This is a genomic window from Actinomycetota bacterium (assembly GCA_014360655.1).
In the GTDB taxonomy this organism is placed as follows: Bacteria; Actinomycetota; Geothermincolia; order Geothermincolales; family RBG-13-55-18; genus JACIXC01.
This window is the reverse complement of sequence record JACIXC010000009.1, coordinates 1-57,671: the sequence shown is the minus strand read 5'-3', so window position 1 is coordinate 57,671 and position 57,671 is coordinate 1. Positions and strand designations below refer to the sequence as shown.

General features: G+C 65.0%; 49 protein-coding genes (1 of these 49 running past the window's edge). 25 read left to right on the top strand and 24 right to left on the bottom strand.

What is annotated here, in order from left to right; all coding sequences use genetic code 11:
- From H5T73_07685 to H5T73_07665, 5 genes are all read left to right on the top strand, one after another.
- Positions 1-16 carry the 3' portion of a hypothetical protein gene (locus tag H5T73_07685; GenBank protein ID MBC7247644.1) on the top strand. The gene continues 416 nt to the left of window position 1, outside the view, so only the last 16 of its 432 coding nucleotides appear in the window; the start codon falls outside the window, past its left edge; the stop codon is at positions 14-16.
- A 535-nt stretch (positions 17-551) separates the two neighbouring features.
- Positions 552-2,141 (top strand): AMP-binding protein, encoded by a 1,590-nt coding sequence (locus H5T73_07680; protein MBC7247643.1) that lies wholly within the window; start codon positions 552-554, stop codon positions 2,139-2,141.
- A gap of 12 nt (positions 2,142-2,153) precedes the next feature.
- The gene (gene glpK, locus H5T73_07675) at positions 2,154-3,671 is read left to right on the top strand and encodes a glycerol kinase GlpK (protein MBC7247642.1); all 1,518 of its coding nucleotides are present in this window, start codon (positions 2,154-2,156) and stop codon (positions 3,669-3,671) included.
- Between the two features lie 179 nt (positions 3,672-3,850).
- Positions 3,851-4,600: an alpha/beta fold hydrolase gene (locus tag H5T73_07670; protein ID MBC7247641.1), complete on the top strand. Its 750-nt coding sequence runs from the start codon at positions 3,851-3,853 to the stop codon at positions 4,598-4,600.
- 383 nt (positions 4,601-4,983) lie between these two features.
- Positions 4,984-6,654 (top strand): IPT/TIG domain-containing protein, encoded by a 1,671-nt coding sequence (locus H5T73_07665; GenBank protein MBC7247640.1) that lies wholly within the window; start codon positions 4,984-4,986, stop codon positions 6,652-6,654.
- 336 nt (positions 6,655-6,990) lie between these two features.
- Here the strand turns inward: H5T73_07665 and heR are convergent, their stop codons facing one another.
- From heR to H5T73_07650, 3 genes are all read right to left on the bottom strand, one after another.
- Positions 6,991-7,800: a heliorhodopsin HeR gene (gene heR, locus H5T73_07660; GenBank protein ID MBC7247639.1), complete on the bottom strand. Its 810-nt coding sequence runs from the start codon at positions 7,798-7,800 to the stop codon at positions 6,991-6,993.
- 386 nt (positions 7,801-8,186) lie between these two features.
- Positions 8,187-8,723 carry a helix-turn-helix transcriptional regulator gene (locus tag H5T73_07655; GenBank protein MBC7247638.1) on the bottom strand — a complete coding sequence of 179 codons (537 nt, stop codon included), beginning with the start codon at positions 8,721-8,723 and terminating at the stop codon, positions 8,187-8,189.
- Between the two features lie 303 nt (positions 8,724-9,026).
- The gene (locus tag H5T73_07650; GenBank protein MBC7247637.1) at positions 9,027-9,182 is read right to left on the bottom strand and encodes a hypothetical protein; all 156 of its coding nucleotides are present in this window, start codon (positions 9,180-9,182) and stop codon (positions 9,027-9,029) included.
- Positions 9,183-9,631: 449 nt separating this feature from the next.
- Here H5T73_07650 and H5T73_07645 point away from each other — a divergent pair, with 449 nt between their 5' ends.
- The 3 genes from H5T73_07645 (at position 9,632) to H5T73_07635 (ending at position 12,465) form a co-directional block, all read left to right on the top strand.
- Positions 9,632-9,934: a DUF3343 domain-containing protein gene (locus H5T73_07645; GenBank protein ID MBC7247636.1), complete on the top strand. Its 303-nt coding sequence runs from the start codon at positions 9,632-9,634 to the stop codon at positions 9,932-9,934.
- 242 nt (positions 9,935-10,176) lie between these two features.
- Positions 10,177-11,463: a 2-hydroxyacyl-CoA dehydratase gene (locus H5T73_07640; protein ID MBC7247635.1), complete on the top strand. Its 1,287-nt coding sequence runs from the start codon at positions 10,177-10,179 to the stop codon at positions 11,461-11,463.
- Positions 11,464-11,715: 252 nt separating this feature from the next.
- Positions 11,716-12,465 carry a 3-hydroxyacyl-ACP dehydratase gene (locus H5T73_07635; protein MBC7247634.1) on the top strand — a complete coding sequence of 250 codons (750 nt, stop codon included), beginning with the start codon at positions 11,716-11,718 and terminating at the stop codon, positions 12,463-12,465.
- A gap of 68 nt (positions 12,466-12,533) precedes the next feature.
- Here H5T73_07635 and H5T73_07630 read toward each other — a convergent pair whose 3' ends face one another.
- From H5T73_07630 to H5T73_07620, 3 genes are all read right to left on the bottom strand, one after another.
- Positions 12,534-12,914 carry a metallopeptidase family protein gene (locus H5T73_07630; GenBank protein MBC7247633.1) on the bottom strand — a complete coding sequence of 127 codons (381 nt, stop codon included), beginning with the start codon at positions 12,912-12,914 and terminating at the stop codon, positions 12,534-12,536.
- Positions 12,915-12,940: 26 nt separating this feature from the next.
- On the bottom strand, positions 12,941-13,699 hold the full coding sequence (locus tag H5T73_07625) for a hypothetical protein (GenBank protein ID MBC7247632.1): 759 nt from the start codon (positions 13,697-13,699) through the stop codon (positions 12,941-12,943).
- Between the two features lie 344 nt (positions 13,700-14,043).
- On the bottom strand, positions 14,044-16,392 hold the full coding sequence (locus H5T73_07620; protein MBC7247631.1) for a C40 family peptidase: 2,349 nt from the start codon (positions 16,390-16,392) through the stop codon (positions 14,044-14,046).
- A gap of 745 nt (positions 16,393-17,137) precedes the next feature.
- On the opposite strand from H5T73_07620, the gene H5T73_07615 reads away from it, so the two are divergent.
- Positions 17,138-18,298, top strand: coding sequence for an aminotransferase class V-fold PLP-dependent enzyme (locus H5T73_07615; protein MBC7247630.1), 1,161 nt, complete (start codon positions 17,138-17,140; stop codon positions 18,296-18,298).
- Between the two features lie 113 nt (positions 18,299-18,411).
- Here H5T73_07615 and H5T73_07610 read toward each other — a convergent pair whose 3' ends face one another.
- On the bottom strand, positions 18,412-18,978 hold the full coding sequence (locus H5T73_07610; GenBank protein ID MBC7247629.1) for a TraR/DksA C4-type zinc finger protein: 567 nt from the start codon (positions 18,976-18,978) through the stop codon (positions 18,412-18,414).
- Between the two features lie 64 nt (positions 18,979-19,042).
- The gene (locus H5T73_07605) at positions 19,043-20,053 is read right to left on the bottom strand and encodes a VOC family protein (GenBank protein MBC7247628.1); all 1,011 of its coding nucleotides are present in this window, start codon (positions 20,051-20,053) and stop codon (positions 19,043-19,045) included.
- A 197-nt stretch (positions 20,054-20,250) separates the two neighbouring features.
- On the opposite strand from H5T73_07605, the gene H5T73_07600 reads away from it, so the two are divergent.
- The 4 genes from H5T73_07600 (at position 20,251) to H5T73_07585 (ending at position 23,104) form a co-directional block, all read left to right on the top strand.
- Positions 20,251-20,430, top strand: a complete 180-nt coding sequence (locus H5T73_07600) for a hypothetical protein (protein ID MBC7247627.1) — start codon at positions 20,251-20,253, stop codon at positions 20,428-20,430.
- A 60-nt stretch (positions 20,431-20,490) separates the two neighbouring features.
- On the top strand, positions 20,491-21,540 hold the full coding sequence (locus H5T73_07595) for a DUF2804 domain-containing protein (protein ID MBC7247626.1): 1,050 nt from the start codon (positions 20,491-20,493) through the stop codon (positions 21,538-21,540).
- A 133-nt stretch (positions 21,541-21,673) separates the two neighbouring features.
- On the top strand, positions 21,674-22,180 hold the full coding sequence (locus H5T73_07590; protein ID MBC7247625.1) for a hypothetical protein: 507 nt from the start codon (positions 21,674-21,676) through the stop codon (positions 22,178-22,180).
- Between the two features lie 9 nt (positions 22,181-22,189).
- Positions 22,190-23,104: a methylenetetrahydrofolate reductase gene (locus H5T73_07585; protein MBC7247624.1), complete on the top strand. Its 915-nt coding sequence runs from the start codon at positions 22,190-22,192 to the stop codon at positions 23,102-23,104.
- Between the two features lie 145 nt (positions 23,105-23,249).
- On the opposite strand, the gene H5T73_07580 is transcribed toward H5T73_07585, so the two are convergent.
- The 3 genes from H5T73_07580 to H5T73_07570 form a co-directional block, all read right to left on the bottom strand.
- On the bottom strand, positions 23,250-23,894 hold the full coding sequence (locus H5T73_07580) for a PHP domain-containing protein (protein ID MBC7247623.1): 645 nt from the start codon (positions 23,892-23,894) through the stop codon (positions 23,250-23,252).
- A complete protein-coding gene (locus H5T73_07575; protein MBC7247622.1) occupies positions 23,885-24,532 on the bottom strand; it encodes a PHP domain-containing protein in 648 nt (215 codons plus the stop codon). The genes H5T73_07580 and H5T73_07575 overlap by 10 nt, the downstream gene beginning before the upstream one ends.
- Before the next feature lie 209 nt (positions 24,533-24,741).
- Positions 24,742-25,422 carry a hypothetical protein gene (locus H5T73_07570; GenBank protein MBC7247621.1) on the bottom strand — a complete coding sequence of 227 codons (681 nt, stop codon included), beginning with the start codon at positions 25,420-25,422 and terminating at the stop codon, positions 24,742-24,744.
- Positions 25,423-25,616: 194 nt separating this feature from the next.
- On the opposite strand from H5T73_07570, the gene H5T73_07565 reads away from it, so the two are divergent.
- A complete protein-coding gene (locus H5T73_07565; GenBank protein ID MBC7247620.1) occupies positions 25,617-26,426 on the top strand; it encodes an alpha/beta fold hydrolase in 810 nt (269 codons plus the stop codon).
- 79 nt (positions 26,427-26,505) lie between these two features.
- On the opposite strand, the gene H5T73_07560 is transcribed toward H5T73_07565, so the two are convergent.
- Complete coding sequence (locus tag H5T73_07560) at positions 26,506-29,004, bottom strand: MMPL family transporter (GenBank protein MBC7247619.1); 2,499 nt, start codon at positions 29,002-29,004, stop codon at positions 26,506-26,508.
- A gap of 465 nt (positions 29,005-29,469) precedes the next feature.
- Positions 29,470-30,768 (bottom strand): glycosyltransferase, encoded by a 1,299-nt coding sequence (locus H5T73_07555; protein ID MBC7247618.1) that lies wholly within the window; start codon positions 30,766-30,768, stop codon positions 29,470-29,472.
- 397 nt (positions 30,769-31,165) lie between these two features.
- On the opposite strand from H5T73_07555, the gene H5T73_07550 reads away from it, so the two are divergent.
- Complete coding sequence (locus H5T73_07550; GenBank protein ID MBC7247617.1) at positions 31,166-32,728, top strand: long-chain fatty acid--CoA ligase; 1,563 nt, start codon at positions 31,166-31,168, stop codon at positions 32,726-32,728.
- A gap of 122 nt (positions 32,729-32,850) precedes the next feature.
- On the opposite strand, the gene H5T73_07545 is transcribed toward H5T73_07550, so the two are convergent.
- From H5T73_07545 to H5T73_07530, 4 genes are read right to left on the bottom strand one after another with little or no spacing between them, the layout of a single operon-like run.
- Positions 32,851-33,762 (bottom strand): heme-binding protein, encoded by a 912-nt coding sequence (locus tag H5T73_07545; GenBank protein MBC7247616.1) that lies wholly within the window; start codon positions 33,760-33,762, stop codon positions 32,851-32,853.
- A 12-nt stretch (positions 33,763-33,774) separates the two neighbouring features.
- Positions 33,775-34,143 carry a DUF1667 domain-containing protein gene (locus H5T73_07540; protein ID MBC7247615.1) on the bottom strand — a complete coding sequence of 123 codons (369 nt, stop codon included), beginning with the start codon at positions 34,141-34,143 and terminating at the stop codon, positions 33,775-33,777.
- Positions 34,144-35,397 carry an FAD-dependent oxidoreductase gene (locus tag H5T73_07535; protein ID MBC7247614.1) on the bottom strand — a complete coding sequence of 418 codons (1,254 nt, stop codon included), beginning with the start codon at positions 35,395-35,397 and terminating at the stop codon, positions 34,144-34,146.
- Complete coding sequence (locus H5T73_07530; protein ID MBC7247613.1) at positions 35,390-36,871, bottom strand: FAD-dependent oxidoreductase; 1,482 nt, start codon at positions 36,869-36,871, stop codon at positions 35,390-35,392. The genes H5T73_07535 and H5T73_07530 overlap by 8 nt, the downstream gene beginning before the upstream one ends.
- A 619-nt stretch (positions 36,872-37,490) precedes the next feature.
- Between H5T73_07530 and H5T73_07525 the strand changes: the two genes are divergently transcribed.
- The 5 genes from H5T73_07525 (at position 37,491) to H5T73_07505 (ending at position 43,080) form a co-directional block, all read left to right on the top strand.
- The gene (locus tag H5T73_07525; GenBank protein MBC7247612.1) at positions 37,491-38,507 is read left to right on the top strand and encodes a YhdH/YhfP family quinone oxidoreductase; all 1,017 of its coding nucleotides are present in this window, start codon (positions 37,491-37,493) and stop codon (positions 38,505-38,507) included.
- Between the two features lie 430 nt (positions 38,508-38,937).
- Positions 38,938-39,807, top strand: a complete 870-nt coding sequence (locus H5T73_07520) for an SDR family NAD(P)-dependent oxidoreductase (protein MBC7247611.1) — start codon at positions 38,938-38,940, stop codon at positions 39,805-39,807.
- Positions 39,808-40,205: 398 nt separating this feature from the next.
- Entirely contained in the window at positions 40,206-41,276 is a 1,071-nt protein-coding gene (locus tag H5T73_07515; protein MBC7247610.1) for a 4Fe-4S binding protein, read from the top strand.
- Positions 41,277-41,287: 11 nt separating this feature from the next.
- Positions 41,288-41,962: a TetR/AcrR family transcriptional regulator gene (locus tag H5T73_07510; protein ID MBC7247609.1), complete on the top strand. Its 675-nt coding sequence runs from the start codon at positions 41,288-41,290 to the stop codon at positions 41,960-41,962.
- A gap of 32 nt (positions 41,963-41,994) precedes the next feature.
- The gene (locus tag H5T73_07505; GenBank protein MBC7247608.1) at positions 41,995-43,080 is read left to right on the top strand and encodes a 4Fe-4S binding protein; all 1,086 of its coding nucleotides are present in this window, start codon (positions 41,995-41,997) and stop codon (positions 43,078-43,080) included.
- 26 nt (positions 43,081-43,106) lie between these two features.
- On the opposite strand, the gene H5T73_07500 is transcribed toward H5T73_07505, so the two are convergent.
- The 3 genes from H5T73_07500 to H5T73_07490 form a co-directional block, all read right to left on the bottom strand.
- A complete protein-coding gene (locus H5T73_07500) occupies positions 43,107-44,792 on the bottom strand; it encodes a fatty acyl-AMP ligase (protein ID MBC7247607.1) in 1,686 nt (561 codons plus the stop codon).
- A gap of 439 nt (positions 44,793-45,231) precedes the next feature.
- Entirely contained in the window at positions 45,232-45,735 is a 504-nt protein-coding gene (locus H5T73_07495; GenBank protein ID MBC7247606.1) for an L-2-amino-thiazoline-4-carboxylic acid hydrolase, read from the bottom strand.
- Between the two features lie 295 nt (positions 45,736-46,030).
- Complete coding sequence (locus H5T73_07490; protein MBC7247605.1) at positions 46,031-46,756, bottom strand: DUF169 domain-containing protein; 726 nt, start codon at positions 46,754-46,756, stop codon at positions 46,031-46,033.
- 700 nt (positions 46,757-47,456) lie between these two features.
- Between H5T73_07490 and H5T73_07485 the strand changes: the two genes are divergently transcribed.
- The 4 genes from H5T73_07485 (at position 47,457) to H5T73_07470 (ending at position 53,166) form a co-directional block, all read left to right on the top strand.
- A complete protein-coding gene (locus tag H5T73_07485; protein MBC7247604.1) occupies positions 47,457-48,305 on the top strand; it encodes a CbbQ/NirQ/NorQ/GpvN family protein in 849 nt (282 codons plus the stop codon).
- A gap of 166 nt (positions 48,306-48,471) precedes the next feature.
- Positions 48,472-50,667 (top strand): hypothetical protein, encoded by a 2,196-nt coding sequence (locus tag H5T73_07480; GenBank protein ID MBC7247603.1) that lies wholly within the window; start codon positions 48,472-48,474, stop codon positions 50,665-50,667.
- Positions 50,668-50,876: 209 nt separating this feature from the next.
- Positions 50,877-51,605, top strand: a complete 729-nt coding sequence (locus H5T73_07475) for a hypothetical protein (GenBank protein MBC7247602.1) — start codon at positions 50,877-50,879, stop codon at positions 51,603-51,605.
- Between the two features lie 37 nt (positions 51,606-51,642).
- Entirely contained in the window at positions 51,643-53,166 is a 1,524-nt protein-coding gene (locus tag H5T73_07470; protein ID MBC7247601.1) for an AMP-binding protein, read from the top strand.
- Positions 53,167-53,357: 191 nt separating this feature from the next.
- On the opposite strand, the gene H5T73_07465 is transcribed toward H5T73_07470, so the two are convergent.
- A complete protein-coding gene (locus tag H5T73_07465; protein MBC7247600.1) occupies positions 53,358-54,227 on the bottom strand; it encodes a 3-keto-5-aminohexanoate cleavage protein in 870 nt (289 codons plus the stop codon).
- A 258-nt stretch (positions 54,228-54,485) separates the two neighbouring features.
- The gene (locus tag H5T73_07460) at positions 54,486-55,253 is read right to left on the bottom strand and encodes an enoyl-CoA hydratase/isomerase family protein (protein MBC7247599.1); all 768 of its coding nucleotides are present in this window, start codon (positions 55,251-55,253) and stop codon (positions 54,486-54,488) included.
- Positions 55,254-55,493: 240 nt separating this feature from the next.
- Between H5T73_07460 and H5T73_07455 the strand changes: the two genes are divergently transcribed.
- The gene (locus H5T73_07455) at positions 55,494-56,309 is read left to right on the top strand and encodes an SDR family NAD(P)-dependent oxidoreductase (GenBank protein ID MBC7247598.1); all 816 of its coding nucleotides are present in this window, start codon (positions 55,494-55,496) and stop codon (positions 56,307-56,309) included.
- A gap of 448 nt (positions 56,310-56,757) precedes the next feature.
- Here the strand turns inward: H5T73_07455 and H5T73_07450 are convergent, their stop codons facing one another.
- Together H5T73_07450 and H5T73_07445 are read right to left on the bottom strand one after the other, a co-directional pair.
- Complete coding sequence (locus H5T73_07450; protein MBC7247597.1) at positions 56,758-57,372, bottom strand: DUF4125 family protein; 615 nt, start codon at positions 57,370-57,372, stop codon at positions 56,758-56,760.
- A 157-nt stretch (positions 57,373-57,529) separates the two neighbouring features.
- The coding region (locus H5T73_07445) for a transposase (GenBank protein MBC7247596.1) at positions 57,530-57,671 on the bottom strand (142 nt) is incomplete at its 5' end.

The following is a 57,671-nucleotide window of genomic DNA, read 5'->3' as shown; positions in this document are numbered from 1 at the left end:
TTACAAGCTATCTTAGCCGTTGAAGGTCTTCGTATTAGCGCCTACACATCACAGCACGGCGTGAAACGAGAACCTGGCCCGGAAGAGAGTCGAAGACAGGGATGGCGAACGGGAGGAGGTGTGCACATGAAGCGCTTCATGGTCCCGCGCGTGGCCCATTGCTCCGAGGGCTGCTGACGACGGCCCCCGTCCCGTACCACGGGGCGCGGGGCGTACGGGCGCAAAACAGGAACGGAAACCGGCCGCCGCTGCGGCAAACGGTTCTACCGGGGGGAGGCGGAACGCCTCCCCCCGATCCCTCTCCCGATACACGCTTCCGCTATACAGCCCCGGTCGACCTCCCCGGGGCGACATGCCGGCGCATCCCCCGTCGCCCCTGCGCGCGCCGCATACCCGCCCGACGCCGACCGGGAGTGCCGGCCTTCGCCCCGCAGCCCTTTCATGATAGTATCGTTAATCAGGATGGAGAGCGGAGAAAGGACAGTGAGCGGAGGAGGCGTCGCGTCTCCGCCCTGCCACGGAAAGCGACTGCAAGGGGAGGAATCGATGCCATGAGAAAAACGCTATGGGACCACCTGCCGCCGAAGCAATACCTGGCGGCCCAGGAGCAGCACCTGGTGCGCTACATCCACGAGCTGGTGTACCCGTTCAGCCCCTATTACCGCGAACTCTTCGATTACAATCGCATCAAGCCCGGGGTGATCAGGACCCTGCGCGATCTCTCCTGCATCCCCTTCACCACCAAGGCGGACATCGCACCCCTCCCCGAGAACCCGGAAATACCCTTCAACCTCGTGCTGCAGCCCGACCTCCAGAAGATGAGCCCCCGCGGGACCGTGCGGCTGAAGCACCGCCTGATGCGCATCACGCAGGGCAAGAGAGCCTACGGTGAATACCTGGACAGGGAATTCCTGCCCGTGCACTATCATTTCACCGTGGGCCGCACCGCCCTTCCCACTCCCATCCTCTATACCCGTTACGACCTGCGGCGCATGCGTGAGGCGGGCAGGAGGATCTTCGAGCTCGCCGGCCTCAGCCGCGAGGACATGGTGGTGAACGCCTTCCCCTTCGCGCCCCACCTCGCCTTCTGGATGACCTACTACGCAGCCGAGGAGGTGGGCATCCCCGCCCTGCACACGGGCGGAGGGCGCATCCTGGGCACGCAGCGCATCCTGGACGCCCTGGAGCGGCTGCGGGCCACGGTGCTCACGGCCACCCCCAGCTACGCCTATCACCTCCTGCGCCTGGCGGCGCGCGAGGGACGCGACCTCTCCCGCCTGCAAACCCTGGTCCTGGGAGGCGACCGCCTCCCCGAGGGCCTGAAGGGCAAGATGCTCGAGCTGCTTGAGAAGCTGGGGGCGGAAAGGCCGGCGGTGATCTCCACCTACGGGTTCACAGAGGGCCGCATCGCCTGGAGCGAGTGCCGCGAGGCCGCGCTTTCCCGCGAGGAGAGCTCCGGCTACCATCTTTTTCCAGACATGGAGGTCATCGAGATAATCGATCCCGATAGCGGCGTGAGGCTCGGCGACGGCGAGGACGGCGAGATCGTCTACACCAGCCTGGAATGGAGGGGAAGCGTCCTCCTCCGCTTCCGCACGGGCGACCTGGTGAAAGGGGGCATAAGGCATGACCCCTGCCCCTACTGCGGCCGTTCCCTGCCGCGGCTGGGACTGGAGATCAACCGTTCCTCCGATTACAAGGAGTTCGAGCTGACCAAGCTGAAGGGCACCCTGGTGGACCTCAACGCGTTCTATCCCCTTCTCTCCGGGCACAAGGACGTCCTTGAATGGCAGCTGGAGATACGCAAGCACAACGACGACCCCTACGACCTGGACGAGCTCTACCTGCACATCGCCCCCGCCGAGGGAATTTCCAAGAAATACCTGGAAAGGGAGCTATACGAACTGCTGCAACGCGAGGTGGAGGTCGCTCCCACCCGCATCGTCTTCCACAGCCTGCAGCGCCTGCTGCAGAGGCTCGGGCTGGAGACCAAGGGGCGCGAGAAGCGCTTCCTGGACCTGCGGCCGCAAGCAGGCCGGGAGGGCGGGGAGGGTGAAGCCCGCGTGGAGGGCGCCCGGGAACGGGAACCGGACGCCGACCAGATCACGCTGGCGGTGGAGGAAGGTGAGGGCGAGGAGTAGGACGGAGCCGCCATGATCGTTCTGGCCATCGACCAGGGGACCACCGGGACCAAGTGCATGTGCTTCGACCGCGACCAGAAGCCCCTTTCCAGCTCCTCCCTCGAGTTCACGCAGCACTTCCCCCGCCCCGGGTGGGTGGAGCACGACGCCGAGGAGATCTGGGAATGCACGCGTGAGGCGGCGCGGCGGGCGCTGCGGGAGGCCGGCGCCGCGCCGCGGGACGTGGCCGCCGTCGGCATCACCAACCAGAGGGAGACCACCGTCATCTGGGAGCGCGAGACGGGAAAGCCGGTGCGCAGGGCTATAGTCTGGCAGTGTAGGCGCAGCGCCGACATCTGCCGCCGTTTCCGGGAGAAGGGCCTGGGCGACACCTTCCACCGCAAGACGGGCCTGGTCCTCGATCCCTACTTCTCGGGGAGCAAGCTGACCTGGGTCATGGAGAACGAGCCCGACGTCGCGCGCCGCGCGGAGGCCGGGGAACTGTGCTTCGGTACCATCGATTCCTGGCTGCTCTTCCGTCTCACCGGGGGGCGCGTACATGCCACCGACGTCTCCAACGCCAGCCGCACCCTGCTCTTCAACATCCACGACCTCGCCTGGGACGAGGAACTGGCGCGGGCGTGCGGCGTGCCCGCCTCCATGCTGCCCGAGGTGAGGGGATCGAGCGGCGTCTTCGGGGAGACGGACCCGGACGCCTTCCTGGGCATCGGTGCCCCGGTGGCGGGCATCGCCGGGGACCAGCAGGCGGCCCTCTTCGGCCAGGCGTGCTTCCGCCCCGGCATGACCAAGAACACCTACGGCACGGGGAGTTTCGTGCTCATGAACATCGGAGGCGAGCCGCGCCTCTCCGGGAAGGGAATGCTGACCACCGTGGCCTGGAGCATCGGAGGGGAGGTGACCTACGCCCTGGAGGGCTCCATCTTCATCACCGGCGCGGCGGTGAACTGGCTGCGCGACGGGCTGGGCATCATCTCCGAGGTCTCCGAGGTGGACGAGTTGGCCGCCTCCGTGGAGGACACGGGCGGCGTGTACTTCGTCCCCGCCTTCGTGGGCCTGGGCGCGCCCTACTGGGACCCCCGGGCACGGGCCCTGCTCATCGGCATGACCCGCGGCACCGGCCGCGCGCACGTGGCGCGCGCGGTGATAGAGTCCATGGCCCTGCAGACGGCGGACGTGGTGGAGGCCATGGCGGAAGAGACGGGGGTCACCCTCAAGGAACTGCGGGTGGACGGCGGCGCCAGCGTCATGGACATGCTCCTGCAGTACCAGGCCGACCTCCTGGGGGTTCCCGTGCGCCGCCCCGTCGTCTCCGAGACGACCTCGCTGGGCGCCGCGCTGCTGGCCGGGCTGGCGGTGGGGATATGGAAAGACCTGGAAGAGATAGAGGAGCGCTGGCGGGTGGACCGCGAGGCGCTTCCCGACCCCGCCGCGGCGGAAAGGGTGCGCGCCATGCGGCGCGACTGGAAGCGCGCGGTGGAGCGCAGCCTGGGCTGGGCGCTGGAGGAAGGGGTCGAGGGAGAAAGCTGCTGAGGGTGCGTCCCGGCCCGCAATTTCCCTTCTCCCTCAGCCGCGGGGTTCACCGGCCATCGCGCTTCCGCTCATGATCTTCCAAATAACGGCAACGCGGGGCGGGAACACGCACGGGAAGGTCTTCCCGGCCTCAGCGGAAAAGGTAGCCGCTTCCGGCGGGGAACAGGAAGGAGGTCGTCATGGCGGAGGAAGTTTGGGAGGACGCGCGACCGTTCTTCTTCGAAGGAGGGAAGACGGGGGTGCTGGTGGTGCATGGCTTCACGGGCTGCACCCAGAGCATGCGACCCCTGGGGGAGGGACTGGCCGAGGCGGGGTTCACCGTTGCGGGTCCCCGCCTTCCCGGGCACGGCACCTCCGTGGAGGACATGGGCCGCCGCACATGGGAGGAATGGACCGGCGAGGCCGAGAAGGCCCTGCGGGACCTCAAGGGCCGCTGCGAGAAGGTCTTCGTCACCGGGCTCTCCATGGGGGGGACCATAACCTGCTGGCTGGGCGAGAAATACGCGGCGGAGGTGGCCGGCCTCATGCCCATCAACGCGGCGGTGGCCAGGCTCAATCCCCTGCTGCCCCTGACCCCGGTAGCCAAGTATTTCCTGAAAACCATCCCCGGGGTGGGGAGCGACATCAAGGACCCCTCGGTGAAGGAATCGTGTTACGACAAGGTGCCCGTGCGCGCCGCCGCCGAGCTCTACGAGCTCATGAGGATCACCAGGCGCGACCTGCCGCGCATCACCGCCCCCATACTGATCTTCACCTCCCGGGAGGACCACGTGGTGCCGCCTACCAACGGCCCCTACCTGCTGGAGCACGTGAGCTCCACGGACAAGGAGCTGGTGTGGCTGGAGAACTCCTACCACGTGGCCACCCTGGATCACGACAGGGAGCTCATCATCAGGCGTTGCGTGGAGTTTATCAGGCGCCTCTCCTGAGGGCGGGCGCGACGCCCTGCGCCCGGGAGCGGGGAAGCGCGGCAATATGCATGTACGGGGCCGGGGAAACGGCAATCATTCCCGGCGATGCGTGAGCGCCCGGTCATCCGCAAGCCATAGAGCGTGCCCTGTCCCCGTGCCGGGGGGTGCGCTTCCGCCAGCGACGCGCCTTCCCCGGGGAGATCGCCGCGTCGTCGCTTACGCGCCCACTCACAAAGACCTTATGATGCACTTAATAACCTGAGCGTTGATAACATCACTTCACGCGTGCTATTATCTACTAGATCTTCGGATGGTCCCGGTAGCACATGGGGGTGAGAACATGAGACTTCTCAGGCTGTTTTCCGTGTTTCTTCTCCTCTGCCTGCTGGCCTCCCTCGCCCTTGCCGCCCCCGACCGCCGCGGGGGCGCTTTCGCGGGACGGCGAACGGAACGGGTGGCAGGAACAGGAATCGGGAACCGAGGAGGACCTGCGCTCCGTTTCCGCCGTCGATCACAATACCGCCTGGGCGGTGGGAGCCGCAGGTACCGTCCTGCGCACCACCGACGGCGGTACCACCTGGAAGACGCTGGACGCGGGAGTCACCTCGCAGCTCAACGCCGTCTCGGCGGTGAGCGTCGATGAAGCCTGGGTGGGGGGCGAGGGGGGTAACCTCCTGCACACCGAGGACGGCGGCAAAACCTGGGAAGCGGCGATGATCCCCGAGAGCTCAACCGTGCACGACATCGCCGCCCTCGACGATAAGACCTGCTGGGTGGCGGGCGCCACGGGCGTCGGGTCGGGCGGTTTCATCATGAAGACCGCGGACGACGGCGGTACCTGGGAGCACCAGGTCTCTGGCCACGCGTACGCCATATTCTCCATTTCCGCCGTGGATGACCTTACAGCATGGGCGGCGGGCGGCGAAAGTCCCTTCCAGGGCAACGCCGGAGTGGTCCTCAGGACCACCGACGGCGGCAAAAACTGGGCACCCGCCGGACCCGCGGACAAGAACTGGTTGTGCATCGCCGCCTGCGACGGGCAGAATGCCATGGCCTGGGGCGTCTTCAGGGTCTACGACGGTTTTCCGCCCATGTTCGCCCCGTGCTGCATGAAGACCGCCGACGGGGGGTCAAGCTGGCAGAACCCCAATCTCTTCTACACCCTCGAATGCAGCATGACGGCGTATCCCGGCGGCGCCATCATGTTCGACGCAAATGACATCTGGATGGTGGGCGGAAACGCAAACCCCAACGTAAAGATCGCCCGCACCGAAAACGGGGGCCTGAGCTGGTGCCAGCAGCAAACCATCCCGACCGACGTGGTCATGCTCGACATAAGCGCCGTTGACGGGGACATCGCCTGGGCGGTGGGGACCTCCGGGACCATCCTGCATACCACCAGCGGGGGCTACCTGGGGGAGGATCCGGTCCTGGACACCCTGTCGCCCGATACGGGCAGGGACGGGGAGACGGTGACCCTGACCGGCAGCGGTTTCGGCACCTCGTCCGCGCACGGCTTCGTGACCTTCGGACTCCTGCGCGCCGGCATCGTCTCCTGGTCCGAAAACGAGATCGTGTGCGCAGCCCCCGCGATCGGCAGCCCCTTCGCCCAAGTGTCCGTCTACGTCACCACGCCGGGCGGGACCTCCGACCCCCTCGTCTTCACTTACAAGAACATCGCCCTCAGCGTCGAGAGCATCTACCCGACGAGAGGCTACCAGTTCAACCCGTTCCATAACGTGACCGTCACGGGGACCGGGTTTCTCCCAGGGGCCAGGGTGATGCTGGTGAAGGGCTCCACGGTGATCAATGCTTCCAACGTGAACGTTATGACGCAGGAACGGATCCACTGCACCCTCAACCTCATGGGTGCGGCCCCCGGCCTCTACGACGTTGTTGTATCGAACCCGGACGGAACGGAGAGCTGGCTCAATGGCGGGTTCACCGTGGTGTCACCCTGCGGGTCGGGAAGCGGGACGGCCCTGCTCATGCTGGGCATCTCGCTGGGGATCCTCTCCCTGGCGGGCTCGCGCCGCCTGCGCAGGCCGAAGGGTCGGCGCGGTAGGGATTGAGAACGGGCTGGCAAGGGCACCTTCGGGAGGGACGCGGCGCGTCCCTCCCTTAATTAGCACCTCGATTCGTGCCATGCCCACGCACGCAGAGGAGAGCGGTGGTGTTTCCGCGCCTTGCCTCGCGCGCGGCCCGCTGTCCTCCTCACCAGTGCGATAACCCTCCCGCGGAGAAAAGGCCGGCGCGGGGATGGTATGCGCGGCCGGGCACGCTGACGCCCGAGCAGCTCCGCGCAAAGGCGATCGGCGGCTCCGCGGCGGAAAAGGGTGTGGGGCCGTCCCTTCGCCGACCGGGTCCCTGGCGGGTGAACTCATCACGCCGCCTTAACCCTGCGCCCGTCACGACCCGCGCAGAGTGCCGCCGAAGACCTGCCAGGCCAGGGCGGACTTGGCCAGCAGGCTGAGCAGGATGTAGACCTTCTCGCCGAAGAGATAATCCCGCCACTTACCCACCTTCCTGTACTGCAGGACCATGTTGACGGCGAAGCAGTTGAAGAAGACGAAGAGGATGGGGAGGATGAAATAGACGAAGGTAGGCACCCCGGCTTCCGGGCGGGACACCGCGGAGAAGAAGTAGAGGGCGATCACCACCCAGGGGATGATCCCCGCCAGGCAGCCGAAGTAGAAGGAAGTCCAGTTGGTCTTCTCGGTGCTCTGGTTGTGCAGCTCCATCATCCACCCGAAGAGGATCATCATCATGTTCATGAAGAAGAGGAGGATTAGGGTGCTCAGGTCGTAGACGCCGGAGAGCATGGCGATGATCACGATCATGAGCGAGGCGCTGAAAGAATATTCCACCCAGCGGGCGTAGTTTGCCCCCTTCTTCAGGTTGCGCACGTACCACTCGTAGATGCGCGGCAGGGTGAGCAGGAAATGAGCCAGGGCGCTCATGAAGAGGAAGGCGGCCACCAGGGGCCCGATCCTCAGGTGGCCCACCACGCTGGGCATGCTCGGCCCGCTGAAATCCGCCGGGTCGGCCTTTAGGTAGTTGGTGGTCACCGGCAGCGAGAAATCGTTGCTAAGGGCGAGCATGAGCAAACCCTGCACGAGGTGGAAAACGGCCATCACCCCGTTGTAGATACGGAGCTTCCTGTAAGGTTCCTCCGCTGCTCCCGCACCGGTGCTCTCGGCGACTATCTCCTCCGCCATCTCTGCCTCCTCTCCCCTGAACGATACGGTTGTTTCCTATTTTTGCCTTCTCCCGCCGGCACTAAACATGCCGCGGATCAAGGGGCGCGCGGAAACTGCCGCGACCCCCGTGTACGGGACGACTGGTGGTGCGGGGGCGCGTTTTCCGAGCGGCGTGACCGCCCGCGCGCGACGGATCCGCGACCCGGCAAGGGTATGGCCGGAACCGGCCTGTTCCGCGTGAAACGCGACCGTCGGCCGAGGCGCTTGGGTGCGATGGTCGGGCTGTATGGGGAATATCGGTGTGTGCCGGGTGGTGTAAGGGTGTGCCGGGTGATGCAGGAAGAGCGTCGAGATCAACCCTTGCGATCCGCGCGAGACAGGCGGTCACTCCGAAGGAACACGCATCATACGCTCGGGGGAGTCATGACCATGAGCAGGCATCCCTCCCCGTCCGTGAGGTTCTCCCAATTGTGCGGCAGCTCGCCCTGGAAATAGACGCAATCCCCCTCCCTGAGGTGGTGAGCAGTATCGCCGAGCTCGAAGCGGAATTCGCCCTTGAGCACCATGGCGAACTCCTCACCTCCGTGCTCTATACGATCCTTGTATTTGGCGCGCGCCTGGAAGGTGCCCAGCAGGCTTTCCATGGCGATGCCGGGCTCGTCTACGAGCAGTTCCAGGGTCACTTCGCCGGGGCTGTCGACTCTCTTCCTGTCCTCCCTGCGAAAGGTAATTTTCCTCCCGGCCGCATCCGAAAAGATGTCCGCGAGGGTCACCCCGTAATACTGCAGCAGCTTCAGGAGATTCTTGACGGTGATGCTGCTCTTGCCCGTCTCCAGCCTGCTCAAGAAGGAGACGGAGAAACCGGTGGCCTCGGAGACCTTGCGGATGGAAAGCTTCCTGGCGTTCCTCACTTCACGCAGCCTGGCACCGATCTCCTCCATGACGCGCTCCTTTTATTCCCCTTTTCAGTCCCTGGAAAGTGGGCCGGTTTCTTGTAAGGGCGCAGTCCTCTCTCCCGCAAGCTTTATATTATCCTGATACATGCCCTGCATATGATGCAAGCGCCATCCCATCCGGCCGTGACGCCCGCTTCCTCAACATCCCTCGTGATTTTCCCTATCCTGTAAATGCGTTGCTGTTTTTCGCAACGATGTTCATCGTACGTAAAAACGCAGCCCAAAAGGCGCGCGGCGCTTCCCCTGCGCCACCGCGCCCGGCTCACCCTTTTCTCCAGATGCCGCCGCTCAGGCCGCCACGAGCGGCAAGCCCAGCGCCAGGCGCTCGATCTCCTCTTCGCTCAGGAAGGGGAGCGCGGCTACCTCCGCCTCGCCTTCCTCTTCCTCGAGAAAGGGAAGCCCCAGGTACCATCTCTCGATATCCCGGTCGCTCAACAATTTCATCACCGTTCCTATATAAGAAAACTTTATCCTTCTCTATAGTATGATAGTGAAACATCGTTGTCAATGATAACAACCTTTCTTTTATATCTTTTCACTGGCAGAAACGGCATCCCTTCGCTGTCCCACGCATACCGGCAGAGCAAGAGCGGCGAATTGGAGGTTAAAGGCCCGCGTGCTCAGGAAACCATGAGACAAACCGCTTCTCACGGAAGGTGGCCTCCGCGGCGTCACCGGCAGAATGGCGTCACGGGCGGAGATCTCCGGGTCCTATGCCGGCGGGCGGCGATGCCGTCCCGCGTTTCCGTCAAGAGAAAACGCGCAATGCGTTTGATCGCCTGCAATCACGTACGGCGGCGTGTGATCCCGCACGAGGCCCCGAATTGCCTCCGCGAGGGTTGTGCGTTATTATCCTTCATTAAGGTAATCGATAGATTAAATAAATATACCTTATGAATGATTTTAACTGTTACGTGGTGCTCTTCCACTCTACACACCATGCCCTGAGCGCCGAGAAGGTGCTCAAACACATGGGCATCGGGTATGCGGTCATAAACACACCGCGCGAGTTCAGCGTCGATTGCGGCATCTCCCTGCGCATAAATCCCGCCGACGCCGCCGGAATACGGGAGGCCCTCGAGGCGGCGGGAGTAGCGGTTGCCGGGGTCGAGCCCTACCGCAGCCGCTGGGCGGGAGGAGCGGGAGGGGAGCCCGCCGGTGAACGGGAAGAGCGCGAGGACAAAGAGGTCGGGTGAACGGCTGCGGCCGTTTAACGGACGGCAGGGACCAGGCTCAAGGGCCCGGGCAGCGCGGCGGCTTGCGGCGAAAGGCCGGCACACGGAAAAGGTGAGCAAGCCGTAGCTTAAGGCGAGCAAACCATAGCGGTTGCACGGGCCGCTCCCGGGGTCCGGCCTGCAGCGAGCGGCCGGCACACCGAAAAGGCGCAAGGCCCCCTTATCGGTCAAGCAAGAACATGAACGGGAAAAGGAGGTAAGGAATGGCAGACTACCGTGAGATGTGGGAGAAGCTGGGCTTGGACCTCGCCGCCCACGACGGGCTCCTGGAGGTACTGCCGCCCCTTTACCAGGAATCCATCCTGGGCCAGGAGAACCGCCCCGAGGGGATGCAGTACTTCGACTTCGTCTTCTCGGAGGTGCACGGCCTGCGCATCAAGGAGCTCGTGGACCACCGCGCGGCCGGGGGCATCGTGGTGGGCACCTTCTGCACCTACGTGCCCGAGGAACTGATCCTCGCCGCGGGTGGCGTCTGCGTGGGCCTCTGTGCCGGGGCGCAGGTGGCGGAGGAAGCGGCGGAGCAGTACCTCCCGCGCAACCTCTGCGCCCTCATCAAGTCCTCCCTGGGCTTCAAGCTGGCCAAGGTATGCCCGTACATAGAATCCTGCGACCTGCTGGTGGGCGAGACCACCTGCGACGGCAAGAAGAAATACTACGAGATACTCGACCAGTTCCAGCCGGTGCATACCATGGAGCTGCCGCAGCGCAAGGACGAGGCAGACCGCCGCCTCTGGCGCGAGGAGGTCCGGAGGCTGGCGGCGCGCCTAGAGGAGGTCGCGGGTAAAAAGATCGACGAGGAGTCGCTGCGTAACGCAGCGCGCGTGATCAACGAAAAGCGCAAGGCCCTGCTGCGCCTCGCCGAGCTGCGCAAGTGCGACCCGCCGGTGATCTCCGGCAGGGACGCGCTCCTCATCAACCAGATCGCCTTCTACGACGACCCGGTGCGCCTGGCGGAGAAGGTCAACGCCCTCTGCGACGAGCTGGAGGAGAGAAGGGACCAGGGCATCTCCATCGGCGGCTCTCACCGCCCGCGCATCCTCCTCTCCGGCTGCCCCATGGCCATCCCGAACTGGAAGGTGCCCACCATCATAGAGACCTCCGGGGGGCTGGTGGCCATGGACGAGATGTGCACCGGCATACGCTATTTCCGCCACCTCGTGGACGAGGCCGCCGCGGACCTGGAGGGGATGCTGGACGCCATCGCGGACCGCTACCTCGAGATAGACTGCGCGGTCTTCACCCCCAACCGTGAGAGGCTGGAACACATCCGGGAGCTGGTGCGCGACTACGACATAGACGCCGTTATCTATTACGCGCTGCAGTTCTGCGATCCCTACACGGTGGAGGCCTTCCGCGTGCAGCAGGAGCTGGAGAAGGAACGCGTACCCTTCCTCTACCTGGAAACCGACTACAGCTCCGAGGACGTGGGGCAGCTCACCACCCGGGTGCAGGCGCTCATCGAGATGGTGGAGACGAAAAGGCCGGTATGAAATCGTTGCTCCCGGGGAGTGGCCCGCGCCCTCCCCGGGATCTTCTCCTCTAACCACGGGCGTCCGATCTCCAGGTTCGCGGGATTGCACGGGCAGGGCGGTTCGTATACATTGATGCCGTTAAGGGATATGCCGGAGTAAACCGCGGGGAAAGCGGTAACAGGTTCCCAGCGCATATTCCCGATGCATACACGGAAGCGACGTGGAAACTAAGGTTACCGGGAAACGGGTCACTACGCGCAGGAGGTGGGGATGGCCGTAGCCGGACTGGACATAGGATCGCGCACCATCGGCTTCGTTGCGATGGACGGCGGCGAGGTCCTCACAAGCGAGGTGGTTGACACCACCTTCGATCCCCTGGAGCAGTGCCGGCGCCTGCTGGCGCAACACGAGTACGACCTCCTGGTAGCCACCGGTTACGGCCGGCACCTGGCCCAGGCCAATTTCGCGGACAGGGTGATCACCGAGATCAAGGCCTTCGCCCTGGGTTGTTACCATATTTTTCCTGATGTGCGCACCATACTGGACATAGGTGGGCAGGACACCAAGGCCATCTCCGTGGGACCGGGCGGCAAGGTCGTGGACTTCCAGATGAACGACCGCTGCGCCGCGGGGACGGGGAAATTCCTCGAGGTCATGGCCGCCGCCCTGGGCCTGTCGCTCGAGGAGATGGGGAAGACCGCGCTGCAGGCGGAGGGAGAGGTGAAGATCTCCAGCATGTGCACCGTCTTCGCGGAATCGGAGGTCACCGGCCTCATCGCCCGCGGCACCCCGCGCCCCCTCATCGCCCGCGGCCTGCACGAGGCCATATGCGACCGCGCCTCCGCCCTGCTCAAGAGGGTGGGCGTGCAGCGGGAACTGGTTTTCGCCGGCGGGGTGGCCAACAACCCCTGCCTGCGTGCCCTGCTGGAAGAGAGGCTGGGCCTGCCGCTGCTGGTGCCCGAAAACCCGCAGCTGGTGGGGGCGCTGGGAGCGGCTCTCTCCGCCTTCGCCGACAACTGAACGGCAAAAACCAGGCGCCTTCCCCGCGGCACCTTTGCTCCCGGCCTTCTTACGGGCCGCAGGAAGGTTCAATACATGCCCAGCTCGCGCAGGCGCTCCTCCCCCATCCCGGCGCGGTGCCCCAGCTCGTGCAGGACCACGCGGCGGACCCTATCCCGCACGTCTTCCCCGGGCCGCAACGCGGCCAGGATGGGAAGCCGGTAGATCCTGATCACGTCGGGCGGGCGCGCGTAGCGCTCCCTGCCCCACTGCGTGTACGGCACCCCCACGTACAATCCCAGGAGCTGCATGGGGTGGTCCACGCCGGCCAGGCGGGCGTCCCGGGGCGAGGCGATGTCCTCGACCACCACGGCCAGGTTTTCCAGGAGTTTCCTGAAATCGGAGGGAAACCCTTCCAGGGCTTCCTCTACCAGTTCGCGAAAATCGTCGCGGCCGATATCTTCCCTCATGTCCGGGCCGGCTCAGGCCGGGGCCCTCACCTCCCCAGGGCCGCGTGCACCCTTCGCATGAACGGCGCGGGATCGTCCCGCTGCCAGGCGTTGCGTCCCAGCGCCACGCCCGCAGCTCCATCCTCCACGGCGCTTTTCACCGTGCCCAAGACCGCGTCTTCGTCCACGGCGTCCCCGCACTGTACCAGCACGGGGACCGGGCAGCCACGGATCGCCTCCACCAGGCTTCCCCCCTTGGCGGGATAGCGCAACTGCACCAGGTCCGCCCCCAGCTCGGCCGCCGCCCGCGCCGCCACGGCCAGGGCCTCCTCCTCGGAGAGGCCGGCGCTTCCCCGCAGGGCCACCATGGCCTCTATGAGCAGGGGCATTCCCCACCTGTCGCAGGCGTCGGCGACCGCCGACACGGCCTGTATGAACTCTCCCTCCAGCTCGTGGCCGAACTTCACGGCGGCCACCACGCCGTCCGCTCCCCAGCGCAGGGCCTCCTCAACCCCGGTGATGACGCGGTCCCTGAATTCACGAGCCCCCTCGAGCACGGTAAAGCCGCCGCTGATGCGCATGACCATGCCCACACGCGGGGGAATGGCCTCCCAGCCGTGCTTGAGCATGCCCCTGGTCAAAACAAGGGAATCCGGCGAGCCCTCCGCCACCGCCCGGATGGCGCGCAGCGGTTCCTCCAGGTAGGCCATGGAGCCGGCGACCGCCCCCTGGTCCATGGCCACCACGAGCGCCCTGCCGTCCTCACCCAGGATGCGACCCATCCGCAACTGCTTTCCCGTGGACATCTATCACACACCTCCAGGGAATCGACGCGAAGGCGCTGGTCCCGCCCCGGCGCAACCCCGCGGCTTCGCCCGCTTCTCACCCTTGACACAAGTACGATTCTAACCTTTTTTCGCAGCGCCGACGAGAAGGGCGGAGCCGGGAACGGGCTTCACGTGGCACCAGGGCGAGCCGCCATCCCCGCGGCACGGTTCTTCCCTTATAAGCGGGGACAGGAGTGCTCACCGCCCCGTCACAGGGAGAGGCGATACGTTCTTTTCGTGCAAGCGGTGATAGGAACCCGGCAAGGCCGGGCGTCGGGTGTTCCACGGCGTTCGTGGAAGCGTCTTCTCGTAACCGCGCGGACTCAACCGCCGGTGTAGCCCTCCGCGAAGAAGGTGCGTTCCTGGGGACTCTCCTGGGCGCTGCAGTTGGTGCCGCCGGCGCGGTTCTTATAGACGAAATAGACCGACCTCTCGACGAAGAGCGGCAGCGTGCATTCCACCCGCGTGGCGAAGGAGCATTTCCCCAGCCCCGGCACGTCGTTGGCGCACACGCTGACGCGGGAAAGGGCGGGCAGATACGCGTCCAGCGTCACCTCGGATCCGTCTTCCCGCGAGAAGACCACGCGGGCCGTCGCCGCCTCCGCGTTGGGGTTGGCCAGGCATATCCAGGTGTCGAAATCCCCGCCGGTGTACCCTTCCGCCAGGTACTGCCGGGTAGCGGGACGGGAAACCGCCGCGGAGCAATGCCCTCCCTGGCGGCCCCGGTAGTTGAAGTACATGGCGCGCTCGGCGATGATGCCCACCCCGTTGAGGGACGCGATGGAAACGCCGAAGGAGCGGTCCGGGACATCGTTCTCGGCGTTGACGGTGAGGCGGGAGCGTCCCTCCACCCAGAGCTTCCGGCTCACGTTCGTCCCGCCCTGCACCAGGTAGGTGACCTCCACCTCCGCCGCCTCCGCGTTGGGGTTGGCGAGGCATATCCAGGTATCGAAAGCGCCCCCGGTATATCCCTCCGCAAGGTAGAGCCGGGTGGAGGTCTGCGTGAGCGCGGCCGTGCAGTGTCCGTCCCGCCTGCCCTGGTAATTGAAATACATGACGCGCTCAGCCGCCACCGCGACCCCGTTCAGGGAGCGGTAACTGATGCCCACGTTACCCGCCGGCAGGCCGGGCACCGCGTTGACCAGCACGGTGAAGCGGCGTTGCGGCGCCAGGTTATAGGTGCACACCACGGGGGGCCCTCCCTCCCGGAGGTAACTCACCTCCACCGTCGCCTGCGCGTCGCTGGGATTAACGAAACAGAGCCAGGTGTGAAACCCGCTCCCCGTGTACCCCTCCGCGAAATATCCCTGCTGGGTCGGTTGTGTCATGCCCGTGCTGGCATGTCCACCGTCTGCCCAGCCCTGGTAGTTGAAGTACACGGCGCGCTCGGCGATCACCCCCGGGGCGGGCGAGCGCACCTCCATGGATACCTCGTCGTAGGGGAAGAGGCTGTCCACGGCGATGGTGAAGCGGCTGTGGGGAGCCAGCAGGTAATTCCTGGACTCGGGCCCCTTGTCGGGGCGCAGGTATCTCACCTCCACCGGCTGTTGCTGCGCATGGGGGTTGTATATGACCAGCCAAGTGTCGAAGTTATCCTTGTAGGGCCCGCCGACCACCCTCCTCCCCCAGGCGAAATGGGTCCTCCAGTAGTCGTTGTTGTCGAGGCAGTCGAAACTGACGCCGGCGTTGGAGCCCGTGGAATGGATGAAAATCCCATTTCCCACGTACATCCCCGCGTGCCCTATGTATCCCGAGGGAGCGTCGTTCGCGTTCTCGTAGAAGAAGATGGCGTCGCCGGGCTCCAGGGCCTCCCGGGAGACATAGAGATAGCGCTCGTCCCGCGCCTGGTCGTCGGCCACCCTCATCATGGGATAGCCCATGCGCATGGAGAGTGTGTTATAGATGAAGCCCGAGCAGTCGAATCCTCCTTCCGATTCCCTCTCCCCCCCGTAGACGTAGGGGCACCCCAGCCTCTCGAAGCCGTAGCCGACCGCCCGCCGCTGCCCCTCCGAGGCGGCGGGAAGCCTGCAGCGGGCGGCGCTGAAGGAATCGCGCAGGTACCACGTCCTCCAGCTCTCCAGGTTGTCCAGGCGGTAAAGCGTGAAGGCCATCTCGCCCCGGGGATAGGGTTGGCCCGGCCATACCTTGCTGTAGCGGTATTTAAGGTGTAGGTCCATGAAGACGGTCATGGCCCCGGAGTAGTAAGGGTTGCCGCCGGTGAGCGCGTTCACGTTCTGCGCCACGTCGTTCAGGCCCTTGCCCGCCGTGACCCCAAGCGCCACCCGCTCGAAGGAGACCGCCTGGTAGGGCTGGAAGGAACCGTCGGGCAGCCTGTCCATGAGGCCGTACTTGACCGCCAGGTTGGCCCACGTGAAACCGGGATCCGAGGATGGGAGGTCGGTGAAGGTGATGGAGGGGTCGGGGCTCTCCCCCGCATGGCGGAAGACGCAGACCAGGGCACGCGCGCAGTCCAGGCGGGTGGTGCCGTCGGCGGGGCGGAAACTCCCGTCGGGATATCCCTGCATGTAACCCTTCTGGAAGGAGTACTCGATGGCCTGCTGTATCTCCGCGGGTTGCGAGCCTATGTCGTTGAAGGAAGGCTGGGCCGCCACCACCCCCACCTGCGCCAGCAGAAACGAGAACACGAGCGCCGCCACCGTTGCAGACGCCATTATTTTCCTTATATAGGCTTTTCTGACGCTTTGCATTTTCTCGTTTTCCCTCGTGGTTCCTATTGCCTTACCGACCTGGCTTCCGTTCTTGGCTCGCCATCATTTTCCCTCGCCATTGATAAATCGTCTCCGCCCCTTCTTTTCTTGAATGCTCCGCACGGTTTCATTCCCCATTATGCCCGTTGATTTCACACTATCCCACCTTTTGGATCGATCAACCCATGATCAAGCCGGGACCGGGGGTAAGGCGAGCGACATCGCAAGCGCCCTCCTTTTTACTGCCCAACTGAGGCCGGGAACGACCGGGTCGGTCGCAGCAAGCCTGCGAGCGAGACCGTTACCCGGCGGCCCGGCCGCCGGAAGAAGAACATATACGCACCCAACCAGCCCGGGGAACTACAGGGTCGGTCGCAGCGAGGACGCCTTACCCAACGTTCCGGATTTATGAGAAAGATACGCGGCGCCGAGCGAGACCGTTACCCTGAGGCCCCGGGCCGGAAGTAGGGCGGATACGCACCCAACTGAGGCCGGGAACGACCGGGTCGGTCGCAGCGAGCCTGCGAGCGAGACCGTTACCCGGCGGCCCGGCCGCCGGAAGAAGAAAAGAGCGCCGTGAAGCGAGCACGAGCCCCGTCCCGGCCACCCAACACCCTACCCGAGGTGTTACCCATGGCCCTCATAATAAAGTGATATCATTATGCTGCCTTAAAGCCATTCAAAGGGACAAAAAGGCGAGGAGGGAGCCTTGGGCGGAGATATTTACCTGGACAACGCGGCTACCACCTATCCCAAGCCGGAAACCGTCTACGAAGCCATGGACCGCTTCGCCCGCGAGGTGGGCGGCAACCCGGGCCGCAGCGGACACCACCGCAGCCTGGAATCCGGTCGCGAGGTGCTGCGGGCCAGGGAGGCCATATGCAAACTCTTCTCCGTGAGCGACCCCTCGCGCGTCGTCTTCACAAAGAACGCGACGGAGGCGTTGAACACGGCAATCCAGGGCTTGCTCAGGGAGGGGGGGCACGCCGTCATCACCTCGCTGGAACATAATTCCATCTGGAGACCACTCGAAGCCATGAGGCGAGATGGTCTCGCCACCTACACCATCGTTGACTGCGAGGAGGACGGCCGCCTGGACTTGAAGCGCCTGGAAGAGGCCTTTTCGCCCTCCACGCGCCTCCTCGCCTGCACGCATGCCTCCAACGTCGTGGGGAATCTCCTTCCCGTCGCGGACATGGCGGAGATCGCGGCCGCACGCGGTGTGGCCTTCCTGCTCGATGCCGCGCAGACGGCGGGGCGCGTCGAGATCAACCCCGAATCGATGGGCATCACCCACCTCGCCTTCACCGGCCACAAGGAGCTCTTCGGCCCCCAGGGGACGGGCGGACTGTACATCGCCCCCGGATGGGAGATGGAACCGCTTTCCTACGGAGGTACCGGAAGCCGCTCCGAGAGTTCCGTGCAGCCGGATTTCCTGCCCGACCGCTACGAGAGCGGCACGCTCAACGGCCATGGACTGGCGGGATTGCGCGCCGGCGTGGAATTCGTCCTCGAGCTCGGCCTGAAGGAGATCCGGAGACACGAGGAGGAGCTCACGGGAATACTTCTGGAGGGCTTCGACGAGATACCCGGGGTAACCTTCTACGGTCCGCGTTCATGGGAGGAACGCGTTGGTATCGTCTCCTTCAACCTCAGCGGTCTCACCTCGTCTGAGCTGGCTTCCCTCCTGGACGACGAGTACGGGATATGCGTACGCTCCGGCCTTCACTGCTCCCCTCTTTCCCATCGCACACTGGGCACCCTGCGCGGGGGCGTGGTGCGTGCGAGCTTCAGTTACCTGAACACCCCCGAGGACGTCGACGCCCTCCTCCGTGCTCTCCAGGAAATCTCCTCGTCCATCCGCCGTTGATCGTCGTCTCTCCCCTGCGCCCGTCCAGCCCGGGGAACCAATAAGGCAGCGCGTGGAGTCGGGCACCAGGGTGTTGCCAAAGGCAAAGTCCGAGGTGCGACCCCAAGGTGTTGCTACTGCGGAGGGTAAAGGGGGTGTTCCCCCTTGGAGCAAGGAAGGCAGAGGCGCCGCCCCTCCACCTCCACCAGCCTGGTCTCCATGGTGGGCTCGCCGCACCTCTCGCAGGGGATGGAGGGATGAATGACGGCCTCCTGCGGCAGTTGAAAGTCGATCTCGTCCACGCGGAAGAGCTCCTCGAGTGGCGCGCCGAGGAGGCGTTCCATGGCCTGCTCCCTCCTGCGCGCGGGGTCCACTTCCTCGCCGCCCGGCGCCAGCGCGCCCGCCTTGAGGCTGACCCGCACGGCCCTTCCGGGACGCTCGCGAGAGGCGAAGGTGAAGACCTGCTTTCCGTAGTCACGGAAAACGAGGTTGCCTTTCCCGAAAGTGCAACCCGCGAGGAACTGCACCGCGTCCACGCTGCAAGAGTCGTTTTCCACCACGCAGACCAGCTCCTCGTCGCCCGAACGCGTGATGCCCATCATCCCCAGGGCAGCCTTGGTCGCCCGGTACCCGATGGCCAGCCCCGGGCACAGGTGCCCGTGGAACTCAGCCGCAGCCTGAAGATCCTCGGGTATATCCATTCCCGTTCCTCCTTCCCCGGACATATCAGCGGTCCGACCCCAGGATGCGGCCCAAGGATACGTTTCAGAAGATGCGCAGCTTGACGCCTGCCTTTATGAGCCACACCATGGCGTATTTCATGAGACGCGGGGAGGCATGCAGCACCTTCTCCACCTCCACCATCTCCACGACATTCCCATCCGGGTCCTTTATGTAGGCGAAGGAGCCCCTTGTCCCGGATCCCATGTCCACGCGCGTGGGAGGATGGTAGAGCTCGGCCCCCCTGGCAAGCAAACCGTTCACGGTCTGCGAGAGGTCGCTCACGTCGAATGCCATCTCCATGAGGCCTACGTCGCCCCACCTTCTCCCCTCGTAGATATACCTCCCCTGGTATCCCGGGGTCTGCACCAGCTTGATTATGGCGGTCTCCAGCAGGGGCAGCGCGCTCTCGCCTTCCGGCACGTGCTGCAGGATGACCATCTCCATCTCCTTGCCGCCGGTCACCTCGTCCATCTCCGGGATGCGGCCCTTGAACTCGTGGATGGTCCTCTCGAAGCCCAGCACCTCCCGATAGAAGCGGCGCGACCGTTCCATGTCCCTCACCCCGATGGCCACATGCCGCACGCCCCCGACGGCCGGCTTCTTCCCCCCCGGCTCCTCCACCAACTGTACGAGGAGGCCCTCGGGGTCACGCAGGTAGGCATAACGCTGCTGCCCTCCCGTGCTGAGCTCCATGCTGCGTACAGGGGTGAGGAACTCCACCCCCCTGTTCTTCAGATCCAGGTAGAGCGCCTCCAGCTGAAAGGCCTTGAGTCCCAGCTCCAGGTAACCGATATCCCCCCACTCCACCGGCTGCGACGGCTCCATGGGACGGGTGGAGGTGTGCTCGATAAGCTCGATGGCCCCTCCCCCGTTGGCGTTCATGGCCATGAGGGCCCGCATCTCCACCAGGGCCCCGACGATGGGGGCCATCTCCTCCAGGTAGCTGGTCTGGTCGCTCAGCTTGACGCGGAAACCCATGAGGTCGCGGTAAAACCTGTAGGTGCTTCCGGTGTCGCGCACTCCCATGCCCACGTGCTGAAAAGCGGTGATCATCCCTTCCCTCCTTATCGCGCGAGGAACCTTTTCCCGGTTTTCCCTCTTTGTCTTCGCCCCCCTTATTCTATCCACAACGGGCAGGGGATGGAAACGCACAAGGGAAAGAGGCCTCCGCAAAGGGAGGATTGCGCCCGCCGAGATGATAACGCAATATAGGAAGGGGTGCGTGGAACAGGCAAGAGGAGCTGCAGCATATGGCCAAGAGGTATGACAGCGGAAAAGGGATCTTCGAGAAGTACGAAGGGCCCGGCCCCGCCGGGGGTAAGAAGGTATGGGTCAAGAACAAGAGGGATGGTAAATGGGGCAAGGGCGTGGGTCGCACGACGGAAGAGGCGGAGGAAAGGGCGAAGGACGACTTGTGGAGGAAGAAGTAACCACATGATGGTGAGCACGACAGGCAAGTGCACTCGCGGGCAATGCGAGGAGGGTTTATCATGAGGACCATAAAGAAGACCCCTCGGCGCCTTGTGGTGGACGGCCGCGTGGTCGACTTCGGCGCTTTCGAGGAACCCTTCCGCGAGCTGGGGCTGGCGGAGGCGGAAATATTCGGCGCCCGCCTTCACTTGCCCCGCTCCCTGGTGCGCTTCCGGCTCAAGGAATGGCAGCACTTCGGGGTCATACACCCGGACCATTACCTGGGCATGGTCATCTTCGACGCCAAGTTCATGGCCGTCTCCTTCATCTACCACTTCGACCGCGCCAGCGGACGCATGGCCGAACACGCCCGGCAGGCTCCGGGGGGCAGGGCCAGGCTGGCGGAGACCACCTGGAGGGGGGAATGCTCCTTCACAGCGCGTGGCTATTCCCTGCACGTGGAGAACAACCTCGAGGAGGGCTACCACCGCGTGCGCATGGACGCCGCCCCCGGACGCGGCCTGCCGTCAATACGGGGCGAGTTCCGCATGCTCGAGGACCTCGGCCGCTTCCAGCCACTGGTGGTGGTGAGCCCCTTCTCCGCCAACCGCCCGCTCTACACGCACAAGGCCGCCTGCCCGGTGGAGGGAGCGATCACCGTTGGCGACGAGGTCATCGAGCTCGACCCCGGCCGCGACGTGTGCCTGCTCGACGAGCAGAAGGCCTTCTATCCCTACCGCAGCTTCTGGAGGTGGATGACCTTCGCGGGTTACGCGGAAGACGGCAGGCTCATCGCCGCGAATCTCTGCCAGAACAACATCGCGGACGACGAGACCTACAGCGAGAACTGCTTCTGGATCGACGGGAAGATCCATCTCACGGGCGCGGCACGTTTCGGCTACAGCGAGGCGGACATCCTCGGGCCGTGGTTCGTGAAGACCACGGACGGGGCGGTCGACGTCTCCTTCTCTCCCCAGGGGGAAAGGGCGCAGAGGATCCACGTCGGCCCCCTGCTCTCCGACTTCCACCAGCCCTTCGGCCTCTTCCGCGGAAGGCTGGGCGGAGCCGGCGAGGAGGTGGAGGTGAAGGACCTCTTCGGCCTCTGCGAACAGCACATCACCCGGTACTGAAACAAGTTCCTCTAGGAAACGTCCTCCGCGGCCCGTATAACGCCTGCTTTCACCTTCGCACGACCTCCGCGTCCACATCACCGGGTCCCCTGGGGCTGAAGCGTGTTAAAATTGGACTCCAGGAGGTGATCGCATGGAGATGCTCGTCTGCCCCGCCATGTCCGTGGACGACAAGTACCGCACCCTCTACGCCGCGCTCATGGGCGTCTTCAACGACATCGCCGAGTACGCGGGTTCCCACCTGAGCAAGCAGCAGCTGCAGGAACTGGTCAACGCGGCCATGCACGGGGTGGGATGGAGCGCCGGCAAGCGCCTGGTCAGGGTCTACCGCCTGCAGCCCACGGTGGAGGACGCATTGAAGCTGCTCCTCCTGCTCAACAACGAGTCCCTGGCCTACCTCCCCAAGCTGAAACAGATCTACGCGGAGCTGGACGGCGACGTCGGGTACCTTACCATCCGAAGGGATCCCTGGTACGACTGGTACTTCAAGCACATAGGGATAAACTGCGAGGAGAGCTGCTCGCAGCACGAGTTCAAGGGGCTGGTCTCCCACCTGGGGGCGGACTTCAGGATCGAGGTCCTGGAAGCCCTCCCCCGCGGGGATGAGCGCTGCCGTTTCCGCATCACCAGGGTCAAGTGAAACGCCGACGTGGACGGGTTCCCCTCCCCCTCATCCTCGCGACTGGCTAGCGCGCTGCGCGAAGGCCGCTTCGCCGTCACCTGCGACCTGCATCCCCCGCGGGGAAGTGACCTGGAACCTTTTGACAGTGAAGCCGCGTTGCTGCTGGACTGGACGGACGCCCTCTTCGTCACCGAGGCGCCCGGCGCGCGCCCCCGCATGAGCAGCCTGGCCGCCTGCATTCACCTCCGCCACGCGCTGGGAGTGGAGCCGGTCTTGCAGGTGGTATGCATCCGCTCCAACCGCCTTGCCCTGCAGGGCGAGCTTCTGGGCGCGGCTGCCCTGGGCATAGTAAACCTCCTCATCCTGGGGGGAGACCCTGCCGCGTTGGGGTCGTGCCCGCAGGCCGAGGACGTGCGCTGCCTGGACAGCATCGCGTGTATCGCCATGGCCCGCGACATGCGAGACGAGGGCCGCCTGGTGGACGGGAGCCCCCTGCGGGGAAACGCCCCCTTCCTCATCGGCGCCGCCGTCGACCCCCAGGCAGGTCCGGACGAGATGGAAAGGCTAAGGAAAAAACTGGAAGCCGGTGCGGATTTCTTGGTCACGCAGCCCGTCTGCGACGTCGCCGCCTTCGCATCGTGGTGGGAGGAGGCGCGTCACCTTCTCGGCGGCCGTCCCCTGCTGGCGGGAGTCCTTGTCCTGGGAAACCCGCGCACGGCGCGCAAGCTCGCGGACAGCCTGCCGGGCGTGCGCATCCCGGAATCGGTCCTGGAAAGGCTCGCGTCGTCTGCCCGCCCGGCGGCCGAGGGCGCGTCCATGGCCGCCGATGCGGCGCGCGCCCTGCGGGAACTGCCGGGCCTGGGGGGCGTGCACTTCATGAACGCCTGCGGGGCGGAAAACGTCGTCGCGGCCATACGGAAGTCGGGGTTGAGGAAAGCCTGACGCGTTTTCCGGGGCCCTCCGGAAACGGCCCGCTTTCCATTCATCCGGTCGGCCTCTCTTCTTTCCTCTTCGCGCCGCAGCTCCCCGTGTGCGCCCGCCGGCCGACCGCCGGCCCGCAGGATGCCCCCCGTCATCCATCCCACCCTTATCCGGCTTCGCGCCGCAGCTCCTCGAGATATGCCCCGTAGAACCTGCCCTCCCGCAATTCCCGCAGGAGGTCTTCCTCGCTCGTTATCCAGCGCTCGAAGACGGTCACGCACTTGCCCACCTGCCATACGGCATGGGCATCGCTGCCGCCCGTACCGGGCACACCCCATTGCGCGGCGAGTTCCTGGGCCTGCCGGTTGCTGCGTTCCTTGTTTGCGCCGTTATGCGTCTCCAGGGCTACGACGTGCCGCGCTATCTCACGCGGGAATTCGTGGCGGTGGCCGTGCTTGGGGTCCCACCCCCGGCAGGGATGGGCGGGGATGATCACCGCCCCATCGGCCTCCGCCATCTCCACCAGTTCCCAGAAAGTGGTAAGGTGGTACCTGGTTTCCCGCTTCATGCCGAAGACCAGCATGTCCCCGAAGTTGGTATAGATCTCCACGCCACGGAAGACGGGATATCCGCTACCTGCGGCATAGGCTATCATCTTGTCCGCGCCGCGGTGGGAATGGTGGTCGGTGACGCATATGGCGTCGATGCCCAGCTCGCGCACGCGCTCAAGCAGCTCGTCGGGAGCGAGTTGGGAACAGAGGGAGCCCAGGTTGGTATGGATGTGCAGGTCGACGATCACGGCTACCTCCACGCGCGGGAGAGGTTCACTTCCTCCACCTCGCCGGCGTATGCGGCGCGACACCTCCCCGCCCTTATCTCGCGCACCAGGTCTTCCTCGTCCTCGATATCGCGCTCGAAGACGGTGAGGCATCGTCCCACCTGCATGGGGAAATGCGCGTCGCTCCCTCCCACGCCGGGCAGGCCGTAGCGGGAGGCGATCTCCCCGGCGAGCAGGTTGGCCTCCTCTGTGTTCCCGCCGTTCTTGACCTCCAGGGCGTCGATGCTGCGCAGGAGGTATTCCGCCTTCTCCCGTCCCATCCTCTCGTGAAAACCGCGGTCGCTGCGACAGGGATGCGCGGGGATGATTATCCCTCCCGCCTCCCTGACCATGCGCCAGAGTTCCTCGAAGGGCGTCTGCCAGGGGAAGCGGGAGCGGAAGAGGCCGAAAACCAGCATGTCCCCGAACTCGGTGTACACCTCCACCCCCCGCAGCACGGGAAAGCCCATCTCCCTACCCAGCCGCCAGGCCTCCTCGGCCCCTTCCATCTCCTCGTGCTCGGTGACGCACACCGCGTCCAGCCCTATCTTCCTGGCGACCACGATGAGCCCCCTGGGGTCTATGTGGGAGCATGGCGAGGATATCGTGTGGACGTGCAGATCGACCAGCATACGTTTATCGCCTCCTTGAGCCGCCCGGCGGGCGGACCAGGGATATTCTTTCATACCGTGCGCCCTCCCTACAAGAGCAATCCCTAAAACCGCCTACCGAAGCGATACGGCATCCACTAAAACGGCACGATACCGTGGCACGGCCGGCGCCACGCCGGGGCAAACCGTTCACGCGCAGGGGTCCGGCCACCATCCCGAAATCTGAGCGGTCACTGTACGGGTTGGAGGCACATGACGATAAGAGTGCCCAGGAAAAGGGCGATTCCCATGAACAAAACGGTGATTCTCAAGCCCTCGGCCTTCAGCTTGGTGCAGATGCCGGCGAAGAAGAGCACGGCGGCGAAAAGCACCGTGAGCAGGACGTAGAAATCGGAATTACGGATAGCCTCCTGTGCCTCCTCTGTCCTGGCCCGTGCCTCACCCTCCAGCCTGCGTGCCTCCTCGCGGTTCGCGTTCCCGTATTCCGGCATCATGAAGGGGTTCGTGGGCGCATCCGGGTTGTTCAGGGGATCGGTGGCTTTCCAGGCCTGGACGGCGCGTTTCAACTCCTCGCGGAAGAGGTGTTCCTCGTAGAGTCGGACCGTCTCCGCCTCCCCCGCCCGCAAGGCCTTCAGGTAATCGAGAAACATCTCGACGTCGATATCCATCTCCGTGTCCGCGAGATCATCCGCCTCGGCCGCGTGCACCCTTGCGGCGTTGGCCTGGCTGAAAGCCATGGACTCCTGGCTTCTCCAGCGGGCGGCCTGGTAAGCGCTCCAGGCCGAGGTCACCGTTGCCAGCGCCAGTAGTATGGCGGCCAGGACCTCTATCCATTCCCCGTGCAGCCTGGCCAACAGGCCCGGTCGCGGCATCTCGCTGTCCCGGACCTCGTCCTCCGCCTTACCGCTCAATGCTCTTGCTCCTTGCCCTCGCCGCCTGCCGTCCGGGCGCCGCCCGGAAAGTCTTCCCGCCGACAGACGCGGAAATTCCCCTGGCCTTGGTCCGTTAAAGAATATCGGGCGCGAAAGGAAAAAAATGAATGTGTCGTGGTGCATGGTAATGCCGCGCTATCCCGCGGGTCGATCTCCTGTAGACCTCATATAATATGGGTATGGACAAGGGTATGGATACCGAGGTGAACCGGGACCTGCCCCGGGGTGTGATGTTCGCCGCCTACACCGTGCCCACCCTGCGGCGTGTGGTGCAGAGCGAGGACGGTGCCTACCTGGACACCCTGCGCCTGGGCCGACCTCCCGGGCGAGGCGTGGTGCTCTGCCACGGCTTCGGGGGGAACAAGAACATCCGCGACTTCGTGGCCTTGGCCCAGGACCTGTCCCTTGAATATACCGTGTACACCTTCGACTTCCGTGGCCACGGCCTCTCCCCGGGACGCTCCACCTTCGGATACCGGGAGGTGCTGGACCTCAAGGCGGTGGTGGAGATGGCCCGCGAGGACGGCAACGAAGCCCTGGCGGCGCTGGGTTTCTCCATGGGCGGGGTGGTGGTCATCAGGTACGCCGCCCTCTACCGGGGGCTGGATTCCGCCATCGTGGTGAGCGCGCCCGCGGACCTGCGCACCTGCCGGGCGCCGGGCGCCAGGCTCATCCGCGCCCTCATGGGCAACCCCGTGGGCAGGGCGATCGCGGGCGCTCGCTACGGGGTCAAGGTGGACGCTTCATGGAAAAAACAGGAAACGCCGGCCCAGGTGGCGCACCTGGTCGCTCCCCAGCCCCTGACCATCATCCACGGAGAGGACGACTACGTCTTCGAGGTGGAACAGGCCTACGAGCTGCAAAAGGCCGCCGGTGACCACTGCCGCCTGAAGACCTTCCGCCCCTTCGGCCACGCCGAGCAGGGCTACGGGCCGGAGTTCCTGGCCTACGTGCTGGAGGTCCTCCGCGAGGACCTGCGATGAGGCCTGCTCCAGGAGCGTCAGCAGGGACACGCAAGGGGCCACGCGGGGATGCGGCAATAACGCACAGCCCTGTCCGGGATCAGTCCCTGCGCCGCTTGGCGACGATGGCCAGCATGCTGGGGAGCACCAGGATGGCCCCGAAGAGGGCTCCCGTGAGCCCCACGGTGGTGGTCCAGCCGAACCTCTGCAGGATCCCCATGTTAGAGAAGCCGAGGATAGCGAAGACGCCCGCGGTGGTGAGGGCGGCGGCGACCAGCGCCCGGCCCACGTTCTTCACCGTCTCCCTGACGGCATCCTCCAGGGAGAGCCGGCTCGCGTGCAGCTCCTCGCGGAAACGGTGGGTGACGTGGATGCCGAAGTCGATGCCCGCCCCTATGACCAGCGAAGCCACCATCACCGTCATGATGTCCAGGGGCCAGCCGATGACGTACAGGAAGATCAGCTCCGCTATGACCCCGCACACCACCACCACCAGGGTGACGATACCGTAGGCCAAGGACCTGAAGACCGCTATGAGCACGAGCATGCAGAGAAGCAGGGCCAGGCCCGAGGTCTTGATCTGGGTGGGGACGATGTTGTCCAGCAGGTCGGCGATGAGCACGGTGATGCCCGTGGCGCGCAGGCGCAGGCCCGTCTGCGCGCTCGCGACCGCGGCGTGCTCCCGCATGATATCCCGCTTCACGATGAACTCGTCCTCTTTCTCCGAGAAACCGGATTTCAGCATCACCATGGCGGTGGTGGCCACCCCCGCGCTTTCCGCACCCTCCTCCTTCACCAGCGAGCCCAGGGGCATGCGCTGCTTGAGCCTGGCGACGATCTCCTCCACGCCCTGCAACGTCTCGGGAAGCCTGCTGTCAGGCGTCTCCGCGAGGATGTAGTCGGCGATGGAGCTGACGCCCTCGCGGCTGAAGAAGTTTTTGTTCCCGGGATCATTGCGAGCGTCCCGGACGATGGCATCCTCCATTTCCAGCAGGGCGGCGAGGTTCTCCGGTTGGTAGATATTACTTCCTGCGGGAGCCTCCACCAGGATGATGTCGCTCTGCTGGGGCCCGAAGATCTCCGTTATCTCGTCGTGCGCCGCCATGCTGGGCATGTCCCTGGGCATCATCTTCCTCATGTCCGCCCCCGTCTCCACGTTGAAGAGTGAGAAGAGCGCGACGGCCAGCAGGGCCAGGGTCGTCACCGCCACCGCCCAGTGATGGCGCTCCGCCACCATGGCCATCCTCACCAGCATGCGGTCGATGAACATGCCGTAACGGGCATCGCGGCGCCGCGAGCGCATCTTCTCCAGGTGCGCGTCCAGCTTCTCCTCCCCCTTGCGGCGGTCCCTGATGACCACGATGGCCGGGAGCAGGGTGAGGGAGAGGAAAAAGCTGAAGGCGATGCCCAGCATGCACAGCAGGCCGAAGTCCCGCATGGGCGGTATGTCGGTGATCATGAATGAGGAGAAGCCGAACACGGTGGTGATGGCGGTGAGGAACACCGCTATCCCCACCGTCTTGATGGAGGTGGTGGCGGAGAGGTCCACGTCCAGGCCCTCCTCCCTCTCCTCGTAATAGCGGCTGAGGATGTGGATCACGTAGGCGATGTTTATGCCCATCATGAGGGGCATGATGGCCACGCTCATGGTGCTGTAGGTGATGCCCACCCATCCCATGAGCCCGACTAGCCAGAAGATGGCGACGAGGATGATCAGGAGGGGGAGCCCGATGTCGGAGACGCGCCGGAAGGTGAGGTAGAGGATGAGCATGATGAAGAGGAGCGCGATGGTCATCAGCTTCCTCGTCTCCTTCTGCATGAACTCCTCGGCCTCCATCTGCATGGAGGCGTTGCCATACACATAGATACGCGCTCCCTCGACGCCCTCGAACTGCCGGGGGAGGTAATCCTTGAAGCGTTTCCCCAGGTTGACCTGGTCCTTCTCGCTGAGGTCCGGGTTGACCTGGAATCTTACCAGGGTGGCGGTGTAGGCGCCGTCCTCCCCCCTGACCGAAGCGTCCTTGACGTGTTCGCTGTTGGCTTTGAAGACCTCGACGAACCGGGACTTCATCTCGGGGGAGAGGCTTGTGCCGGCGAAGCCCGCCATCATGTCAAGGAGGGGGGAGTCCGGGTCCGGGTCGAGGTAGAAGGCCATGAACTGCTCGATGACGGCGTCGTCTACGGAGGCAAGATCGACGGGCATCTCCATTCCCGCCGCCTTCAACATCTCCGGCAGCTGGTACTTCAGGAAATCGAGGTAGGTCTCGACGCCCAAGACCTCTCCTTCCTTGAAACCCGCCTCCACCATTGCCTCGGGACTTATCCCCCACAACGCCCTCACCATCTCGGGGTCGGTGACGTCCTCCGCGGTCACCAGCACGGTCTCGTAGGACACGCCGCCGAAGATATCGTTGACATCGTTAAGGGCTTGTATGGACTCGTAGCCCTGGGGCATCATGGCCTCCTGGCTGAGCTCGGTCTGCAGGCGCGGGAGGCCAGCCAGCAGGAAGGCGGTGATCAGCGCGATCACCAGCACCACCAGCCAGGGCCGTTTCTCCGACTGGGCAGCGAGAAAGGTGAAGATCTTCAGCATGGGCATCTCCCTGTCGTCGTCATGTTACCGCCTGTCTCCCTTTCATCGCCTTCTCCGTCCTCGCGCATCGCCGCGGGTGGCTCCACCGGCGAACCCTGCGCCGCCTCCGCATCTTCCGCGCTCACTGCTCCCTTAGGAGCCACTCATCCGGGAATACGCATCATCCCGGCGGACACCCGGTCTCTATCTACCGCCCGTGGACGACATCAACACTCACCCTACCGCACCATCTCCAGGCGCCCCCCTGGTGGCACCCGGCACGGGATGCTGCGCGCGGCAACGGCGCCGGCCTTTCACCGATTATCCTTGCATTATTCAATCTTTACCTTTATCAAATAATTATGGGGCCATGATAACGGCGAGGGCCTTGGACTGTCAAGAAAGTGCGCCGGTTCACCGCGTTGCTACTCGCCCGGTCTGCCGTCATTGCCCGTGTCGTCCGATGGCTGGCGGTTCGAGAAGAGAGGCCCGTCACCGGCAGCCTTTCCTGGATCCCGATACCTTTCGTTTGCCGATCCCGGCCGTCACGGCGATGGTTTCCGACGATAAAGGGTCCCCCGTTGTCTGGCGGCCCCCTTCAACCAGGTCCAGCAGCACCCGCTCCAACCGTTCCACCCCCTTCTCCCAGGAGAAGCGCTCCTCCGCCAGGCGGCGGGCGCTCTCCCCCAGCATCTCGCACAGTCCGTCGTCGCACAGCAGGCGCACCACGGCGGCGGCGAACTCCTCCGGCGTGTCGGTGACGAACATGTCCGCGCCCTCCCTCGCCTCCACGCCCTCCGCTCCCAGGGACGTGGTCACTATGGGCAGGCCCATGGACATGGCCTCCAGTAGTTTGCCCCGGAATCCGCCCCCGATGCGCACGGGGTTCACGAAGACCTTGCTCCGCTCAAAGTAAGGGCGCACGTCGTCAACCGTGCCCGTGACCACCACCGAGGGGTCGCGCCGCGCCAGCTCCAGGAGATCCGGCGTGGGATCCTTCCCCACCACGTAGAAACGTGCGCCCGGCAATTTCTCCTTCACCAGCGGCCATATCCTCTCGTGGAACCAGAGCACGGCGTCACGGTTGGGGTCGTGGGGGTAATTCCCGAGGAACATGACCGCCTGCTCGCGCTCGCATTCCCCGGAGGGGCAGAAACGCTCCACGTCCACGCCGTGCGGGACCACCTCTATCCTGAGGTCCGGGCGGATGTCCAGCAGTTCCTGCTTCCCCTCGGGGGTCAGGGTCAGCACGAGGTCGGCGTCGGCGTACATGGCGAACTCGAACCTCCGCAGCCCCTTCAGGTTGAAGAGGGCGGATAGCCCCTCGCGGGAGAACCTCTGCACCCGCCAGGCCTTGCGCCGCGCCAGGTAGTAACATTCGTGCACGGACATCACCCGCTTCACGCCCGCGAGGTCCGGGTTACGGAAGAGGTATTGCGCCACGGCGGAATACTCGGAGACCACCACGTCGTAGCGATGCCGCTGCGCCATCTCGCGCAGCGCTGCGTACATGTCCGGCGAATAGGCGTTCAGGAAATATATGGGAACTGGCGAGAAGAGGAAGTCCCGCGCCTTGCGCCAGGCGGGGCGCGGGCCCGGCATGGGAACGCCGCGGTAATCGAGGCAGAAGCGCGCCACGGTGTCCTCGTACGCACGCTCCTCTTCGGACACGAAGCAGAGCAGGGACACGCGATGGCGGCGTGAGAGTAGGCGCACGCGGTTGTACACCAGGATGGGGCCCCCGATGACCTTTTCGTGGGGCAACGTCTTGCACAGGAATAGTATGTCCACCGTTACGGCTCCTTCTTCCTCTCCTCGCTCCCCCGCTGCGTGAAAACGCAACCGGCAACGGGCTCCCGTACTCGGCTTTTCATACATCGGTCATCCGGGAGCCCGTTTTGAGTGGTCTCGCGAAGGCTGCGTCACCCGCGGTCTCCGGGAAGGGGATGCTTGAACGTTTTCCCATGTAAAAGCATGTTTACTTAATGTAAACTTTACATTATAATCTAACCCATCGGTCGGTCGATGCGGATGGCGTTCCACTGACGGCACCATGCAACGCTGCACGGCTGCAGTCCGTTCCCGGCACAGCAGCACTACGTTTCCGGCACCAAGCACACCACTCCGCATTGGTCGGCCCCTTAAAAGAGAGCAAGGGTGGTTTCCGGAAACCCAGGAGGTGAAAGCGATGCCATTGAACGTCGGAAAATGGCCCCTGAAGGCGGCGACGCACTTCGTCTTGGAGAACAAGACGGCCCTCATCAGTGGGGAGAAGAGCCTTACCTATAAGGAGCTCAACCAGCGCGTCAACCGCGTGGCCAACGGCCTGCTCGAGGCGGGGCTGAAGAAGGGGGACCGCGTGGCCGCGCTCTTCTTCAACTGCATCGAGTTCATGGAGGTGTACTTCGCCTGCGCCAAGACGGGCTTCATCTTCATCCCCCTGAACTTCCGCCTCACGGCGCGGGAGCTGAACGAGATCTTCGAGGACACCGAACCCAGGGCCCTGTACTTCCACTTCGAGTTCAATCCCGTCATCGCCGAGCTGCTGCAGATGTACAAGAAGCCCATCGAGGTCCTGGCCACGGTGGGTGAGCCGGTGCCCGAATTCGCCCTCCCCTACGAGGAGTGGATCAACCGGTTTGGAGACGGGGAACCCGTGGTACCCGACCCGCCGGACCTGGAGGATCCCCAGCTCATCATGTACACCTCGGGGACCACGGGAAGGCCCAAGGGAGCGGTCCTCCCCCATCGCAAGACCTTCTGGAACACCTTCAACGACTCCCTGGAGCTGCAGTTCAACCTGGACGCCGTGTCCCTGGTCTCCATACCCCTCTTCCACTCCGGGGGGCTGAACATCATCTGCGTGCCCACCCTCTACAACGGCGGAACGGCCATCGTGCCCAAGTTCTTCACGCCCGACGACGCCCTGCGCCTCATCCACGAATACAGGGTCACCCACTTCGGGGCTGTTCCCACCATGCTGCAGATGATGCTCGACGTGCCCGACTTCGACAAGTATGACCTGAGCTCCCTCAAGGGAGTGGGCATCGGGGGCGCGCCGGCCTCCCGGGAGCTGCTGGAGAGGATAAGGGACAAGATAAACCCGCCCTACATCGTGCAGGTCTTCGGGTGCACGGAGACCTCCATCATCCTCGCCTGCCACAGCATGGAGAAGCTGGGAAGCGCTGGGCTGCCCATGACCCACGCCGAGGTGAAGGTGCTCAAGGAGGACGGGACGGAGGTGGTCCCCGGCTCCGGGGAGATAGGCGAGATATGCACGCGCGGCCCCTACGTCATGCTGGGCTACTGGAACATGCCCGAGGAGACGGCGGAGGCCATGAAGGACGGGTGGTTCCACTACGGGGACCTGGCCACGGTGGACGAGGACGGCTACATCTACGTGGTGGACCGCAAGAAGGACATGATCATAAGCGGCGGCGAGAATATCTACCCCGCCGAGGTGGAGAAGGTGCTTGGCGAGCACCCGAAGATACAGGACGTGGCCGTCATCGGCATGCCGGACGAGAAGTGGGGCGAGGTGGGCCACGCCATAATCCTCCTGAAGGACCCCAACGACCCCATCACCATGGAGGAGATGGAGGCCTTCTGCGATGGGAAGCTGGCGCGCTACAAGATACCCAAGAAGATCTCCTTCGTGGAAGAGGTGACCCGCACCCTCACGGGGAAAATCATGAAGGAGGAGCTGCGCAAGCGGTTCGCGGCACAGGAGCAGGAAAGGTCTCCCGCGTAGAGGAACCAGGGGTCACTCCGTGGCCGGGGCGATGTAGTGCGGAGGGGATCGCTTCGCCCCTCCGCTCCTCTGGATGATATTTGCGGGGGCTCTCGCGCTGACGCCGTATGACGCCAGCGGGTTCACCACGCGGAGAGGGCCGTCCTGACCGCCTCGCGCGCGATGCGCACATCCTGTGCCGGGGTGCCGCCGGCGACGCCTACCGCGCCCAGCGCACGTCCGTCGCCATCCAGTATGGGCATGCCCCCCGGCACGGGGCAGAACCTCTCGTTCCATCCCGAGGTGGGGATGCCCCACCCCGGCACGTCTTTCCTCCCGAAGGAAGCGGCCTCGGCGCTGGGCATGCGGAAGGCGGCCGCCGTCCATGCCTTGTCCCTGGCCAGCTCCGCGGTGGGGACGAGGGCCCCGTCCATGCGGTAGATGACGCGCGGCCAGCCCTCGGGGTCCGTGAGGCAAACACTCACCAGCAACCCCGACCTCTCCGCCGCCGCCAGGGCCGCCTCCACCACCCTGGAATATCTTTCCAGTTCACTGGGAGGGGGGTCCTCCTCGTCGTACATGGCGGACCAGCAGCGCTGGCTGACGGTGTTGTCGTCCTGGGCGGAAGGCGTCCCGCTGGTCCCCACTCCGCCGATGACCTTCATCTCCTTGTCCCGGATGGGTATGCCCCCCATGATGGTGGTCAGCCTCCCCTTGTGCTTGAACTGCAACCCCATGCCGTGATGCCCCAGCGGCAGCTGGTCAAGGGGGGCGAGGGCGGTGCGGGGGTCCGTCATGCGCCCCAGCATGAGGGTGGGCGCCAGGAAGGTGGCCGCGGTCCACGCTTTTTCCACCGCTATGTCGAAGGTGGCGGGTGGGGCTCCCTCCATGCGGTGCCCGGCTATGACGGCTCCCGCCCTGTCCACCACCACGATGCTGCATGGCCAACCGATGAGCTTGCCCGCCACCCTCTCCGCCGCCCGCAGGCCGCGGCGCGCCAGCTCCAGGGTCACCACGTCTATCTCGTTCAGCTCGTTCCCGCCCGGCGCTTCCACCCTTGCCTCCACCTAGCCCTTCCAGTCCGTCGTGGCCACCAGGTCCGCGCCGCTGCCCGCCACGTCGGAGACGATCACCTTCCCGCAGCGCACGGGGGGCTTCACCCGCAGCCTCGCCGTCTCGCGCATGATATCGGCCATGAGGGTCTTGAGCACGGGGCGCGAGGTGCGCACCGGAAGCAGCGGGAAGCCCTCGTCCACAGTACGCACGGTGGTGGTCAGGGTGCGCACCGGCTCCCTCAGTTCCTTGAGCACGTACCTCTCGCCCTGCCTGCACTGCGCTCCCTTGATGCGCGTGACGCCTCCCTTCTTATCCAGGACCACGGTCACGCGGCAGCCGAGGGGGCAACCGATGCAGATCACCGTCTCGCTCGCGGCCATTCAGGCCTCCTCCCCGATATCACAGTCCACGCGCAGCTCCCCGTCGCGGATTAACTGGGATATTTTACCATACGGCACCTCTTCTATGATCATCTCGCTGGGCCGCACGGAGCGGAAACGCTTCCAGGCTTTGCCGCCGAGCCTCAGCGACGCCTTGCGGCCCGGCCGCGCAACGCGCAGGTGCAGGGTCACGTCCTCCTTCCCGGAAATGTACTGCGGCACCACGTACTTCACGTTTTCCCCCGCGCTCACCCTGATCTTCCCCGCGAAGGGCAGCTTTCCCTTATCTGCGAAACGGGCGGCGGCGCGTCCGGCGGCCTCGGCCTCCCAGCTCACCCAGTCCACCAGGTCGTGCACCTGCACCACGTTCCCGCCGGCGAAGATGCCGGGAGCCCTGGTCTGGCGGTTCTCGTCCACCACCGGGCCCCCGGTGACCGGGTCGAGCTCCACGCCGGCCTTCAGGGAAAGCTCGTTCTCCGGGATAAGCCCCGCGGAGAGGAGCAGGCAATCGCAGGGTATGAACCTTTCCGTGCCCCGCACGGGCCGCCTCTCCGCGTCCACCCGGGCGACGGTGACCCCGCTTATCCTGCTCTCGCCGTGCACGAAGGTGACCGTGTGCTCCAGGAGCAGCGGTATCCCGAAGTCGTGCAGGCACTGCACCTCGTTGCGGATGAGCCCGCCCGACCAGGGCATGATCTCCACCACCGCCTCCACCCGGGCGCCCTCCAGGGTGAGGCGGCGGGCCATGATCATCCCTATGTCGCCCGAGCCCAGGATGACGAACCTCCTGCCCGGGATATAACCGTCGATGTTCACGTAGCGCTGGCAGGTCCCGGCGGTCATCACGCCGGAAGGCCTGCCGCCGGGGATGCCCAGGGCTCCCCTGGCCTTCTCGCGGCATCCCATGGCCAGCACCACAGCGCCCGCCTTGAACTTCGTGTAGCCGTGGCGGCTGCTCGCGGCCGTGATCTCCCGCCCGGCCGTGATGTCCAGCACCATCGTCTCCAGCCTGGCCTCCACGCCCGCCTTCTCCGCCCGCCGGATGAAAACCCTCTCGTATTCGGGCCCCGTCATGTCCTCGCCGAAGTAAAGAAGGCCGAACCCGTTGTGGATGCACTGGGGGAGCAGGCCCCCCAGCCTTTCCGACCTCTCGATGATCACCACCTTTTCCGCCCCCTGCTCCCGGGCGGCGATGGCCGCCGCCAGCCCTGCGGGCCCGGCGCCGATGACCGCGACGTCGATCTTCTCAGCCATCGTCCCGTCCCTTCTCGAGGATCTCCTTGACCCGGAGGGAGAGGTGGGTGGAGTCCCCGCCCTTCTTGGTCACCTCGCTTTCCGGGATGCCGAGCTCGCGCGCCAGGATGCGCGTGACCCGGGGGCCGCAGAACCCGCCCTGGCACCTGCCCATCCCCGCGCGCACGCGGTGCTTGACCCCGTCCAGGGTGGTGGCTCCCCTGCGTATCGCCTCCAATATCTCCCCCTCGGTGACCGTCTCGCAGCGGCATACCACGTGCCCGTAGCGGGGATCCCTGCGGATGAGCTCCCGGCGCTCCCTGTCCGAGAGGCGGCTGAAATCCGGTATTCCCCTGCGGTGAGGGTCGAACTTGGGGTTGGGCTCCAGCTTGAGGCCGTCCTTTTGCAGGATCTCGACCACCTCCGCCGCCGCCCCGGGGCTCGCGCTCACCCCGGGATACCCGATGGTCATGTTTATGAAGCGTGGGACGCGGCGGGACATCCCCACCTCGCACTCGTGCCAGCCGATCTCGTAGTTGCGGAGCATGAGGAAACCGCAGAAGGCGTTGATCACGTCGCTTTCCGAGATGTCTGGGACCAGCCGCCGCGCGTTCTCCAGCGCCCTGCGGGCCATCCTCTCCGTGGTGGAATGGTCACCCCGGCGGTTGATCTGCAGCTGGATACCGAAGAGCAGGTTTCCCTCCACGGTGGGGACCACGATGTTCATGTCTCCCGGCTCCTCGGGGAGCACGCTTACCAGGCCGTTCACCAGCCCCTCGCAGCGGCGGTCCAGCACGCCCACGTAACCCTTGACGGGGAAGAGCACGAAATCGTCCGCGTCGACCATGGCGGCGACCTTGTCCACCCTCTCGCCGGCGGCGTTGACGACGTAGCGAGCCCGGAAATCTCCGCGCGTGGTGGTCACCTCGAAGTAGTGGTGTCCGGGCCTGATGTCCAGCACCTCGGTGTCCAGCATGAGGTGGACCCCGTTGCGGCAGGCGTTCTCCACCAGTGCCTGGGTGAGGTAAACGGGGTTGACCACCGCGATGTCCGGGTCGTGAAGGCCTCCCAGGATTCTCGGGGAGACGTTGGGCTCCATCTCCTTGAGTTCGGGGTACCAGTAGAAGCGGTCCTTCCCCAGCCCCAGGCTCTCCGTGCGCCGGGCCAGCTTGTCCAGCTTCCCCTTCATCTCCATGTCCCAGCACATCTCCCAGCCCCCCACCTTGCGGAAGGGGACGTCGAGCTCCGCGCACAGGGACTCCATCATGGAAAGCGAACGCCAGAGGAGATGGCTGCGGTGGTATTCGGGCCGGAACTCGAGCGTATCCTTGCCCTGGTTGACCACGCCCACGTTGGCCTTGGTTATCCCCCACCCCACGTCGACGTTCTTCTCCACCAGGGTGACATCCACGCGATACTTTGAGAGCTCGCGAGCGGTAGCCGCCCCCAGGATGCCCGCCCCGACGATGAGCACCTCCGTCTCCGTGTAGGACATCCTCCCTCCCCTTCAGGCATGGCCATCCACGCGGTTATCATATGTGGGGAAACGGGCCAATGTCAATTTTCATGGCCTTTCCGCATCATGGAATAAAGGAGCGGGGCGCCATGGAAAGCGAGGTATCTCCTGCTCTCAACCCTGAAGGTGATCTCCGGCATCTTCCTTCACCCGAGCCACCTCCCTTTATAGTTGGAGCGCAAGGACGGGCAAGGCGATGACGGCATCTCCCGCGCCGCCTGCTCGGGCATCGCCGGGAAGCGGACGATCCCCGCCTGGCGCCCGACCGCGGAAACTCCCCGCGGGAACACGGAACGGCTTCCCCGCATATACCGGATGACATCCCCGGTATTTCTGGGCGCCACTGTCTTTCGGGTCTTTTCGGTCGTTCTGGTAACCCCGTCTCAAGAGAAACCCGCCCCGGGGAGGAACCCACCCCTGGCCGCCACGCAAGCATCCGGATGCGGGGCATGCCGGTGGTTTTGACCACCGCGGGGCGTTGATGGATAATGTTTATGGCTTTCGGACGGAAGGGCACGACCGGCGAGCCGCGGGAGCAAGGCGTGGCGGTACGGCCCGATACCAGATAATACCATATGACGCGGAACGGAGGGTTGAGATGGGAAGCAGGTCTTTCAAGGCGCTGGTGGTGCGCGAGGGAGAGGACGGGGTTTTCACGCGCAGCCTGGAGGAGAAGGACATCGACGAACTGCCCGCGGGAGACGTCCTCATCCGGGTCCACTACAGTTCGGTGAATTACAAGGACGCCCTGTCCGCCAACGGCAACCGCGGGGTCACCAGGAACTACCCTCACACGCCGGGCATCGACGCGGCGGGCGTGGTGGAAGAAAGTGCCAGTCCCGACTTCGGTCCGGGGGACGAGGTGCTGGTCACCGGATATGACCTGGGCATGAACACCTCGGGCGGGCTTGCCGAGTACATACGCGTCCCCGCCTCCTGGGTGGTGAAGCTGCCGCAGGGCCTGACGCTGCGGGAGTCCATGATCTACGGGACGGCGGGTTTCACGGCCGCCCTCTCCGTGTGGAAGCTCACCGAGGCGGGAGTAAAGCCGGAGGTGGGCGAGGTGCTGGTGACCGGCGCCACCGGCGGCGTGGGGAGCCTCGCCATGCGCATCCTGGCCAAGCTGGGCTACAACGTGGTGGCGGCCGCCGGCCTCCTGGACGAGGCGGAGTTCGCGGACTACGAGAAGAAACTCCTGGAGCTGGGCGCCGCGCGCGTCATCCCCGCCTCCGAGGTGGACGACACCTCGGGGAAGCTCCTGCTGAAGGGGATCTGGCCGGGCGCCGTGGACACCGTGGGCGGCAACGTCCTGGCCACGGTGGTGAAGTCCGCCGCCTACGGCGGGGTGGTGACCACCTGCGGTAACGCCGCCGGGCACGAGCTGAACCTCAACGTCTATCCCTTCATCCTGCGCGGCGTGAGCCTGCTGGGGGTGGACTCGGTGGAATGCCCCATGGACCTGCGCCTCAAGGTGTGGGAAAAGCTGGCGGGCGACTGGAAGCTCGACAACCTGGAGGAGCTCTCTTCCGAGATAACCCTGGAGGAGGTCGAGGAAAGGATAAAGCTTCTCCTCGCCAAGCAGTCCAAGGGCCGCGCGGTGGTGAAGATCCAGTAATCGCTGATGGCGCTGATGGGGTCCTGATGGGGTCACATCTTCGGTATTCGGCCGCGACGCCGAACCAGGTTAAACTGGGTTAAACAACAACAAGCTGAACCCCCCCCCGTCATTGCGGGGCGATGGCGGGAGGAATAGGGTTATAGGGTAAATCGGGCGAAAAGCGTAACCGACCCGAAGATCGAAGATGTGACCCCTTTTATAATATTTGCATCTTGCAAACTTTTCTATTTTCAATTATACTTTGCATGGCGAGCTAGGGGTCCGTCCGCTAGCGAGGGCGAACCCCGCGAGAACGCCCCTACGGCCTACAGGCGGAAGGGAAAGCACGCCCGCGCACGTGCTCGCTACGGATGGAAAACCAAGCGGTTCGCATGGCGCCGTCGGCGGAAGACGGAATCTCGGCGTCGAGCAAGAGGGAGAGGACATCATGGGCAACGAGTACGAGTGGGACGGGAAACTGGCACTGGTAACCGGTGGGGCCAGCGGCATCGGGCTGGCCATCGCCCGCGCGCTTGCCGCCAGGGGAACGGTACCGCTGCTGGTGGACAGGGATCCCGACGCCCTGCAAGGTGCGCTGCGCGAGCTGCGCGCGCAAGGCCTCCAGGTCCAAGGCTTCGAGGTGGATGTCACCGGGTCAGCCGCCGTGAAAGGCCTGCGGGAGCAGTTGCGGGCAAAGGGCCTGGTGCCCGACATGCTGATAAACTGCGCCGGCGTCACCCTTGTGGCCCACGCTTCCGCCACCGACCTCGAGGAGTGGAACCGCATCATCGGCGTCAACCTCATGGGCACGGTGAACGTGGTCGAGACCTTCCTCCCCGACCTGCTCGAAAGGGGCGCCGGTCACATCGTGAACATCGGGTCCATCGACGGGCTGGTGCCCATGCCGGGGCTCTCCGCTTACTGCGCCAGCAAGTTCGCGGTCACCGGCATGAGCGAGGTCTTATACTACGACCTCAAGTCACAGGGCATAGGGGTGACCCTGGTCTGCCCCGGCTATGTGAACACGCCCATGTCCCGGGCGCATCCCGTGAAAGACCTCCCCATACGGTTCCGAGGGTGGCGGTTCGTCTCCCGCCTCCTGGAGCTCTTCAGCAGCAGCCCGGAGAAGATAGCCGCACGCACCCTGAAAGGGGTGGAGAAAGGGCGCTTCCTGGTCATCCCCGGCTTTCCCTCCCGCCTCATGTACCTCTACCGGCGTTTCTTCCCGCGGCTGGCCTCCTCGTCAGGGGTGGCCGTGGCCCGCCTTTACGACCGCCTTCGCCGCCTGCACCTCCACCGGGCGACCCAGGCCTGCTGAGGGCCTTCGCCCTCCTCCCGCAATGCCGGACCAGCAGCATATGGGCGAGGCCTAAGCGAAGGCCGGAGATCGCGTCACTTCCCTTGGCCGTGGCCGCTCCGAGGGAGGAAAAGACGTCAAATCCATCAGTCGTGGCCCACCCCAACGGAGGAATAAGCGTCGAATCTCTCGGCCTTTTACCCTTACGGACGAATACACGTCACATCCCTTGGCCGTGCCCCACCCTGAAGGAGGAATAAGCGTCGTATCCCTCGGCCGCGGTCCACCCTGGTGGAAAAGAAGCTTGACGCCGGGAAGGTCTTCTCTTATTATTAAAAAACCGACCGGTTGGTACATTATATATTAAACGGATCGGTCAGGCGGCGGAAAACCAGAGCGGATGATCAAAGGAGAAAGCCATGCACGAGGACAGTCACGAGAGCATCTATCATCAACTTGCCCAGCACCTGGACCGGGCCATCAACGGGGCCCCCATGTCCCCCCACCTCCTAGAGATCCTGAAGATACTCTATCCGGGGGAGGAGGCGGAGGTGGCCCTCAAGCTGGCCATCTACGAGAACAGGACCCTCTCCCAGGTGCAGGAAACACTCCCGGAGAAAGCCGACCGCCTGGAAGAGATCCTCATGAGCATGGCGAGGCGGGGCACGGTGCTCACCGTGCAGATACCCGGGCAGGAAAGGGTCTTCCGCCTGCTGCCCAGCATAGTGGGTTTCGCGGAGGTGCCCTTCCTTGACGGCGTGGACACCCCCGAGAAGCGCAGGCTTGCCGGCCTGTGGAAGGACTACATCGACGCGGAATTCGGAGAGGAGCTGGCGAGGGGCGTGCCTCTCATCAGGGTCGTCCCCGTAAGCGAGTCCCTGCGCGACGAGAGCCAGGTCCTACCCTACGACGCGCTGGCGCAGATGCTGGAGAAGGTGGATTTCTTCGCGGTGGGCCATTGCCCCTGCCGCCAGATGGCCAGGTACGTGGGCGAGGGATGCGATCATCCCACTGAGCGGTGCATGCACTTCGGCACCCTGGGACGCTACCTGGTGGAGTCGGGAAAGGCCCGTTCCCTCGACAGGGAAGAGGCCTTGCGCATGCTGCGCGACGCCACGGAGGAGGGGCTGGTGCACGTCTGCGACAACGTGAACGGGCTGCTGCACACCATCTGCAATTGCTGCCCCTGCTGCTGCGCCTTCTTCCGGGCGAAGCTCACCCGGGGGCTCCCCACCATGTCCCGCTCCAATTACGTGGCCCGGGTGGACGGGGAGACCTGCATCGGATGCGGGACCTGCGAGGAGAGATGCCCGGTGAAGGCCGTAGAGGTAGTGGAAGGAATTGCCCGGGTGGACGAGGAGACCTGCATCGGATGCGGGGTGTGCACCCCCACCTGCGAGGCGGGAGACGCCATACGCCTGTCCGTGCGCGAGCAGGCCGCCCCGCCTCCCGACCTGCAGAGCTTCATCGCGGCGCGCATGAAAGGCTGACACGGGGAGAAATGGAAACTGCTACCAGATCCTCGCCGGTCGAGGGACGGGTGTCGAAGGGCGAGCGCACGCGGCAGCGCATCGTGGGGCACGCGACCCTGCTCATCTACGCCAAGGGTTACGCGCGCACCACCATCGATGACGTCATCCAGGCGGCGGGCATCACCAAGGGGAGCTTCTATTTCCACTTCAAATCCAAGGAGGAGCTGGGATACGCGGTGATCGAGAACGCCTCCTCCTTCATCCTGGGGCGCCTGCGGGAAGCCCTCGAGCGCCGCGAGCTCACCCCCTCAGGCCGCATCGAGGCCATGCTCCGGGAGGTGCAGTCCATCGTGGAGGCGGCGGACTGCTCCCGCGGCTGCATACTGGGAAACCTGGCGCTGGAGACCAGCAACACCAACCCCGGATTCAGGGAGGCTATCGCCCGCGCCTTCCGTGACTGGTCGCGTCTCATCGCCTCCGCGCTGGAGGAGATGAAGGAAGCGGGCGAGTTGCCCCGCGACTTCGACAGCGCCGCCTACGCGGACTTCGCGGTGAGCGCGCTGGAGGGGGGGATCATGTTGAGCAAGGTTGCCATGGACCCGGGACCCATGCGCAACAGCATCTCCCTCATCCTGAAGCACTTCCAGATGCTCTCCGGGTCCCGGCCCCCCGGGGAAGCGCGCGAGGAACCCGCCGGGCGATAAGTACCATGCGATACAAGGTAGGAGGTTGGCAAATGCCAGAGAACGTCTACGAGAAGCTGCGCGAGCTCCTGGACCAGCACCCCGCGGGCTGCGTTCCGGCCCCGGAGATCATGGAGATACTGCGCACCTACTTCACCGAGGAGGAGGCCAGGGTGGCCCTGGGACTGGGCTTCCGGCCCTTCCCCGTGGAGGACGTGGCCCGCCGCGCTGGAGTGGACCCGGCGGAGGCGAAGGAGCGCCTGGAGTCCCTGGCCGACAAGGGAGTGGTCTTCGCGCGCGAGAAGGACGGGGCCTGGGGCTACGCCCTGCTGCCGGTGATGCCCGGCATCTTCGAGTTCCCCTACATGAAGGGGCTGGACGAGGAGACGCGCGCCAGGATGGATTCCCTCTGGAAGAGCTATCTCCCCAAGCTCGCCAAGGGCTTCGGTACCCCTTCCACCGCCTTCTCCCGCATCATCCCCATCCAGGAGGAGGTGGAAAGCGAGCCGGGCGTGCTCCCCTACGACAAGGTCTACGACATGATAGATGAAGCGGAGGTGGTGGGTATCGCCCGCTGTGCCTGCCGCGAGCTGGAGCAGAAATGCGATGCCCCCCGCGAGGCCTGCATGCTCTTCGACGAGACCTGCACCTACCTGGTGGAGAGGGACTTCGGCCGCTACCTGACGAAGGAGGAGATGAAGGAGAAGCTGCGCGAGTTCGACGAGGCGGGGCTGGTGCACCAGGTGAACAACGTGCAGGAGCGCCTGACATTCGTCTGCAACTGTTGCCCCTGCTGCTGCGGGTTGCTGCGCACCGCCCTGGAGTGGGGCAACCCCAACGTCTTCACCTCCTCGGGGTACGTTCCGGATTGCGACGGCGAGCTCTGCACCGGTTGCGGCATATGCGCCGACGAGAGGTGCCCGGTGGGAGCCCTGAGCATCGTCGAGGATATGGCGGCGGTGGACGGGGAACGCTGCATCGGCTGCGGGCTCTGCGTCACCGGCTGCCCAAACCGGGCCCTGTCCCTGCGCAAGAGGGAGGATGCGGTGGTGCCGCCCCGGAACATGACGGAAATGGGCCTGCGCATCCTGCAGGACATCGGCAAGCTGGATTCCTTCGTGCGCTACCTCCAGCCCTGAGGGGTCATGCCTCCGGGGCGCCGCCTTCAGTTGGCCGACACGGGCGCGCCGCTGCGCGCGACGGGCTGCAACCTCTCGCTCAGGTAAAGCTCGCGGCAGAGGAAGCGCCTCTTCTTGCCACTGGAAGTCTTTGGCAAGGTACCGGCCGGCACCAGCACCACCTCGCGTACGGGCACCCCTATGGTTTCCCGCACCACCGAGGACACGGCCTGTGCCGCCTCGCGGGCCGCGTGGGGGCAGGAGAGGCGCGTCTCCCCCACCAGCACCAGGCGCTCGCGTCCGCGGGAGGTGGTGATGCCGAAGGCCACCGCGTTGCCCTTGCGCACGCCCTCCACGCGCTCGGCGCAGCGCTCCACGTCCTCGGGAAAGAGGTTGCGCCCCCCGATGATCACCATGTCCTTGATGCGACCCACCAGGTGCAGCTGCCCATCCGCCAGGTAGCCGAGGTCGCCGGTATGCAGCCAGCCGCCGCGCAGCGTCTCCGCCGTGGCCGCCGCGTCGCCCCAGTATCCCTGCATGAGGGAGGCGCCGCGCACGCACACCTCCCCCACCTCGCGCTCCCCGGCGGGGGACCCGTCGTCGCGGTTGATACGCACCTCGAGGCCGGAGAGGGGCGTGCCCAGGGAGACCAGGCCGCGCGCGTCCGCGCTCCCGGGCTCGCACGGCAGCGCCATGCACTCATCCTCGATGGCGCAGCGTGACACGTAGTCCACACGGTATCTGCTTCCGGGCTCCGGGAAGGTCACCGCAAGGGTGGCCTCCGCCAGTCCGTACACGGGATAGGGGACCTCCGGGCGCAGTCCGTAGGGAGCGCCCGCCGCCACGAAATCGTCCAGCACCGCGGGGTCTATGGGCTCGGCGCCGTTCAGGGCCAGGCGCAGGCTGGAAAGGTCCAGGCCTTCCGCCCTGCCGGAACGCAGCACGCGCGCGGAGAGGGCGAAGGCGAAGTTGGGACCGCCGGTGATGGTGGCCCGGTAATCGCTCACCGCGCGCAGCCACCGGGAGGGATCGGCCACGAAGCGCTGCGGGGACATGAGCACCAGGGTGCAGGAGGCGCTCAGCGCGGTGATGAGGAAACCGATGAGGCCCATGTCGTGGTATAGGGGCATCCAGGAGACCACCGTATCGCGGTTGCTGACGGCGAGCTTGCCGGCTATGGCCGCGGCGTTGGCCAGGATGTTCCCGTGGGTGAGGATGACACCCCGGGGCTCGCTGGTCGACCCCGAGGTGAACTGCACCAGGGCGATGTCCTCCTTTGCGGCGGGGCTTTCAGGCGCGTCCCCCTTCACCTGCAGCTCCTCCATGGCCAGCAGCCGGAAGCCCTCGCCCATCTCCTCCACCAGGGGAAGGAATTCGCCGGGCAGGGCGAGCACCTCCGCCCCGACCTTCTCCAGGCGCCTGCGGCTCTGTTCCATGAAGGAGCGGGGATCCACCGCGCGCATGGGCAGGGGGAGGGGTACCGCCACCGCCCCCATGGCCCAGCACCCCAGGAAGGTGAGCACGCTCTCGGGCGTGGTCTGGGCCATGATGCCCACGCGGTCCCCGGGCGCCACGCCCGCCTTCGTCAGCCCGCACGCGGTCCTCTTCGCGGCTGCGACCAGCTCCCGTGGACGGTAAACCCTCTCTCCCTCTTCCTCCAATATGATCAAGCCCCGCCGAGAACGGGACACGCCGGCCTCGATACCCCGCCACACGTTGTCGATTCTCCTCATAGGCTTACCTCCTTTCCCTCTGCGCCCTACGGCGCTTGCCGACATGCAAACACGCAGGATCTTCTCTCTTCTTGTCTCCGGAATCCTTGCCTGAACCGCCGGGGGATGCTGCACGCCACGCGCGCCAAGCCGCGTGCACCATCCATGCAACCCCGGCCTTTGCACCCGTAAACACGGCGGGGATGCAAGGGTTACACGTATGTTGCGGATTTTTGTGACGTTGCGGGTCTTGCGGCCCTGCGGCTTCTCGTTACGTTGCGCGCCCCTTTCCGATATCACGGGCACGGAAGCCTGCCTGCACCGGCGGGGAGGGTTGTGGGGCGGCAGCCCGTTTTTCGGGTTGTCCTCGGGTCTGTCGTGGAAGACGTTCGCCGTTTTCAGGGCGTTACGGTGCCTTGGTGGGGCGTTGTGGGGATTTGCGATGTTCTTCGGAGCAGCTTCACGCGCGCCTTTTTATTACCCACTCGCAACAGGCGTCTCCCCGGGGAAGGGAGCGGGTGATCTCGAAGTCCAGGCCGGGATCGAGGGCCTGCAGCCAGTGACGGTAGATGACCTCGTCGATGTGCTCGCAGGGGACGAGGTCATGCCGCCCCGAGTTGCGCAGGTTTTCCCACCAGGAGCAGCGCCGCACGCGGAAGAGGATCTCTCCTTCAGGCGTGACCTCTCCCTGACACTCGCTGCCGTCGATGAGGGAGATGGTCTCCAGGAGGAAGTTCACGGTGGGGAGGTCGGGAGGGTTCTTGGGATCGAGCTCGATGCCCAGCATCCTGGCCATGCGCCTGAGGATGACCAGGCCATACTTCTTCCACACCTCGAGATCGGCCTCCAGGGCTTCCTCGAACCCGTACCTGGACTCCACCTCCAGGAACCAAAGCCCGTCGATGGCGGTAAAGGCTCCCAGGCGCAGTTCCTCCAACTGCTGCGGCGTCAGTTCCACGACCATCCCTCCCGTATTCTTGCGTTTTCGCCAGCGGCGTTTATCCCCTTGCCTGAACGCGCTTTCGTTTCTTCGCCCCCGGTTTTTTCCTTTTTCTTGAAAGCGTTTTCGCCTTGTCGCCCCCAGCGTTTGTCTCTCCCGTCCCACCGCGTTTTCGCCAGCGGTTGACTTCACCCGTTATCTCTTTGCTATATTATGGAATATTTTACCACTTTGCCGCGTCAGCCCTCGCCGGGCCATGCAAGGCGCCGCTACGGCGCGGGGGCTGCATTCGCTCGAACTCCTCGCCGCCATACCCCCTTCAAGCGAGGTGCTCCTCTATCTCCCTCGGGACCTCCAGGGGCGCGTTGCCCGCCGAGCACCTCGGGACGGCGGCCACCAGGTTGGCCATTCTCTCGTAAGGCACGGTCACGAAGACCACATCCGCCGGGTATTTCTGCATGCGCCGGGCCGTCCAGTCCCCGAAGGTGACGTTGGTGCGCCCGGTGACCACGGGGTAGGCGATGGCGGCGTGGCAGAGGGCTCCCGTGAGCTCCACCCGCGGCGGAATGCCGTCCCAGTAATGGTCAAGGGTTATGAGGCGGCAGGCCTGCTCGCCGTTGCAGAGGAAGACCACCAGGTCGGGGCGGATCTCCGCCTCCTCACCCGGCCCCATGACCACCCGCTCGGAGAGCCCCGTGGGAGGCGGCGATCCCAGGGCCTGCATGCGGTGGAAGCTGACGATGGAGTGGGTGAGCTTCTCGCCCCGGGTGAGGAAGTCCTGCAGGAAGCGCCTGCGTTCCCCGGAGGGGGGCTCGGCCAGACCGCAATGCCAGGACCCCCCGGGACATGCGGAGGTTTCCCGGTCGATGATGAAGGCCTCTCCCGCCGCCGCCCGCTTGAGAGCGGAGCAGAAAGATATCCTTTCCTTCTTGACCGACTCGCCGCCCTCCACCTCGTCGTTGGTGAAGGTCACCGCCACCGGCCTGTGCTCCAGGCCCAGCAGCGCAACCAGCCCCGCCAGCTCTTCCTTCCACGCCCCTTCCATATTCCTACCTCCCTCTCGACTCACGCGCGGCACGCGCATATTATATTCCCCCTCTCTTCCCCCAGGAAGTTCCCCCTCTCTTCCCCCAGGAAGTTCCCCCCTCTTCCCCCAGGAAGTTCCCCCCTCTTTCCCCAGGAAGCGGCGCCTCTCCGTCGGATCTACCGCGGGTACAGTCCTTGCGCGGGCTCCAGCCCTCCTCGCGGAAAGCGCCTTCTCGTATAGGGGAACCTCTTAGCCGCACAAGCCCTTAGCGCACCTTCCGCCCGAGAACCCCCAACGCGTTACGAAGCACCACGAAGCGCGGATGCGTAGATTGGCGACATCCCCCTTTTCAATTGCTTTCAAGAGCTATTATCATGAGATCAATCCGACGGTTCGGAGGTGGATGGACCGTCAAGGTCCAGCGTGGGAGAGCCGCTTTAAAGCGGCTTTTCCATTATCCTAAGAATATTTTTCCATAGCCCTCGACTCACCACCAGCAAAGCGCGGCGAGGATGCTTTGTCGGTGAAATCGATCACGCTCACCAGGCACCCTTGCCCTCACGCCGCAAAGCGCGGCGAGGTCCGCCGGGCATATAGCGCCGGCCGTGCGATAACGGCGTTACGCAAACTGTTAAAATATCCTCGTGGAGTATCCTCGTGGCCGCTTTCACGCGGGAAGGCGGACGCGAGACCTGTCGGAAGCGGGAAGGGAGGCGCGATGGAGGGCGAGGAGCGTGCGGCGCACGAGATAGCCTACGAGGAGCACGTCATCGAGGAGGAGCCCTTCTACGTGCCCGTGGGCGACGAGGTGGAGGTATTCCGGGCCGCCTACCGCGCCCGCCTGCCCGTCTCCCTCAAGGGGCCCACCGGCTGCGGCAAGACCCGCTTCCTGGAGTACATGGCCTGGAAGCTGGGCAGCGAGGACGGCGAACCCCTGCCCCTGGTCACCGTGGCCTGTCACGAGGACCTCACCGCCGGGGACCTGGTGGGGCGCTACCTCCTGCACGGCGAGGAGACGGTATGGGTGGACGGCCCGCTGACGGCGGCGGTGAAGGCGGGCGCCATCTGCTACCTGGACGAGGTGGTGGAGGCGCGCAAGGACACCCTGGTGCTCATCCACCCCCTGGCCGACCACCGCCGCATGCTCCCCCTGGAGAAGAAGGGCTCCCTGGTGCGGGCCCACCCGCGCTTCCAACTGGTCATCTCCTACAACCCGGGTTACCAGAGCATGCTCAAGGACCTGAAGATCAGCACGCGCCAGCGCTTCGCGGCCATCGACTTCTCCTACCCTCCCCCCTCCCTGGAGGCGCGCATCATCGCCGGCGAGGCGGGGGTGGAGGACGGCCTGGCGCGCGACCTTGCCCTGCTGGGGGAGCGGGCCCGAAACCTGGGCGAGCGGGGCATGGACGAGGGGCCTTCCACGCGGTTGCTCATCTACGCCGCCCGCCTGGTCAGCCAGGGGGTGGAACCGCGCCGCGCCTGCGAGACGGCCCTGGTGTCGGCGGTCTCCGACGACCCGGTCATGCAACAGGCCCTGCGGGACCTGGTGGCGGCGGTCTTCCCTTGAGATGATCTCCGGGTAAGCCCATGATGCCTGCAGCGGTGATGCGTGACGGCCCGGTAAGATATGGGATTATCTGGAAGAGAGCATGTTCAGCCTGTCGAGGCCGCATGAAGGCCATGCGGCCGGCCACTTCCGGGAGGTCCCGGAACATGCGTGAAGGGAGCGCGCCTTGACCTCTCCCCTCAACCTGGCCCTCTACGCGACGGACATCTTGCACGGGTCCGTCCCGGAGCAGGAAGGTGCCGTCCCGGACATGATCCTCCCCACCCCGTCCCGCGGTCACGTCGTTCCTCACCAGGTCCTGTACACGCCAGGCCGAGGCGACGACGCCGGCGTGAGCGTCGGGAAAGAGGGTGCAGGCCGCGCTCGCGACGGGAAAGCAGGACCACGCCACGTACCCGGCGGGGAAACGGACCCGCGCCGCGCGCCGTGTGAAACGGGCGCCGGCGTCACTTACGAGGCGGCGCGCGCCCCGCTCTCCCTCTTCGGTAAGGGCATCTGCGCGAAGTACCTCCAGGCCAAACCCCTGCACGATGCGCCGCCGCTCCTGGCCAACCCCTGGAGGCCCTTCCCCTTCAGCAACGGGCGGGAGATCTTCCTGCCGGCGCTGGTGCGCGTCTTCGACGCGCGTGCCGAGAACCGGGCCGTTTACCGTCTTTACGCCGCCGCGCAGGCGGGCCAGTGGGAGTCCGGCACCTTCCAGCGCCCCGCCCTCGAGGACGCCTCCATGCCGCATCGCGGGCACCCATGGCTGGGAAGCAGCGACCCCATGGCCTTCCTCCGCCATTTCCTGGGAAGTTTTTCCATACCGGTGCTGGCCGCCGACATCTTCCTCACCCTCGAAACGACCCGCGTGCTCTCCTTCCTCGCCGCACGTTACCGCGGCCTGGCGGAGGATCTCTCCTGGTTCCTGCCGCGCCTGCGCACCACCCTGGAACCCATCGACCACCGCTGCATGCTCTGGAACCTCTTTTTCGACCTCCTCGCCCCCCTGGGAGGACCCGTGGGCGGCGGCTATCCCCGCGAGCTCGCGGAAGCCTCCCGGCGGGCGGCGCTTCCCGGCGCATCCCTGCGTGATTCCCTTGCCGCCACCCTGGCCGCATACCGCGTCCTCCTCGCCTGGGCAGAAAGGGCTCCCGGGGAAGGCGTTTCCCTGGACCTGGATGCGGCCTTCCTCGCCGACGACCTCCTCCGCGGTCCCGGAGAGCGCGCGGCCCGGCGCGGGGAGGCGGGCAGGGAGAAGGGCGGCGAGGGGACCCCGCCCGGGCTCGAGGAGCTCTTACGGCTGGACTTCCGCGCCATGTCCATCCCCATGGGAGCGGGTGAGTTCCTGCGGGAGGACGTGCTGGGCGAGAGGCTGGGAACGGAGGAAGGACATGACGCGCGCGCCGGGCACGGGGCAGCGGGGCGCGAAGCCCGCGCGGAAAAGCCCGGGGAGGACGAGGAGAGGCGCGTGCGCTACCCGGAATGGGATTACCTTTCCGCTTGCTACCGCCCCGCCTGGGCGACCCTCTACCAGTTGCGGGCGCGGGAAGGCGACGAGGACGCCGCCCGCCGCCTGCTGGAGAGGTGGGATGAAGTGGTCCAGGAGGTGACCCGTCAGTTCCGCCTGCTGCGTTACCAGGAGCGCACCTGGAGGAAAAAACTGGAATGGGGGGAGGAGATCGACATCCAGGAGGCGGTGGAGAGGACGGTGGCCCTGCGCTGCGGCCTCCCCCCTTCCGAGAAGCTGTACATGGAGAAGCGGCGCGTCACGCGCGAGGTGAGCGCCCTCTTCCTGGTGGACCTCTCCGCCTCCACCTCCTCCGAGATAAAGGAAGGGGCGCACGCCGGAGAGACCGTCCTGCAGGTGCTGCTGGCCAGCGTGGCCATCATGGCCAGCGCCCTGGAGCAACTTGGGGACCGCTACTCCATCTGCGGGTTCTCGGGTTACGGCAGGGACCGGGTGGAGTTCCTGCGCCTGAAATCCTTCGACGAGCCCCTGGACGCGGGCGCCTGGAAGCGGCTGGGGAGCCTGAAGCCCATGAAGAGCACGCGCATGGGCACCGCCGTCCGCCACGCCCACCGCCTGCTGGACTCGGAGACCTCCTCGCTGAAGCTGCTGCTCCTGCTCTCCGACGGCTATCCCCAGGACCACGACTACGGGGAGGACCGCACCGACCGCGAGTACGGCCTGCGGGACACCGCGCAGGCGCTGCGGGAGGCCGAGGCGGGTCACATCGTCCCCTTCTGCGTCACCGTCGACGCCGCCGGCCACGATTACCTGCGCCGCATGTTCCCTCCCCACGGCTATCTGGTGGTGCGGAGCGTGGAGGACCTCCCCCGCGAGCTCCCCAAGGTCTACCTCCACCTCCGCGGAGCCTGACCCTGCGTCCCCGACATGCGTTTACCCGCTTTTCGCCTGTTCCATTGCACGTCAACCTCCCGGACAGAATCACCCGACAGACGCATGCTTGCGTTCACCTGCTTTTCGCCCGTTCCATTGCACGGCCGACCACCAGCTATTACTATTTAAACAGCCATATTGCCGGCCAGTAAGGACGGGAAAGCGACGGGCAAGGGGAGATGGAACGGATGGAACGGGAGCAAGAACCCGCGGAAAAGCAAGCCCGGTATATCCTCGTAAACGACATCGAGGAAAAGTTGTTGGGCGGCTGCGCGAGGACCTTCCGGAAAGACCTTCTGCGGAGCGAAAATCTCGAGATCGGCCAGACCGTCATAAAAGGGAGCGGCGACGCGGAGGAATACGGCATCAGCGACGTGAGCAGGATGGAGTATGTCCTGGACGGGGAAGCGACCCTCAGGCAGGGCGGGACCGAAACGGGTATCGGCAAGGGTGACCTCCTCATCATACCTCCCGGCACGGCCTGGGGGCCCGGGCTTAGCGTGACCTCCGACCGGCTGACGTTGCTCGACATCGCACCTCGCATCGGGAAAGAGGACACCGCCCCTTCCGCGCAGGGCGAGCGCGACAAGAGCGTGGGCGGCGTTCGCGTCGTCAAACCCGGGGACATCCCGACCTACCCTCCCGCTGGGCATCACAGGACGACGAACCGCTGCCTCTTCATGGACGAAAGCGTGGAGATCATCGAGGGGTTGATCGAGAGCGGCGGCGGGGCGGAAAGGCATTCCCACAGCAGGCACGAGCAGATGCTGTACGTGCTGGAGGGGAGCGACAACCCCCTGCTTATCTATTACCCCAGGGGCACGCCGCACGGGACGGCAGGGGGGATCACGACGCGCCTGAAGCTTCTGGTCATCTATTCCCCGCCCCTGGGCGAGTCGCGCAACGCCTTGGGCTGACCGCACGCGCCCGCCGCGGCCGTCGAAGGAAGTCCACATGGATCTTTTGCACGAAAAGCTGTTCAAGGCGGCGGACAGGTACGGCGACCGGGTCGCGATCTGCAGCAGGAGCGAGGAGATCTCCTTCGCGCGCTTCGCCGACCGCGTCCGTTATCTTGCCGGCGCCCTGGAATCCCTGGGCTTCGCAAAGGGCGAAAGGATATCCATACTCTCCAAGAACCGCATGGACTACCTCACCTATCACTTCGCGACGTCACTCGTGGGGGTGATCCTGCACGTCATGAACACCCGCCTGGTCGTCCCGGAATGGCTGTGGGCCATGAACGACGCCGAGACGAGCGCCCTGGTGGTGGACGAGACACATGCAGCCGTGATTCCGGAGCTCAGGTCGGGCTGCCCCAGCCTGCGCGCCGTCCTGGGGATAGGGAACGTGGACGGCACCGATCTTGCCACCGACCAGCTGGTGGAAGACAGGAGGGAGGTCCGGAAACCGCCGCGTATCGAACCGGACCATCCCGTGCTCCTCATCTACACAAGCGGGACCACGGGGCAGCCGAAGGGCTGCCTGCAGAACCAAATAGGGTCGAGCACCGTCGACGACCTGACGGCGGACGCCATGGAGGTGACCGAGAAAGACGTGTACATGGCGATCATGCCCTTCTTTCACCAGGCCGGGATGATAAGGTCGCGGGCCACCATGATAAGGGGCGGGGCCAACGTGGTGCCCGAAGCGCTGACCATCGAGGAGATCGCCGACCTGATGGTCGAGAAAAAGGTGACCATCACCATGCTGGTCTCCGCGGGACAGGGTCTGGTGCTGGTGGACAAGGCCGTGAACAAGGGCATGGACTTCTCCCCGCTGCGCCTGATCGTGAGCGGCGGCGGCATGGGGCCGCGGACCATGCAACTGCTCAAGGTTCTCTGCGACACGCTGCAGTGCGATTTCATGGGCATATGGGGGCAGACGGAGTGTACCGGACCGGTGACGGTCGTGAAGGGAGACGTCGCCTTCGCAAACCCGTACACCTGCGGCAAGCCGATGGAGGGGATAGAGCTGGAGATCTGGGATGAAGAGAACAGGCGGCTCCCCACCGGCGCGACGGGCGAGATCATGGTCCGCTCGAAGATGACCGCCCGCTACTGGAACAACCCGGGCGCCAACGAAGCCCTGTACACGGGAGAGTGGCTTCACACCGGCGACCTGGGGAGGCTGGACGAGGACGGTTATCTCTACTTCGTGGACAGGAAGAAGGACCTCATCAAGACCGGCGGGGAGAACGTCTATCCCCAGGAGGTCGAAAGCGTCCTCGCGCAGCATCCCGCCATCGCCGAGGTCACGGTGATCGGACTGCCCGACCCGGAGTGGGGAGAGGCTGTCACCGCGGTGATCGTCCTGAAGGAGGGACAGGACATCTCCACGGAAGAGGTGAGGGACTTCTGCCGGGGAAAGATCGCCGGCTACAAGATACCGAAGGCGATCAGGCTCGTGGACGCCATACCCAAGAACGAAACCGGCAAGGTGATAAAGCGCGAGCTGAGGGAGCGCTTCCAGGGTGAGTAGGCGCGTCCTGGTCGGTAGGGCCAGGGTGCCCTGCGCCCGCATAGGCGTGAGTTGAGGGTGCGTTTCGTGGGAAGAGGCTTGGCCATGCGCCCGGGGAGGGTAAACGTGGTTTCTCGTTCCGCGGGGCGTTGTGGGTCGCCGCGCGTCTCCGCGTATCGCCGCTTGCCGCCCCCTGCCGGAAGCCCTCACTTCTACCTGAGACCGAGGATCTCTCTCGCCTCCTCCGCCGAGGCCACGACCCGGCCGGCTTCCTCGACTATCCTTACCAGCGCTTCGACCAGTTGTCCGTTGTCCCGGGCAGGTTCACCGTTGGGGAGGTAAAAGGTATCCTCGAGGCCGGTGCGCACGTTGCCCCCCAGTTCCGCCGCCCTGCGATGGACTTCCCATACCTTCTCGATATGCGGACCCGTGGCGATGGTCTGCCATACAGCGTCCCCGGGCAATTCGTCCAGCAGTATGGGCAGAAGGTCCGCCCTGGCCGGCATCCCACTCTCCACCCCCATGACCAGGGAAACGTGAGGAACCCCCGTGAACATGCCCGTGGACCGGAACATCCCGATGCACCTCACCATGCCGGTATCGAAGCACTCGAACTCGGGGACGATGCCGTTCGCCTGCATGACCTCCAGGAATCCCCGGATCTTTGGGACGGGATTGTCAAAGTGTATGGGGGGCCACGCCCACGAGCCGTCCTTGCGCGTCTTCAGGTAGTTGAGAGACCCGGCGTTCAGGGCCGCCATCTCCGGCTTGAAGGCCTGCAGGCACGCGAGGGGGCCGGAGATGTCCTCCCCCACGATGCCCGTGCTCATGTTGACAATCATCTCGGGCACGCGTTCCCTTATGGCGGCCAGGATTTCGCCGACCGGCTTGAGCTCCCACGTGGGCAACCAGCCAAGCCCCTCTTCCTGCGAGCGGAAATGGCAGTGGACCACGGTCGCCCCCGCATTGTACGCCTGCTCCGCCGCGTCCGCCATCTGCTCAGGCGTGACAGGAACCTTGAACTTCTCAGGGTTGGTGAGCACCCCGGTGATCGCCGCTCCGATGACTATCTTGTCCTTCACGCCCATCTACAACCTCCGTGACGGCAATGCTTTCCCGTGAGTCGCAACCGGTGAAGCGAGGCCTGTAAGCGACAGTCCGTGGGTCGTGAGCCTTGAGATGCTGTCCGGTATTCCTTTGCGAGTCCTCCCATCGGGCGTTTCTGCCTCCCCCCTTGAATATTTCGTTGCCGGGGTGAAGCACATCGTCTCCCTCACATCTGGCTCCCCGGCATCCGTCTCCCCGGCATCCGTCTCCCCGGCATCCGCTTCAAAGCTTCTCTACCTCCCCCTGAACTTGGGGTCGCGTTTCTGCAGGAACGCCGCGATCCCCTCCATGGCGTCTTCGGTCGAAGCCACCTCGATGAGCTTTTCGGAGAGATAATCGAGCGCCTGCTCGAACGGCATATCGGCCATGGCATAGAGGGCTGTTTTTCCTATCCTCATGCCGATGGGGCTCTTCGAGACCAGGATCTTGAGCACGCCGGAAACCTCTTCGTCCAGCGCAGCGGCGGGGACCACGCGGGTCACGAGACCGATTTCCAGCGCCTCCTCGGCGGTCAGCTTCTCGCCCAGAAGCATCATCTCCATGGCTTTCCTGCGCGGAATACTCCTGAATATCAGGGCCCCGACCATCATGGGGAAAAGGCCGACGTTCACCTCGGGAGTCCCGAATCTCGCGTGCTCAGCAGCGATGGCGATATCGCAAGCGAGCATCAGCCCCATGCCGCCCGCCAGGCAGTCGCCGTTTACCCGCGCCACGGTAGGTTTCGCGTACCCAGCGATGCGTTTCAAAAGGTCGGCGTAGCCTCCGGCCATGTCCTTCCCGCCGCCACCGTCGCCGCTCAGGTCGGCGCCCGAACAGAAAGCCCTGTCCCCGGAACCGGTGATGCAAACGGCCCTGACCTCGTCGTCGCTTTCTACCATTTCCAGATATTTCATGAGCAAAGCGACCGCATCGCCGCCGATGGAGTTGCGCTTCCGTTCCCGGTTTATGACGATGTATGCGACGTTGTCCCTCACTTCGTAAATCACATCCGCATCTATCATCTCGAGAACCTCCTTGGCGGGAAACCGGTGCCACTGACCATTATATAATCAAACCATCCGCACGCCCCGTATGCGCGGCCAATATCCCCCTCGGCGCCTCAAGAGGTACCCTGGCGTGTATCGGTCACCAGCTCACCGGACATCTGCCCCTCTGATAACGTAGTAAGGGTGGGGTTTGTGGAAGAGCGATCCTCAAGGTACACTTGCGGTAAGAAAAGCGATGGGGGGAAGGGGATAAATATGAAGGATCTCAATGGGAAGGTGGTGCTCATCACCGGCGCGGCTCGGGGGATGGGCAGACTGCAAGCCATGAACTTCGCCCGCGAGGGGGCGCGCGTGGCCATCACCGACATCGACGCCGCGGAGCTGGAGAAGACCGCCGGCGAGATGCGCGACGCGGGGTACGACGTCCACCATTACCTCCTGGACATCTCCGACCGCGAAGCATGCTTCCGCGTGGTCGAGCAGGTGGAGTCGGAGCTGGGCCCCATCGACGTGCTCGTAAACAACGCCGCCGTGGCGATGAACGAGACGGTGCTGGACACCCCCGAGGAGCACTACCGTCGCATCACCGACGTCAACTACCTAGGGCAAGTCTGGATGATGCAGGCGGCGGTGCCGGGCATGGTGCGGCGCGGCTGCGGCCACTTGGTCAACATGTGTTCCGTCGCCGGCAAGGTGGCGGCCCCTTTCCTGGGACCCTACTGCGCCACCAAGTTCGCCCTCATCGGCATCACCGACTGCATACGCCAGGAGCTGCGCGGTAGCGGGGTCAACTTCACCATCGTCAACCCCGGTTACATCGCTACGGGGATGTTCGAGGGCTCCAAGCCGCCCATACTCACCGGCTGGGTGGACCCCCAGAAAGTGGCGGACACCGTCGTCGACGCGGTGAAGAAGAACAAGGCGGAGATCTTCGTGCCGCGGGCGATAATGCGGCTTACCGCCTTCGTGCGCGGCCTCGGGCTGCCCAAGATGACGGATTTTCTTTTCGGCATCGTGGGCCTGGGGAAGAGCTTCGCCGGCATGCAGAAGGACCGCGGGCGTCCCTTCTGAGCGATTCCGGTATGGGGGGCATGTGGTCAGGGCATTAATCGTGCCCTGGGTTGTAAGGCGGAGGAGATCGCTTCGTCGCTCCGCTCCTCGCGATGACGTTTTCCGGGGGGTTTTCGTGATGACGTTCTCCCGGACGCTCCTTGCGATCACGTTTCCCGGGGAATCTTCGCGCTAATGTTCTTCAGAGGCTTAGCGCGCTGACGTTTCCGGGCGGGTTTTGCGCTGACGGTTCGTGGGATGCTCCTCGCAAGTACGTTTCCCGGGGGCTTTTCGTGATGACGTTCTCCCGTACGGTCCTCGCGATTACGTTTCCCAGGGGCTCCTCACGATGGCGCCTACGGAATTTTTTCGCGCCGACTTTTTCGTTTCTCGCGCAATGGCACCTGGAAGAAACTGCCGGGGTGCAGGTAGCCGGCTGGCGCTGCCGGTTATGGGCCGCCATGCACGCTCAGGTACAGGCGGCGGCTCCGGCACTCATGCCTCCCCCGCTCGACGACAGGAGGTTTCTCCAGTCCACGGGCGGGTCCCCCGACATGGCCTGCATGTAGCGCACGGCGAGGGCGACGCGGTTCTCGCGGCGGGCGGCCATGTTCAGGGTGTCCGAGTAGTAATAATCCAGGGTGCGCGAGGAATAGGTTTGCAGCTCGCAGCGGGAGTAGGTCTCGGAGGAGACCACGCCGGACGCGTCCTCGCTGGCATGGATGGGCCTCACCAGGGTGGCCCCCGGGTTGTTGCGCAGGAATTCCTCGGCCCACTCGCATTCCTTGCGCACTATGCGGTTGATGATGTTGTCGTGTTCCGGGTTGGGAGGGTTGATGAGCCCCTGCATGAGAGCGTACTTCTCGGTCATGAGGTTGCGTCCCGCGCTCTTGGCCATCTTGAGGTCGAGAAGGTAGCTGGCCAGGGTGGCGTCCGACCAGGTCAGGAAGCCCGCGATGCGTACGATGCGGAAGGTCTCCTCGTCCTCCTGGCAGACGGCGCTCCTCTCCTCCGCCGGCACGGCACGGAACATCTCCCATTCCAGCTCGATTATCTGCGTGATGAGCTCTTCCCTTCTTTCCATTATCTTCCTCCTCGTGCAACGGGAAAACGGCTCTTCGCAAAGGACTGGGGGTATCGCCCGCCCCTCTGCCGTCATCCTTGCCATCAACAGCCGGCCTCAGCCACAGGCATATGATATCCCAACAGCGCGCACCCCTCAAGCCGGTTGTGCTGGTTCACTACATGGTGAACACTCCATCCCTATCCTTGCTCTCCTCCATCCACGCCTTCAGGAACTCCATGGGGGTGAGATAACCCAGGCTCTGGTGTGGTCTCACGTAATTGTACACGTAATTCCATCTGCAAAGGATCTCGTTGAGC

What these genes read in the sequence shown, in the direction of transcription:
- H5T73_07680 (MBC7247643.1), top strand. Translation starts at nt 552, where the DNA reads ATGAGAAAAACGCTATGGGACCACCTGCCGCCGAAGCAATACCTGGCG.
- glpK (MBC7247642.1), top strand. Translation starts at nt 2,154, where the DNA reads ATGATCGTTCTGGCCATCGACCAGGGGACCACCGGGACCAAGTGCATG.
- H5T73_07670 (MBC7247641.1), top strand. Translation starts at nt 3,851, where the DNA reads ATGGCGGAGGAAGTTTGGGAGGACGCGCGACCGTTCTTCTTCGAAGGA.
- heR (MBC7247639.1), bottom strand. Translation starts at nt 7,800, where the DNA reads ATGGCGGAGGAGATAGTCGCCGAGAGCACCGGTGCGGGAGCAGCGGAG.
- H5T73_07655 (MBC7247638.1), bottom strand. Translation starts at nt 8,723, where the DNA reads ATGGAGGAGATCGGTGCCAGGCTGCGTGAAGTGAGGAACGCCAGGAAG.
- H5T73_07650 (MBC7247637.1), bottom strand. Translation starts at nt 9,182, where the DNA reads ATGAAATTGTTGAGCGACCGGGATATCGAGAGATGGTACCTGGGGCTT.
- H5T73_07645 (MBC7247636.1), top strand. Translation starts at nt 9,632, where the DNA reads ATGAATGATTTTAACTGTTACGTGGTGCTCTTCCACTCTACACACCAT.
- H5T73_07640 (MBC7247635.1), top strand. Translation starts at nt 10,177, where the DNA reads ATGGCAGACTACCGTGAGATGTGGGAGAAGCTGGGCTTGGACCTCGCC.
- H5T73_07635 (MBC7247634.1), top strand. Translation starts at nt 11,716, where the DNA reads ATGGCCGTAGCCGGACTGGACATAGGATCGCGCACCATCGGCTTCGTT.
- H5T73_07630 (MBC7247633.1), bottom strand. Translation starts at nt 12,914, where the DNA reads ATGAGGGAAGATATCGGCCGCGACGATTTTCGCGAACTGGTAGAGGAA.
- H5T73_07625 (MBC7247632.1), bottom strand. Translation starts at nt 13,699, where the DNA reads ATGTCCACGGGAAAGCAGTTGCGGATGGGTCGCATCCTGGGTGAGGAC.
- H5T73_07620 (MBC7247631.1), bottom strand. Translation starts at nt 16,392, where the DNA reads ATGGCGTCTGCAACGGTGGCGGCGCTCGTGTTCTCGTTTCTGCTGGCG.
- H5T73_07610 (MBC7247629.1), bottom strand. Translation starts at nt 18,978, where the DNA reads ATGGATATACCCGAGGATCTTCAGGCTGCGGCTGAGTTCCACGGGCAC.
- H5T73_07605 (MBC7247628.1), bottom strand. Translation starts at nt 20,053, where the DNA reads ATGATCACCGCTTTTCAGCACGTGGGCATGGGAGTGCGCGACACCGGA.
- H5T73_07600 (MBC7247627.1), top strand. Translation starts at nt 20,251, where the DNA reads ATGGCCAAGAGGTATGACAGCGGAAAAGGGATCTTCGAGAAGTACGAA.
- H5T73_07595 (MBC7247626.1), top strand. Translation starts at nt 20,491, where the DNA reads ATGAGGACCATAAAGAAGACCCCTCGGCGCCTTGTGGTGGACGGCCGC.
- H5T73_07590 (MBC7247625.1), top strand. Translation starts at nt 21,674, where the DNA reads ATGGAGATGCTCGTCTGCCCCGCCATGTCCGTGGACGACAAGTACCGC.
- H5T73_07575 (MBC7247622.1), bottom strand. Translation starts at nt 24,532, where the DNA reads ATGCTGGTCGATCTGCACGTCCACACGATATCCTCGCCATGCTCCCAC.
- H5T73_07565 (MBC7247620.1), top strand. Translation starts at nt 25,617, where the DNA reads ATGGGTATGGACAAGGGTATGGATACCGAGGTGAACCGGGACCTGCCC.
- H5T73_07560 (MBC7247619.1), bottom strand. Translation starts at nt 29,004, where the DNA reads ATGCCCATGCTGAAGATCTTCACCTTTCTCGCTGCCCAGTCGGAGAAA.
- H5T73_07550 (MBC7247617.1), top strand. Translation starts at nt 31,166, where the DNA reads ATGCCATTGAACGTCGGAAAATGGCCCCTGAAGGCGGCGACGCACTTC.
- H5T73_07540 (MBC7247615.1), bottom strand. Translation starts at nt 34,143, where the DNA reads ATGGCCGCGAGCGAGACGGTGATCTGCATCGGTTGCCCCCTCGGCTGC.
- H5T73_07535 (MBC7247614.1), bottom strand. Translation starts at nt 35,397, where the DNA reads ATGGCTGAGAAGATCGACGTCGCGGTCATCGGCGCCGGGCCCGCAGGG.
- H5T73_07530 (MBC7247613.1), bottom strand. Translation starts at nt 36,871, where the DNA reads ATGTCCTACACGGAGACGGAGGTGCTCATCGTCGGGGCGGGCATCCTG.
- H5T73_07525 (MBC7247612.1), top strand. Translation starts at nt 37,491, where the DNA reads ATGGGAAGCAGGTCTTTCAAGGCGCTGGTGGTGCGCGAGGGAGAGGAC.
- H5T73_07520 (MBC7247611.1), top strand. Translation starts at nt 38,938, where the DNA reads ATGGGCAACGAGTACGAGTGGGACGGGAAACTGGCACTGGTAACCGGT.
- H5T73_07515 (MBC7247610.1), top strand. Translation starts at nt 40,206, where the DNA reads ATGCACGAGGACAGTCACGAGAGCATCTATCATCAACTTGCCCAGCAC.
- H5T73_07510 (MBC7247609.1), top strand. Translation starts at nt 41,288, where the DNA reads ATGGAAACTGCTACCAGATCCTCGCCGGTCGAGGGACGGGTGTCGAAG.
- H5T73_07505 (MBC7247608.1), top strand. Translation starts at nt 41,995, where the DNA reads ATGCCAGAGAACGTCTACGAGAAGCTGCGCGAGCTCCTGGACCAGCAC.
- H5T73_07500 (MBC7247607.1), bottom strand. Translation starts at nt 44,792, where the DNA reads ATGAGGAGAATCGACAACGTGTGGCGGGGTATCGAGGCCGGCGTGTCC.
- H5T73_07495 (MBC7247606.1), bottom strand. Translation starts at nt 45,735, where the DNA reads ATGGTCGTGGAACTGACGCCGCAGCAGTTGGAGGAACTGCGCCTGGGA.
- H5T73_07490 (MBC7247605.1), bottom strand. Translation starts at nt 46,756, where the DNA reads ATGGAAGGGGCGTGGAAGGAAGAGCTGGCGGGGCTGGTTGCGCTGCTG.
- H5T73_07485 (MBC7247604.1), top strand. Translation starts at nt 47,457, where the DNA reads ATGGAGGGCGAGGAGCGTGCGGCGCACGAGATAGCCTACGAGGAGCAC.
- H5T73_07475 (MBC7247602.1), top strand. Translation starts at nt 50,877, where the DNA reads ATGGAACGGGAGCAAGAACCCGCGGAAAAGCAAGCCCGGTATATCCTC.
- H5T73_07470 (MBC7247601.1), top strand. Translation starts at nt 51,643, where the DNA reads ATGGATCTTTTGCACGAAAAGCTGTTCAAGGCGGCGGACAGGTACGGC.
- H5T73_07460 (MBC7247599.1), bottom strand. Translation starts at nt 55,253, where the DNA reads ATGATAGATGCGGATGTGATTTACGAAGTGAGGGACAACGTCGCATAC.
- H5T73_07455 (MBC7247598.1), top strand. Translation starts at nt 55,494, where the DNA reads ATGAAGGATCTCAATGGGAAGGTGGTGCTCATCACCGGCGCGGCTCGG.
- H5T73_07450 (MBC7247597.1), bottom strand. Translation starts at nt 57,372, where the DNA reads ATGGAAAGAAGGGAAGAGCTCATCACGCAGATAATCGAGCTGGAATGG.